A 57,671-nucleotide genomic window follows, 5' to 3' on the forward strand; every position below is an offset into this window, starting at 1 on the left:
CTTGCTATCGTAAGGGAAGACGTCTCAAAGACACAGGAGCTATATGCCAAGGGGCTTGTAACGCTTCAGCGCCTCAACCTTCTCAAGCGGCAGCTTTCCAATCTCGAAGGTCAGCAGGGCCAGTATATGGCCGCGCGTGCGCAGACGGTAGGCAAGCTGAGCGAAATGGACTTGCAGTCGCTTCAGCTTGACGAGGACCGCAAGTCCGAGGTCACAAAAGATCTGACGTCTATCGAAGCCACCGTTGCGGAATACGAGGAACGGCTTGCGGCAACACGCGACCAGCTCGACCGCCTCGATATTCGCTCGCCGATTGCGGGGCGTATCTACCAGCTGTCTGTGCACAACATAAACGGCGTCATCCAGCCGGGCGAAGTGCTTATGCTGGTGGTGCCGGCAAAGGAAGATCTTGCAATCGACGCCAATGTTCTTCCAAACGACATAGACCAGATCTATGTCGGGCAGCCAGTGACCATTCGCTTCACGGCTTTCAATCAGAGCACGACGCCGGATGTAAGCGCTGAAGTCGCAGTCGTCGCCCCGGACTTGCAGACAGATTCCCGAAGCGGGGCGTCATTTTACGCACTGCGCATCAAGCCGAGCAAAACTGGAATGGACCATATACCAGGTGGACGGTTGTATCCGGGCATGCCGGCCGAAGTCTTCATACAGACAAGCGAAAGAAGCGTTCTTTCCTATTTTGTCAAACCGTTCCAGGACAGGCTTAGAAAGACGTTCCTGCAGGAATAAAAGACTTTCATTACATGCTTTCTTAGAAACGATTCGCAAATACACCAAGAGCGAGAATTTTTCCAAAAAAAACAATTTCTCATATTGTCTTGCCATTTATAATGTACTAATTATCACCCGCAATATTTATTAAATTTAATTTCGATACATCGAATTCTCAAAAATTTATAGGAGAGTAAAATGGCGTTAAAAGTAACTTTCGGTAATGGCGGCGCGGCATCGGTTTCGTCGCTCACCAGCCTGATCGATCAGGAAGCATATAAGCTCCTCACGGAATCCACAGCACAGGTCAAAAACGGCTCTACGCTCGATTCAGGCGCTGTCAGCGTTGGCGCTGTGGCGGTTGCCGGTACCGGTGCTGGTGGCACTGTCGATGTCGGCTACGACCCCAACGCAAACGGCTTCACATTTGACGTATCCTCGGCATGGAATTCGGTGAAGAACGCTCTCGCCCAGTCTGACACCTCTGAAAACCTTAAGTTCAAGGATTTCGTACAGGTAGACGTTCACCTCGGCGGCACCGGTTCGTCCACCGTTGAAGTTCTCAATGCCAAGCGCGGTAACATCACGACCGGCGCAGGCAACGACACGGTTACCGTATCTGTCGTTTCGAACGAAAAGACCTGGGTCAACAATTTCAACATCGACACCGGCGCAGGCAACGACACGATCACCGTCAAGGCCGGCGCTGCCTTCAATGACACGTCGGCTGCGGGCACGGGCGGTCTTGCCGCCAATACCGGCGCTGTGAATGGTGGTGCTGGTATCACCGACGGCAGCTACACCTCCGTCAAGATCGATGCCGGTGCGGGTAACGACTCTATCGACCTGAGCGGTGTAAAGCTCGCTTCGTCGCTGGTCACCGGTGGCAAGGGCATCGACCACATCATCGCAAGCGGTGGCGCCGATACCTTCGTCTTCAATCTGGGTGACATGGCGAAGAGCTTTGCCACAGATACCATCGAAGGCTTCAACGCCTCCATGGACAAGCTCAAGCTGGTCGGTACAGTGATCGATAACTGGGCGGTTTCGACCTATGATAACGATACCGTCCTCAGCTACAACGTTACTGGCGAGCACAAGGGTGAGAAGATCATTCTCTCCGGCGTTCACCTGACCGGCAGCGATTGGTTTACGGCGTAATTTCTCTCGAAGAGAATTTCATCGGTTACCGTTTAAATGGATCATGGCCCGGACATATCCGGGCCATGATTTTTTACATATGCGGCGGTTCGGAAATTATGCCAGCTGCCGCAATCTTGCAGATCAGGCGGCCTCGGCCTGATTGCCCATTTTTCGCGCCGCGATGATGACGAGCACACCTGCCAGCGCCAGGCAGAAGGCAAGGAAGAACATCGGCGCAATGGTGCTGCCGGTCTGGTCCTTGATCCAGGGCACCACGTTCTGCGCCACGAAACCACCGAGATTGCCGACGGAATTGATGGCGGCGATGCCGGCAGCAGCACCGGCTCCCTTGAGGAAGCGGCCGGGCAGGCTCCAGAACACCGGCTGGCCGGCAAAAATGCCCGCAGCGGCGATGCAAAGGAAGGCGAACTGCAATACCGGATCGCTGAGCAGCGCCGACATCAGCAGGCAAAACGCGCCGACGAAGGCAGGGCCGACGATATAAGGCGTTTTGTTTTTTGCCTTGTCAGCCGCCAGGGGCACGACGAAGAGAGCGACGGCCACGATCACCCAGGGGATGATATTGATGAAGCCGTTGGCGGTGTTGGAAACGCCGAAGCTCTTTACGATCGTCGGCAGCCAGTAGCTGAGACCATAGGCCGCCAGCGGAAAGCCGACATAGCAAAGCGCCATGAACAGCACGCGCGGATTGATCAGCGCCTTGAAGCCGTCCTCCGCATGCTCTTCCATGCCCTTGTTTTCTTCGGCCAGGCGGTTCTTCAACCAGTCCTTCTCGGCCTGCGTCAGGAACTTCGCCTTTTCCGGCGTATCGTCCAGATAGAAGAAGGTAACGATACCGGCGATCACGGCGGGAATACCCGTCGCCAGGAACACCCATTCCCAGCCAGCATAACCGAGGAAACCATCGAGATCGAGCAGCATGCCGCCAAGCGGTGCGCCGATGGCATTGGCAAGCGCACTGAAGATCATGAACAGGCCGATCATGCGGCCGCGATAATCGCGCGGGAACCACAGCGTCATCAGGAACAGCACGCCCGGGAAGAAACCGGCCTCGCAAAGCCCGAGCAGGAAGCGCAGGATGTAGAACATCGTCGCATTCTGCGTGTAGGCAAGCGCGATGGTGACGGCACCCCAGGACACCAGAATGCGGGCGAACCATTTGCTGGCGCCGAAACGGTTGAGGAAAAGGTTGCTCGGAACCTCAAAGAGGAAATAGCCGATGAAGAACAGCGAAGCGCCAAGTCCGTAGGCATATTCGCTGAGGCTCAGCGCATCGACCATCTGCAGCTTGGCATAGCTGACATTCTGCCGGTCGATATAGGCGATGAGATAGAGAAGGCCAAGAAACGGCATCAGCCGCCAGGTGATCTTCGAGATTAGGGATTTTTCCGATACCATGTGCTGTTCCCTCCCTTCGATTGCTCGTCGAAATGCAAATGATAAGGGGACCCATCTATATGTGCGCCGCAAGATACGCAAGTTGCATTGCATCATAACCAATGCCGAAAAGGCTGCGAAACCGGCATTTTAAATGCCCTGAGTGCATGATGCGGCGCACATCAAAGCCGCCGGGTCACCGTTTTACGGTCTGCGCGCATTCATATTGCCGCGAAACCGGCAATCTGCTATGAAGACCGCCATGGGATCTAAATTCGGATGTCTCGCGCAGAATGTTTATGTGCTGCAGGACCACAAGCGTCTGCCGGCACGGTTTTTTGCGCGCATTTCCGGGGCGCTCAACAGCCGACTTAGGCTCGCCTGACAGCACCCGCTGTCCACCGCCTTACTGAACCCTGATTTTACCTTTCCATGACAAGGCATAGAGCCATGAGCGCACCCCGCACCTTATACGACAAGATCTGGGACGACCACGTCGTCAATCGTGACCCGGACGGAACCTGTCTTCTCTATATCGACCGTCACCTGGTCCATGAGGTGACGAGCCCGCAGGCCTTTGAAGGCCTGCGCATCGCCGGCCGTCCGGTTCATTCGCCCACCCGCACGCTTGCCGTCGTCGATCATAACGTGCCAACCACAGCCGACCGGCTGGAAGGCATCAAGAACGAGGAAAGCCGTATCCAGGTGGAAGCGCTTGCGCAGAATGCCAAGGATTTCGGTGTCGAATATTATTCCGAGCGCGACAAGCGTCAGGGCATCGTCCACATCGTTGGCCCGGAACAGGGCTTCACCCTGCCGGGCATGACGATTGTTTGCGGCGACAGCCACACCTCCACCCATGGTGCTTTCGGCGCGCTGGCGCACGGCATCGGCACGTCGGAAGTGGAGCATGTGCTGGCGACCCAGACGCTGATCCAGAAAAAGGCCAAGAACATGCTGGTGCGTGTCGATGGCAAGGTTCCGGAAGGCGTCACCGCCAAGGACATCATCCTCGCCATTATCGGTGAGATCGGCACAGCGGGCGGCACCGGCCATGTGATTGAATTTGCCGGTGAGGCGATCCGCTCGCTCTCCATGGAAGGCCGCATGACGGTTTGCAACATGACCATCGAGGGCGGCGCCCGTGCAGGTCTGATCGCGCCTGATGAGACCACCTTCGACTACATTAAGGACAAGCCGCGCGCGCCAAAGGGCGAGACGTTGGAACAGGCCATCGCCTACTGGAAAACGCTGAAATCCGATGAAGGCGCCCATTACGACAAGATCGTGGTGCTGGACGCCGCCAATCTGCCGCCGATCGTCTCCTGGGGCTCATCGCCTGAGGACGTGACGTCCGTCGAGGGCATCGTTCCCAATCCGGATGATATCGAGGAAGAAAACAAGCGTACTTCCAAGTGGCGTGCGCTGGATTATATGGGCTTGAAACCCGGCACGCGCATCACCGATATCGCCATCGACCGCGTTTTCATCGGCTCCTGCACCAATGGCCGTATCGAGGATTTGCGCGCAGCGGCAAAGATCGTCGACGGCCGCAAGGTCGCGCCCACCGTCTCGGCCATGATCGTGCCCGGCTCCGGTCTCGTGAAGGAGCAGGCGGAAAAGGAAGGTCTGGACAAGATTTTCCTCGAAGCCGGTTTCGAATGGCGCGAACCGGGCTGCTCCATGTGCCTTGCCATGAATGACGACCGCCTCAAGCCTGGCGAACGTTGCGCCTCCACCTCGAACCGCAACTTCGAGGGCCGCCAGGGCTATAAGAGCCGCACCCACCTCGTCTCCCCCGCCATGGCAGCGGCGGCGGCCATCGCCGGTCATTTCGTCGATGTGCGCGAGTGGCGGTAATTATCGATAACGTCTGAAACGAAAAACCCCGGATCACAATCCGGGGTTTTTTGTTAGCATCTCATTCCGCAATGATCTTCACCCGCTGGCCGGGCTGAAGCGTGGCGGTGGCGCTCATCGCATTCATCATGCGGAACATGTCGAGCTTGCGGTCGGTCCCCATCATACGTGCGGCAATCGTTGCCACGGTTTCACCGGGCTTGACCGTCACCACGCGCACGCGCAGAGGTTTTAATGATGCGATCTCCTGCGGCGTCATCTTGCGGAAACTCGTTCGCAACACGTTGGCGATGGAATCGAGCTGCGTGTTCCCCTTCGGCACGGCCGTCAGGAAGCGGAATATCTGCTGACCGACACGGATGACGGTAACGTCAAAGTCCCATTTGTCCGCCGTCGCACGGGCTGTCGCAGCCTCCAGACCGTTGATCTGCGTTTCCTTCACGGTTTCCGGCATTAGGCCGGCAACCCAGCCGCTGGTCAAGTAATTGGCAAGAGTGGTCTGTTTCGGATCGGCCACGCCGTCGAAACGGATCGCCACATCGCCCGGACCCGTCGCAAGAACGGCCTCGACCTTGTTGTCGATGACGAAACCTTCCGGCACATCGAAACGGATACCGAGCGTTCCGTGCAGGAAGGTCTGGCCTCGGACATAACCCTCCTGCGGGCTGTCGCCGTAAAGCAGGCCATCTATGCCATCCAGAAACCAGTCGCGACCACGATCCCCGACCTGACCGTCCTGACCGAAGGCGCGGGCATGCCGGCGTGCAAGCTCGATGCGCTGCGGCGTGTTGGGGTGGCTGGAAAGAAAGTCGAGGCTCTGGTCATTTTCGGGATCAGCCGAGGAGAAACGCGCATAGGCTGCCATGGAATCCAGAAACCGCGGCGATGCGAAGGGGTCGTAGCCGGCCTCACCCAACATGCGCACACCAATCACGTCTGCCTGCAATTCCTGCTGGCGCGAAAAAGCCGCAAGCCGCAGCTTGCCGCGCGCAAGCGCCTGTTTGCCGGCGAGATCGCTCGACAGAACCTCGGCGACCACACGGCTTGCAATCACCTCCGCCTCTTCCCGGCGCTGACGCTCGATGCCGTGGTTTGCGGTAACGTGGCCCATCTCATGCGAAAGCACAGCGGCCACTTCCGAGGCATCGTTGGCGAGAGCCAGAAGCCCGCGCGTCACGTAAAGATACCCACCCGGCAGCGCAAAAGCGTTGATAGCAGGCGAGTTGAGGATGGTGATGCGATAGGATTGCTGCGGATTTTCCGAAACAGCCGTCAGCGCGCCGGCGATACGGGCGACAAGCCGCTCCGTCTTGGCATCACGATATTCGCCACCATAACTCGCCACAATACGCGGATGTTCGCGCGCGCCCATCTGCGCACGGGGATCGTTCTTCTGCACCTCTTCCACGGTCTGCGGATTGTCCGAAGGCCGCAAGGTGGACTGGTAGGCCGGGCTGAAGAGAGACTGACACGATGACAGGAATACGGCAGACGCCGTCAGCACGGAACACACGGCAGCCATCCTGCCCGAACGGCGAAGGCCTGAACGGGAGAAAAGCCTCCACTGCGCAGTCATGCTATTTCTCATTCTCTATGCCTGCCCCTAACGTTCCTGATCATCCGTTAATTGCAGACCAGAATAACAGATTCGCCCCAACGAGCCATGAATGTCGAAACGGTAAAAACGATCCATCAAGTCCGGAATATTCCTGAAGAACGCAATAATTCTCGTCATTTCTCGGGCAACGACTTGAAACTGGCAAGTGCAAATTAACGCCATTGAAGTTATCTAAAGCGATTGCCAGCGGCACGCGTCGAAAATAAGGCGATCAGCCGTTCAGAAAACTGTCGACCGCCTTCACATTTTGTGTGGCGAAGAAATCTATGGTCGAGCCCGCATAGACAACGCGGCCACGATCAAGAAAAACCACCCGCTGCGCCAGCTTTTTTATGTCGTCTGGATGGTGCGTGACAATAATCACCGTATTTTTTGTTTCAGCATGCAAGTCGAGAAGCAGGGAGGTCATGCCCGCCCGCAGCCCCGGATCTAGCGCCGCGAAAGGCTCGTCCAGCAGCATGACCGGTTTTTTCCGGACCAGCGCACGCGCCAGCGCCGCCCTTTGCCTTTCCCCGCCGGAAAGCGTGCCCGGCAAACGTTTGTCAAAACCCGCAAGACCAACGCGTGTGAGCGCCATGTCGATCCTCTGCCTGTCTTCCGCCCGCAGCTTCAGCCCGGGGCTGATGCCGAGCGCGACATTGGTGAAGATATCGAGATGGGCGAAAAGATTATTATCCTGGAAGATCGAGGAGACCGGTCGTTCGGAAGGATCGAGCGCCTTCATGTCCCGCCCGCCGATCAGCACGCGCCCGGAATCGGGCAATTCAAAACCGGCGATGAGATTGAGGAGCGTCGACTTGCCAGAACCGGAGGCACCGACAACGGCGGTCATCTGGCCTTGCGGGAATATACAATCGAGATCGAAATCCTGCGTTCCGAGCCGCAGCCTGACCTTGTCCAGCCCCACGGCAAATTCGTCACCCGTCATATGCTCGCCCTTGCTGATTGGGATTGCCGTGAAACGCCGCCCGCGGCAAGCAGCAGGCAGACGACGCCAAGGATGAACGCGTATCCAGCGGCATCATTGGTGCGGTAGCTGCCCATATTGCTATAGACCAGCCATGGCAACGTGACGAAATTTTCCGACCCGAACAGGGCAACCGCCCCAAGATCACCGAGCGACAGGGCCATGGCAAAGGAAAACGCCATCAGAAGCGGCCGCCGCAGAACCGGCAGATCGGCGAACCGCAGCCGCGTCAGTCCCTGAAGCCCAAGGCTGGCGGAGAGCCGGGACGTGCGTAAAAAATGGCTGGTGAAGGCTGGCTCCAGCACCCGCATGGCAAGCGGCAACGCCATCAGCATGTTGATGAGTGCCACGAGAACGGGAGCATAAAAACTGACATCTCCAAAGGGCCGCAGCAACAGGAACCACCCGCTTCCCAGCACGACGGGCGGCACCAGCAGCACTAGCGATGACCCCGCCCCGAGCGTGGCGGACAAAAGGCGCAAGGGCTGAGCCGCGTGCCGTCTGGAACCCACGGCCTGTCGCGCACCGATAATCGCAAAGCAGCAGAGCACGACGAGAGTTGCGGAGAGCGCAGCGATTGCAAGGCTGGTCGCCGCCGCACGCAGGAAGATCGGCGCTGACAAAAGACGCGGCAGATCGGCCCCCAAACCCGAGACGGTTATGGCAACAAGCGGCAGGCCGACCAGCAGAACCGCAAAAATGATTGCCGCTCCGTCCCACAGGCGCGCGCCAACACGCTTGCCGTCGAAACGACGAACAGGGCGGCCAAGTGAAGCAATTTCCGCCTCGGGCGATGGCAAAAAGGCAAGAAGGCCGAGCAGAACTGCTGTGACTGCAATCTGCAAAACCGAAAGCGCGATTGCCCGTTGCGGATCGAAATCAAACCGCAGCGCCTGATAGATTGCGACCTCAAGTGTCGTCGCCGCCGGTCCACCGCCCAGCAGAAGCACTAGCGTGAAGCTGGTGGCGCACAGCATGAAGACAAGCCCGGCAATACCGGGAACAAGCCGCGAGACGGCCGGCCACTCGATGAAGCGGAAAACCGAAACCGGCCCCATGCCAAGACTTGCTGCCATCCGCCAATATTCGCCCGGAATCCGCTCCAGCCCGGCCAGCATCAGCCGCACCGCAAGCGGCAGATTGAAAAACACATGGGCGGTGAGAATGCCGGAAAGGCCGTAAATACTGAAGGGCTGCTCCGCACCGGCAAAAACAAGGGCAGTATTCAAAACACCCTGCCTGCCCCAGATCGTGATAATGCCGAAGGCGCCGACGATGACCGGCAGCCCCATCGGCACAGCCATCAACCTGATAATCCAAATCCGCCCCGGAAAATCCTGTCTGCGGGAGAGCGCAAGCGCCACCGGCAGGCCGAGAACAATGGAAAGAACAGTGGACAACGTTGCCTGATAGAGCGTGAAGCGCAGGATGCGCAGCGTGTAGGCATCCACGATTCCGGCGGCGGATGTGCCGGCATCGAAAGACAGGAGTGCTGATACAGCAAGCGCCATGAACAGGAAAACGGCGGCAAACGCCGCCGTTCCGCCAATGATCGACCATCTGTAGTCGCGACGCAGCATCATGCGCGGGCGTGCCTCTTGCTCAGTTCATGCTCATGGCCGCAAGCCATTCGTCGATCCAGGCCTTGCGGTTCTTCGCCACCTCTTCCGGGTCCATCAGGAAGGTCATCTGCGGTACGACGAGTTTGGAAAATGCCTCGGGCAGGGGCGTGGACGTTGCCGCGACCGGCATCATCCAGTTGTTTTCCGGAATGGCATCCTGAAATCCTGATGTGAGCGTGAAAGCGAGGAACTGCTTCGCCAGTTCCTTGTGCGGCGCGTTTTTGAGAAGGCCGGAAACCTCGATCTGGATGTAGTGCCCCTCGGAAAAAGCCGCGGCCTGATAGCGATCCGTCTTTTCCGAGACCATGTGATAGGCAGGCGACGTGGTGTAGGAGAGCACCATCGGCACCTCACCCTTGGTGAAAAAGCCATAGGATTCCGACCAGCCCGGCGTGACGGTGAGAATGCGCTTCCGGAGCTTCGCCCAGGCTTCCGGTGCCTTGTCGCCGTAAACGGACTTCACCCAGAGCAGCAGGCCAAGCCCCGGCGTGGAGGTGCGCGGGTCCTGAATTGCGATTTTCTGTGAAGGATCGCCGTCCACCAGATCCTTCAGGCTCGTCGGCGGATTTTTTATCGTCTGCGTGTCATAGACAACGGCGAAATGACCGTAGTCGTAAGGGACGAAAATGTCGTCCTTGTAACCGCCCGGCACCTTGGCCGCCGATGCATCGATACCGCTGATATCGAAGAGGCCGGTCTGTTTCGCTTCCGCGACCAGATTGGTGTCGAGACCAACAACGACATCCGCCTTCGACGCCGCCCCTTCAAGCTTCAGGCGGTTGAGCAGCGCCACGCCATCCGCCACACCGACGAAATTGACCGTGCAATTGCACACTTTCTCGAAGGCCTCTTTCACCTTGGGGCCGGGACCCCATTCGGAAACGAAGCTTTCATAGGTGTAGACGGTTAGTTCCTGTCTGTCCTGAGCAGTGGCAAGACCGGGCAGAAACAACGAAACGGCAACGAGGGAATTCAGGAAAAGACGACGGCGCACGGGTATCTCCTCAAAAAACGAAAAGGGAAATAGCCGCTTGCCTTAAGCCGTCTAATCCCTCCGCCGGTATGAACCGGATCAGGTTCTTCGGGTTGGCAAGCCTCTCAGCCTTTTGCACGCAAGCACAAAAGACACCCCGTTAGATCAAGATGATGATGTAGTCCCGCTGTCTCTGATTGGCAAGATGGCTGCCGTCAGGCCTGCTGCACCATGTGCACCAGTTCCCAGACATGGCCGTCGGGATCCTGAAAACTACCGGCATACATGAAACCGTGATCCTGAACTGGTTTCCAGGTGTTGCCACCGGAGGCAAGCGCCGTTTCGATCATCCGGTCGATTTCCTCACGGCTTCCCGCTGTGAGACAGGTCAGGACCTCGGTGCTGCGTGTGGCGTCGGCGATATCGCCATTGATGAAATCGCGAAAACGCTCCTCCTGAAGAAGCATCACGAAGATGTTCTCCTCAACGATCATGCAGAGCGTGCGGTCATCCGAATATTCCGGATTGAAGGTGAAACCGAGAGCCGTGAAGAAGCTTCTCGATGTCTCGATATTCTTGACCGGCAGATTGACGAAGATCATGCGCATTTTCTGAACTCCTCCGAACCCGCACAGGAAACGGCAATTCCGCCTCCCTGTCAAAGGTGGATGAGACCTCAGTCAAGAAATCGCGACCAAGTCACCCTTCAATTTCCTCGCGCAGCATCTCCAACTCCAGCCATTCCTCTTCCATGGCTTCGAGCTTTTCGCGCAGCTTTGTCATTTCCTGCGCCAGCGTATTGAAGGTAGCCGGGTCCTTGGTGAACAGATTGGGATCGGCCATGCGCTGCTCACGCTTGGCGATTTCGCCCTGCGCCTTCTCCATTTCCTTTGGAAGGTTTTCGAGCGCAAATTTTTGCTTGAAGGAAAGCTTGCCCTTGGCCTTTGAAGGGTCCTGCGACGCGGAGGCGGAAGGGGCGGTCTTTGCCTTTTCCTGCTTCTCCGCCTTGCGCTTTTCTTCCGCAGCACCCTTGCGTTGCGCCATCATGTCCGAATAGCCGCCGGCATATTCGATCCAGCGTCCGTCCGGCTGGTCCGGATTGGCGGGCGCGATTGTGGAGGTAACGGTACGGTCGAGGAAATCGCGGTCGTGGCTGACGAGAATGACCGTGCCGGAAAAGCCCGCAACGATTTCCTGCAACAGATCGAGCGTTTCGATATCGAGATCGTTGGTCGGCTCGTCAAGGATCAGCAGGTTGGTAGGCCGCGCCAGAATGCGCGCAAGAATAAGACGGGCGCGCTCACCACCGGAGAGGTTGCGGATGGGCGTGCGGGCCTGTTCCGGCTGGAACAGGAAGTCCTTCATGTAACCCGTCACATGTTTCAACTCGCCATTGACCAGCAAATTGTCGCCGCGACCGTCGGTGAGGTAATGAGCGAGCGTATCGTTTGGATTGAGATCCTCACGCTTCTGGTCAAGCGTCGCGATTTCCAGATTGGTGCCGAGCTTTACCGTGCCGCTATCGGGCTGAAGCTGGCCGGTCAGCATCTTCAAAAGCGTTGTCTTGCCGGCACCGTTCGGCCCGACGAGACCGATGCAATCACCGCGATGCACCCGCAGCGAAAACGGGGCGATGATCACGCGCTCGCCGTAAGACTTGGTGATTGCGTCTGCCTCGATGACCAGTTTGCCGGATTCCCGCACCTCCGCAGCCGTCGCCTGCACGCTGCCCTGCGGTCCCTTGTGGCCGCGATAGTCCGCACGCATTGCCTGAAGCTCGCCCACGCGGCGCATGTTGCGCTTGCGTCTCGCGGTCACGCCGTAACGCATCCAGTGTTCTTCACGCTCGATGGCCTTGCCGAGCTTGTGCTGCTCCAGCTCTTCCTCTTCCAGCACCTTGTCGCGCCATTCCTCGAAATGCGCAAAACCGCGATTGAGACGACGGGACTGGCCGCGATCCAGCCACACGGTCGAGGTCGAAACCTTCTCCAGAAAACGCCTGTCGTGCGAGATCAGCACCAGCGCGCTACGCGTCTGCTGCAACTCGCCTTCAAGCCATTCGATGGTGGGCAAGTCCAGATGGTTGGTCGGCTCGTCCAGCATCAGAATATCGGGTTCAGGCGCCATGACGCGGGCAAGCGCCGCACGCCGCGCTTCGCCGCCGGACAGGCTATCCGGATGTTCCTGTCCCGTCAGGCCCAGATGCTCGAGAATATAGGTAACGCGATAGGGATCGTCGCCAGGTCCCAGCCCCGCCTCGGCATAGGCCTGCACAGTGTCGTAACCGGCAAAATCCGGCGCCTGTTCCAGATAACGGATGGTGGCGGAGGGGTGACGGAAAACCTCGCCCGACTGCGCCTCGACCAGACCGGCGGCGATCTTCATCAGGGTCGACTTGCCCGAACCGTTGCGTCCGACAAGGCAGATGCGGTCGCCCGGCTCCACCTGAAGATTGGCGCCGTCGAGCAGCGGGGTCACGCCGAAAGTCAGCTTGATATCATCGAGTTTCAAAATTGGGGGTGCCAAGGCGTCAGGCTCCGGTCAGATCATAAGGGCGGGCGAGCACGATGGCTTTTCCGCTTTTCAGCGAGAAATGCACGGGGCCGCCATTCGCGACATTGGAAATAGTGCGGGAAGAGCCGAAAGCAAGCGGGAAATCCTTGAGAGGATAACGCACATTGCCGATATCGAGCCCCACAAGGTCGGTAAACCCGGCAACGGAAAACAGCGCACCGGGAGGCAGATCAAGATCGAACGACCCTGCCAGCAGCGGGCGGGCCTCCTCTTCGCCGGAGGTCAGCGTAACGTTGAGACCACGCTCAGTAAGCGCCACGGCGTAAAGAAGGTGCTGAAGTGCGTGGTCGCTTCTCGCTCCACCAAGCGCGCCGGCAAGCACCAGAGAACGCGCGCCGCGGGCAAGTGCCTCCGACACCGCAATTTCGCCATCGGTCACAGCCTTTACAGCGGGATAGGGCTGTCGCACCACATCGGGCCAGGCGTCCAGCAGGTCCTTGTCGGTGGAATCGAAATCCCCCACCCAAAGCTCGGGTGTGAGCCCGAGCGGTGCGGCATGGCGCATGCCGCCATCGGCCGCAATCACACGGCTACCCTCAACCGCCGCTTTGAGGCGGTCGGTAACGGTGACATCGCCGCCAAGCAGAATGGTGAAGCGTTCTCTATCCATGCCCTGCCTTATCGCACCTCAGGCAAAAATGGAAAGGCAGAAACCCGATGAAATCAGCCGATATTGATTTTCGTCGGCTTCGGGATTATGAAACGCCTCAGTGGTGATTTGCCGACCGGCTTGCAGCCACTTTAAAGAAGTCGCTAAAGGGTCGAGGAAAAGGGTAATTTCCTGGGACCGGCTGCGATTTCGCTGCCGGTTTTTTTGTTTTCGCAACGTTCTTTACGTCATCCGAAAAGAGAGTTCGACATGCCGATCAAGATTCCCGATACGCTTCCCGCCTTCGACACCCTCGTTCATGAGGGCGTGCGGGTCATGACAGAAACGGCGGCCATCCGGCAGGATATCCGCCCGCTCCAGATCGGGCTTCTCAATCTCATGCCGAACAAGATCAAGACGGAAGTGCAGATGGCGCGCCTCGTCGGCGCATCGCCGCTGCAGGTGGAGTTTTCGCTGATCCGCATTGGCGGCCATCGTGCCAAGAATACGCCGGAAGAGCACCTTCTGTCCTTCTATGAGACATGGGAGGAAGTGCGCCACCGCAAGTTCGACGGTTTCATCATCACAGGCGCGCCCATCGAGATGCTTGATTATGAAGACGTGACCTACTGGAACGAGATGCAAAAGATTTTCGACTGGACGCGAACCAACGTCCATTCGACGCTGAACGTCTGCTGGGGCGCGATGGCCGCCGTCTACCATTTCCATGGTGTGCCGAAATACGAACTGAAGGAAAAGGCTTTCGGCGTCTATCGTCACCGCAATCTCTGCCCCTCGTCGATATATCTCAACGGTTTTTCCGACGACTTTCAGGTTCCGGTATCACGCTGGACGGAAGTGCGCCGCGCCGACATCGAAAAACACCCGGAACTCGAAATCCTGATGGAGTCAGAGGAAATGGGCGTATGTCTGGTGCATGAAAAAGATGGCAACCGCCTCTATATGTTCAACCACGTCGAATATGATTCAACCTCGCTTTCGGATGAATATTTCCGCGATGTGAACTCGGGCGTTCCAATCAAGCTGCCGCATGATTATTTTCCGCACAATGATCCGGAGCTTGCCCCGCTCAACCGCTGGCGCAGCCATGCCCATCTGTTTTTCGGCAACTGGATCAACGAGATATATCAGACGACGCCTTATGACCTCGAAGCAATCGGCAAACTAGCGGCGTAAATTGCGGGATTGCGAATTGCCGGAAAATGACGCAACGTCCGCCGGCAATTCAAAGATATCGGGAGAATGACGCAATGAGCGACGCGGCGGCACGGGAGAATTTCGGTTTCACGGCAACCGGCGAAAAGGTTGAGCGCGTCACCATCTCGAGGGGCGGGCTGACGGCCAAGGTTATCACCTGGGGCGCCGTCATTCAGGACCTACGCCTCGATGGGCACCAGCCGCCGCTCGTTCTCGGCTTCGATACATTCGAGGACTACAAATATTCATCCTATTTCGGCGCCACACCCGGCCGCAACGCCAACCGTATCGGTGACGGAAAATTCTCGATCGACGGGCACGAATACCAGCTGGAACTGAACGAAAAAGGCGTCAGCCACCTGCATGGCGGCAGCGACGGGATGGGCAAACGTAACTGGATGCTCATGGAACACGGCGAAAGCCATGCGGTTCTGCAGATCATCGATCCCGACGGCCGCGCCGGTTATCCCGGCAATTGCACGGTGACCGCGACCTATACGATCCGCGACGGCGGCGTGCTTTCGGTGGTCTATGAAACGGTGACCGACCAACCGACCATCGCCAATATCTGCCAGCATTCCTATTTCAACCTCGACGGTGCTGATACGGCACTTGGACATGAGATCAGCATCGCCGCTGACTTTTATCTGCCAACCAACGACAAACAGATCCCCACAGGCGAAATCCGCTCCGTAGAAGGCACCGTCTTCGACCTGCGCCACCCGACGCCGATGCGGCGAACGGAGGATGGCGAGCAGGTGCTCTACGACCATAATTTCTGCCTTTCGCCCGAGCGTCGCGCCAAGCGCAAGGTTGCCCGCGCCTATTCGCCCGCCTCCGACATTGCCCTTGAGGTTCACACCACCGAACCCGGCGTGCAATTCTATTCAGCCTTCAAGCTGAATGTTCCCGTTCCGGGCCTCGATGGCCGCCATTATGGCCCCTTTGCCGGTTTTTGTCTGGAAACGCAGATATGGCCGGATGCCGTCAATCATCCCGATTTCCCCTTCGCGATCCTGCGTCCCGGCGAGACCCTGCGTCAGGAAACCGACTATATTTTCAAGAAGGGTTGAGGCGGCGGGCTGGGCTCAGTCCAGCACGCATCCCACATAACCGCCCGATGCTCGGGCACGCCGTTCGATAAGGCCGGCAAGCCGTTGCAAACCACGCCCCGGCTTGCTGGCAACGCGATCGATGGGATTGGGTAGGGAAACGGCAAGCAGTGCCGCCTGGCGGGAGCTGAGCTTTGCCGCCGGTACCTTGAAATGGTGCTGTGCTGCGGCCTCGATGCCGTAAATGCCGGGTCCCCATTCGGCAACGTTGAGATAAATCTCCATCATCCGTTTTTTGGACCAGACGAAATCGGCAGCAATCGCCAGCGGCAACTCCAGCCCCTTGCGCAAGAACGAGCGGCCGTTCCAGAGGAACAGGTTCTTGGCCGTCTGCATGGGAATGGTGCTGGCGCCACGAGTGGACGCGCCTTCGAGCGCATTGTTGACCACGGATTGCATCTGGTTCCAGTCAACGCCGCCGTGGAAACAGAATTGTCCGTCCTCGGACATCATTACGGATTGCACAAGGCGCGGCGAAATATCCTCGAGCGGCACCCAGCGCCGGTCATAACCCTGAAGTGTCACCAGATCGGCAAGCATCAGCGTCGAGACCGGCCGCATGAAAGGCAGGGCGTAAACCGGGATCAGCAGATAGGGCAGGATCAGCAACGCCAGCAAGGTCATGATGATACGCTTTGCCAACGTGCGAAAATCCACCTTCGGACTGCTCCGGTCTTCCGCCAGCACGGCGTAATCTGCGTCGCTTTCAGGCGTACTGCTCAATATTCGTCAAAGCCCCGCACCAATCGAAGCCTTTCATATTCCATTGCCGCCTTCAAGGCGAGTCCGGTCAAACAGTTGACCTCAGGAATCACGAAAAGGTTGCCTGACCCCGCGCGCCATGCCAAAGAGCGCGGCATGGACGCTCAGATGACGAATTTCGAAACGAAGCTGCGCGATAACGCGGCACAGACCGAATCCCTGCTTGGTCGCCTGCTTTCCGCAGAGGCGCGTGCGGATGAGATTACGCGCCCGCAAAACCTGCTCGACGCCATGCGTCATGGTGTGCTGAACGGCGGCAAACGCCTGCGGCCCTTCCTGGTCATAGAAAGCACGGCCTTGCTCGGCGGAAATGCCGAAGCAGCCCATCATGTCGGTGCCGCGCTGGAATGCCTGCATTGTTACTCGCTGGTGCACGACGATCTGCCAGCGATGGATGACGACGACCTGCGCCGCGGCCAGCCGACAGTGCACCGCAAATTCGACGAGGCGACCGCCATTCTCGCGGGCGACAGCCTGCTGACACTCGCCTTCGACATTATCGCATCGGACGAAAATCCTCTCGAGGCAGACCGCAAGGCGTCTCTCGTTCTCTCCCTTGCCCGCGCCGCAGGCATCGGCGGCATGGCGGGCGGTCAGGCGCTCGATCTGGCTGCGGAAAAGAACGCACCTGATGAGGCCGGCATTATTACATTGCAGGCTATGAAAACCGGTGCGCTGCTTCGCTTCGCCTGCGAGGCAGGCGCGATCATCGCCGGCAGCGATGTTTCCGAAAGGCAAAGACTGCGCCTCTTCGGTGAAAAGATCGGCCTTGCCTTCCAGCTTGCCGACGATCTCCTGGATCTGACCGCCGATGCCGCCACCATGGGCAAGGCAACCGGCAAGGATGCCGCACGCGGCAAGGGAACGTTGGTGGCACTACGCGGTGAAGACTGGGCGCGCGTCAAGCTTCAGGAACAGGTGGCGGAAGCCTCCGAACTTCTGGCCCCCTACGGCGAAAAGGCCGCAATACTCATCGCGGCCGCCAGATTCATCGCCGAACGGAAAAGCTGAGCCGGTTTCCCGGCTCACCGTTTTTCAGCCAATCAGCCCTTGAGCGGCGAAATCAGCACTTCGACGCGACGGTTCTGGGCGCGGCCATCCGGCGTTGCGTTCGAAGCGATCGGCTGCGAGGGGCCGAAGCCAAGCGTCGAAATACGGCGCTGGTCGACGCCGCGTGCGCCGAGATAATTTGCAACAGACGCCGCACGACGCTCGGAAAGCGCCTGGTTGTGCTGCTGGCTGCCGGTGGAGTCGGTATGGCCGTTGATGTCGATGAGCGTGCGGTTGAACTTGTTCAGCACGATGGCGACGGAATCGAGTGTCTGATAGAAGGGCGGGATGACCTGATCCTGATCCGTCGCGAAGGTGATGTTCGACGGCATGTTGAGAACGATGCTGTCGCCACGGCGGGTAACCGAAACGCCAGTGCCCTGAAGCTGGGCGCGAAGCTCGGATTCCTGACCATCCATGTAATTGCCGATTGCGCCACCGGCGAGTGCACCGATGCCGGCGCCGATGAGGGCTGCGTTGCGGCGACCGACCGGCGAACCGCCGACAGCCAGACCACCGAGAGCACCGACGACAGCGCCGATACCAGCGCCGCCCGCCGTGTTCGACATCTTCTGCTCACCCGTATAGGGATCGGTGGTGGTGCACGCGGAAAGATAGGTCCCGCAAAGGGCAACGATCGCGATTTTTTTGATCATGTGTTTTGATGCTCCGAAGGGTTCAGGCGGTATGACAGTGGAATTTCGGCATTTTCACGGTAGTTTTTACTCCGCCGCATCTTTCCGGCCAAAACGCTTTTCGATGTAATCGATCACAAGCGCTTCAAAATCCGCGGCGATGTTGGGACCGCGCAGGGTGAGCGCCTTCTCGCCATCGATGAAGATCGGTGCAGCGGGGCTTTCGCCGGTTCCAGGCAGTGAAATGCCGATATCGGCATGTTTGCTTTCGCCGGGGCCATTAACGATGCAGCCCATGACAGCAACATTGAGCGCTTCCACACCGGGATATTTTTCACGCCAGATCGGCATGTTCTTGCGAATGTCATTCTGGATATTCTGGGCAAGTTCCTGAAAGACGGTAGAGGTGGTGCGCCCGCAGCCGGGACATGCCGCAACCACCGGAATGAACTGGCGGAAACCCATGACCTGCAGCAATTCCTGCGCCACCTGCACCTCGCGGGTGCGGTCGCCGTTCGGCTCCGGCGTCAGCGAGACGCGGATCGTGTCGCCAATACCGTGCTGCAGCACATAACCCATGGCAGCAGACGAGGCGACGATGCCCTTGGAACCCATGCCGGCTTCGGTAAGACCGAGATGCAGTGCGTGGTTGGAGCGTTCCGACAGCATCGAATAAACGGCAATCAGGTCCTGTACCTGGCTGACCTTGGCAGACAGGATGATGCGGTTGCGCGGCAGGCCGATTTCTTCGGCAAGCTCTGCGGAAATCAGTGCCGACTGGACGATGGCTTCGCGGGTGACCTGACGGGCAGAGAGCGGAAAACCCTCCTCCTTGTTCTTGTCCATCAGCGTCGTCAGCAATTCCTGGTCAAGCGATCCCCAGTTCACACCGATGCGAACCGGCTTGTCATAACGGATCGCCATTTCGACGATTTCGCCGAACTGCTTGTCCTTCTTGTCCTTGAAGCCGACATTGCCGGGATTGATGCGGTATTTCGCCAGTGCTTCGGCACAGGCCGGATGATCGGCCAGAAGCTTGTGGCCGATATAGTGGAAATCGCCAATCAGCGGCACGTCCATTCCAAGGCGCAGCAGCCGTTCGCGGATTTTCGGCACAGCGGCAGCGCTCTCATCGCGATCGACGGTGATGCGCACCATTTCAGAACCGGCCTGGAAAAGTGCCGCCACCTGCTGCACGGTGGCGTCGATATCCGCCGTGTCGGTATTGGTCATGGATTGTACGACGACAGGCGCACCGCCACCCACGATGACGCCCCCTACGTCGACGGCAACGGATGCACGGCGGGGCTTTGGATCGTAATCGGCGTGTGACGTCATGGCGGTCTCTGGAGCTTGCGGCAAGGTCTGGCAATTGAGGTGAAACAAGGGGGCCTGCTTGTCAACACCCAACGCATAAGAGCTTCTACTTTACCGCAATCATGGCAAAATTCGAGACGCCTATTCCTTGCCCGCACCATCCGCATGCCGGGCGAGCCGCGAAAGCAGCAAAACCACCACATGCAACAACGGCAGAGCGAGAAATACGCTGGCGAGGCCGGTATGTTCGGCAATGAAGCCGATGGCCGAGGGTGCTACCAGAATCCCGGAATAACCCATGGTGGTGACGACCGACAGGCCGATGCCGGGTGCCAATCCCGGCATGTTCCCCGCCGCCGAAAAGGCGATCGGCACCATGTTGGAAATACCGATGCCGGCAATCGCGAAGCCGATGATCACAAACGTGGAATTTCCCGCAAGACCCGCAATCAGAAGGCCCGCAATCGACATGACCGAGCAGAACCGCAGGGTATTGACCGCGCCGAACCGGTCGCGCACCAGATCGCCGGCAAAACGCATGGCCGCCATGGTCATGGAAAAGGCCGCGAAAGCGAAACCGGACTGGGACACGGAAGCGCCGAGTTCATTGCGCAGATAAAGGGCACCCCAATCGAGGATCGCGCCTTCCGGAATCATCGAAAACAGCGCCATCAGACCGATAATCCACGGCAAGGGCGTCAGCGGCAAGCGACCTTTCGGACGCTCCTCCTCGGCATGCGGGCGATCCGCAAGAACGCGCGGCCACGCAACGACGAGCAAAACAAGGGCGATGACCGTCAACGCGATCGCATGCCCCTGCACGCCAATGGTCGTGATGAGATAGCCGCCAAGACCGGCACCGATCAGGCCGCCTAGGCTCCAGAAAGCATGGCACGACGACATGATGGCGCGGCGCATGTCACGCTCGACCGCCACCGCATTGGCGTTCATGGCGACATCCATCGCCCCTGTCAGCCCGCCGAACAGGAAAACCGCAATCACACCTGCCCAGATCGTGTCTGCCCAGGAGATGAAAAGCAGTGTCGGCAAGAAAATAGCCGCACTCGCAAGGCTGACCGTTCGCGATCCGAAACGGGCGATCTGGGAACCGGCGATCGGCATGAAAACCAGCGAGCCGACGCCGAAAACCAGAATGATCAGGCCAAGCGCACTTTCACTGAGGGATAACCGCGCCGCAAATTCCGGTATTTTGGGCGCCCACGATCCCATCATGAAACCGTTCATCAAAAACAGCAGGGACACACCGAGCCTGTGCCGCGTCAGATAGGACGAGTGCTTGACCGTCGGCGAAAATGTCGTGGGGCCGTTCATCGGTAATATCCTTCAGACTTGACCGTGAGAGAGTTGGACGGCGTCATCGTCGCCGAAATGAACTTGTACGCCTTTAGCCGATAGCGCCTCGACCAATGTGCGGTCGGCGTCATGTTCCAGCACCAGGGAAAGAGGCGGAGAAAAGTCGTGCACGTGAAACGCCGCCTTGTGGCCCAGCTTTTCCGTGGTGATGGCGGCAACAATCCGCTGGCTGGCGCTGCAGGCAAGCCGCTTGAACACGGCATCCTCGAAAATATCCGCCGACAGGCCGTTCTCCGCCGCAACACCGCAAACGCCAAGAATACACAGCTCGGGCCGCATCAGCTCAAGTTGCCGCAACGCCATGGCGTCGATAGCCGCACCGACGGCCGGATCGACCTTGCCGCCGATCATGATCAAAGCGATATCGGCGCGCCCCGTGAGTTCAGCGGCAATAGCAGGCGTATTCGTTACCACCGTCAATTTGAGACCGGCGGGGATAGCCCTTGCAATGGCCAGATTGGTGGAGCCGGCATCGATAAAGACGACCATGCCCGGCTCAAGCAGCGGAATTGCTGCGCGCGCCAACGAAGCCTTGCGATCGGCATCCTCGGCGATCCGTGTCTTCAGCGGCACCGTCTTGCTATCGGAAAGCAACGCCCCGCCATAGACGCGCAGACACTCCCCGCGCGCCGCCATATCCCGCAGATCCCGGCGGACCGTATCTTCCGAAACGCCGAAATTCTGGGCCAGATCCTGCGCAAGCACGCGGCCGCTTTGCCGCAACTGTGCAAGGATGAGCGCCTGCCGCTCGCTGACAAAATGATCGCTCATCGGGACTCATGCATAAACAGGAACAAACGTGCACGAACATGCATATTTGAGTTTTAGCGAAGGTGCAACAGCAAAACGCCCGCCGGGAGGGCGGGCGTTTATAACGAAAGACAAAATATCGGGGCTAGCGATGCCGTGTGGGCATCATTCCGCGTAAGCGATCAGCAGATCCTTTGCGTCGATCTGGTCACCCGGGCGCACGAGAACCTCGGCGACCTTGCCATCGCGTTCGGCGTGAAGCGCGGTTTCCATCTTCATGGCCTCGATGGAGAGCAGCACGTCGCCGGCCTTGACCTCCTGACCCTGATTGATGAAGACGCGGCTGATGACACCCGGCATCGGCGCACCAATATGCGTGCTATTGCCGAGTTCCGCTTTGCGGCGCACCGCAGAGCCGGATGCGCCATGAGCGCGATCCGGCACCTTGATGCGGCGCGGCTGGCCGTTGATCTCGAAGAACACCGTCACCATGCCCTTATCGTCAGTGCCTGAAGAGGCTTGATTGACGATGACCAGCGTTTTGCCGCGCTCGATATCGGCAAACAGCTCTTCACCGTCCTCCATGCCGTAGAAATACGCATGGGTGGGAAGCACGGAAACCGGACCGTAGGTCTCGGAGGTCAGCGCGAAATCGGTGAACACCTTCGGATACATCAGATAGGATGCGAATTCGAAGTCGTTGACGGAACGCTCGAGTTTGGTCTCGATCGCCTTTCTCTCCGCATCGAGATCGGCATCCGGCAGCAAAGAGCCGGGACGAACCGTATAGGGCGCGTCACCCTTCAGCGCCTTTTTCTGCAGGGCTTCCGGCCAGCCGCCTGGCGACTGCCCAAGATCGCCCTTCAGCATCGAAACCACCGACTCCGGGAAGGACACTTCGCGATCAGGATTTTCCACGTCGGCGACCGTCAGATCCTGGCTCACCATCATCAGCGCCATATCGCCGACAACCTTGGAGGACGGCGTGACCTTGACGATATCGCCGAACATCCGGTTGGCGTCGGCATAGGCCTGCGCGACCTCGTGCCAGCGGCTCTCAAGACCGAGCGAGCGCGCCTGCTCCTTGAGATTGGTGAATTGCCCACCGGGCATTTCATGCAGATAGACTTCCGAGGCAGGGCCCTTCAGATCGCTTTCGAAAGCCGCATACTGGTTACGCGCCGACTCCCAGTAGAACGAGATGCGGCGGATCCATTCGGTATCGAGACCGGTATCGCGTTCCGATCCGGCCAGCGCTTCCACGATGGAACCGAGGCAGGGCTGGGACGTGTTGCCCGAAAGCGCATCCATGGCGGCATCCACCGCATCCACGCCCGCATCGACGGCGGCAAGGACGGTCGCAGCCGCAATACCGGATGTGTCATGCGTGTGGAAATGGATAGGCAGGCTGGTCGCCTCCCTAAGCGCCTTGAATAGCACCTTGGCAGCAGCAGGCTTCAGAAGTCCCGCCATATCCTTGACGGCGATGATGTGCGCGCCTGCACGCTCCAGCTCGGCGGCGAGGTTGGTATAATATTTCAAGTCGTATTTTGGACGCGCAGAATTGAGGATATCGCCTGTGTAGCAGATGGCCGCTTCGCAGAGCTTGTTCTCCTCGGCGATCGCATCCATCGATACGCGCATATTCTCCACCCAGTTCAGGCAGTCGAACACACGGAACAGGTCGATACCGCCCTTCGCAGCCTGACGGACGAAATATTTCACGACATTGTCTGGATAGTTCTTGTACCCAACGCCGTTCGCACCGCGCAGCAGCATTTGCAGCAGCAGGTTCGGCGCACCCTCGCGGATCAGCGCCAGGCGCTCCCACGGGTCTTCCGTCAGGAAGCGCATGGAAACGTCGAAAGTGGCGCCGCCCCAGCACTCCAGAGACAGAAGCTGCGGCAAGGCCTTGGCATAGACGCTTGCGACGCCGGCAATGTCATGGGTACGCATGCGCGTGGCCAGCAGCGACTGATGGCCGTCGCGCATCGTTGTGTCCGTTACCAGCACCCGCTTTTCGTTACGCATCCAGTCGGCAAAGCCCTTCGGCCCCAGCCGGTCGAGCAATTGCTTGGTGCCATCAGGCGTCGGCGCATCGATGTAGGGAACCACCGGCTGTGCCGCATTTGCCGGAGGCTTGACGCGGCCCTTGGTTTCCGGATGCCCGTTCACCGTCACATCGGCAAGATAGGTGAGCAGCTTCGTAGCGCGGTCCTGACGCTTGACCTGTGCAAACAGCTCCGGAGTCGAATCGATGAAGCGGGTCGTATAGGTGTTGTTGCGGAAACTCGCATGGCCAATGATGGCCTCGAGGAAGGTCAGGTTGGTCGCAACACCGCGAATTCGGAATTCGCGCAGCGCGCGGTCCATGCGGCTGATCGCTTCATCCGGCTGCGGCGCCCAGGCCGTTACCTTCACCAAAAGCGGATCGTAATAACGGGTAATGATCGCCCCCGAATAGGACGTCCCGCCATCCAGACGAATGCCGAAGCCGGACGCCGAGCGGTACGCCGTTATACGGCCGTAGTCGGGAATGAAATTGTGCTCCGGATCTTCCGTGGTGATACGGCACTGCAGCGCATGGCCGTTGAGGCGGATATCTTCCTGTTTCGGCACACCCGATTCCGGCGTGCCGATGGCGGCCCCTTCCAGAATATGGATTTGCGCCTTGACGATATCGATGCCGGTCACGACTTCGGTGACGGTATGCTCCACCTGAATGCGCGGATTGACCTCGATGAAGTAGAATTTGCCGGTATCGACATCCATCAGATATTCGACCGTGCCGGCGCCGATATAATTGGTCGCAGCCGCGATCTTTAAGGAATAGGCGGCCAGTTCCTGCCGCTGCGCTTCGCTGAGATAGGGTGCCGGCGCGCGCTCAACCACTTTTTGATTGCGGCGCTGGATCGAACAATCGCGCTCGAACAGATGCACGACATTGCCGTGGGTATCACCGAGAACCTGGCTCTCGACGTGGCGGGCGCGCTCGAGCAGCTTTTCGAGATAGACCTCGTCCTTGCCGAAAGCGGCCTTCGCCTCGCGCTTGGCCTCGGTGACCTCGCGTGCCAGATCCTCCTTTTTGCGGATGGCGCGCATGCCGCGACCGCCGCCGCCCCAGGAGGCCTTCAACATCACGGGATAACCGATCTCTTCGGCCAGCCGCTCCACCTCGGCCATATCGTCCGGCAGCGGCTTGGTTGCAGGAACAACGGGAACATTGACCGAGATCGCCAGATTGCGGGCGGCAACCTTGTTGCCGAGCTGGCGCATCGTATCCGCCGTCGGTCCGATGAAGGTGATGCCAGCCTTGTTACAGGCCTCAACGAATTCGGGGCTTTCGGACAAAAGGCCGTAACCGGGATGGATCGCGTCCGCGCCGGAAAGTCTGGCCACGCGGATGACCTCCTCAATCGAGAGGTAGCTCTCGATTGGTCCCATATCCTTGGCGAGATGCGGACCCCTGCCGACCTGATAACTTTCATCCGCCTTGAAGCGGTGCAAAGACAGCTTGTCCTCTTCCGCCCAAATGGCGACGGTTTTTATCCCCAGCTCGTTCGCTGCCCGGAAAACTCGGATCGCAATTTCGGATCGGTTGGCAACAAGTATTTTCGATATTTTCAAGACGGTCTCCCCACACGCCAAAACAGAATTTCTGCTGCACTGCGGAATTAAGCAGCAAAACCCGGTCTTGAAAAGGGCAATTCGGGAGAGAAGCGTACTGTCGTAACTAGCTCAGCAAGCCGTTACGAAAGGCGAGTGCTACAGTATGCTGCCTGTTCTTGGCGCTGAACCGACGCTGGATTCCATTGATATACCAGTCGACCGTGTGATTGGAGATCGATAGCTGGCGTCCAATTTCGGTTGAGGTCATGCCATCAGCCATCAGCGTCAGCACTTCCATTTCCCGCCTTGTAAGTTCAAGAGCGGAAACATTCGGCGCGTTGTTGAGGTTATGGACCTGACCTGAAAGATCGAGCAGACGCCAGAACACCGCGCGCGTGGCCGCATCCAGCAGCTCAACGTGCAACGAGGGCAATTGCCGGTCCTCGCCGCCAAGGAACACCGCGCCGATGAATCCCGCGCGCCCGTGCACCGGAAAGGCATACCCACCCTGCAGACCGTAACGGCCGGCATCGTGAAAAAACACATTCGCCCTTTTTCGATGCATCGCGCGGGGCAGGCCCTCAAGCGCCTCTTTCCACTGAAACGGCTTGTGCACCATGCCGATCACCTTACGGACGGGATCGACGAGATTATATTTCTTGGCGCGGTAGACCTCGATCCACCCTTCCGGGAGATGTTGTGCGAGAATCTGGCCGGTGGAAGCAAGCTCCCCGGTCATCCGCCGGCTGACGAGGAAATATTCGAAACCATATTCGCGAATAAGTGTTACAAATTCGGAGCGAACACGATCAGCGTTTCTCGCCTGGTAGCACGCAGAGATGAAGTGAAGAATATCATGCATAAAGACACATGCCCGGAGCTTGGCTGGAAGGGATGACATGAAGGACATGGTCCCGCGAGGACGTCATGTTACTCGGGCGCCGGTCGGTTCAGACTGAACATATCGTCGTTAGCAATCCCTGAAACGAACATGCAAAATCTTGTGACGGCGTCCCCTAGAAACATCGGGTTCAGTTTTTTTTCGGTTCGCACGCGTGCTCGGTTTGTTAAGCCGCCATTCAGACTGAAAGAGCGATAATTACACAAATTTCGCCGTCTCATGCAACCTTGCTAAAACAGCATTGTATTGAGACCGAACAATCAACCGCTCGAAACAGACGCTGGACTGGATTGAAAATTTGACTTTGTTTCAGGTTTACACACGCGCCCTGCGCTATCTGACCGTACATAAATGGCGGGTGTTGATCGTTGTAATCGCCAACATCATTCTTGCAGCGATCACCATTGCCGAACCCGTGCTGTTTGGACGGATCATCGACGCCATCTCCTCCGGCTCCGATGTCACGTCCATCCTCATCCTGTGGGCGGGTTTCGGCGTCTTCAACACCGTGGCTTATGTCGCTGTCGCCCGCGAGGCCGACCGGCTGGCCCACGGTCGCCGCGCGACCCTGCTGACGGAAGCCTTCGGCCGGATCATCTCCATGCCGCTCTCCTGGCACCATCTGCGAGGCACCTCGAACGCGCTGCATACGCTTCTGCGCGCCAGCGAGACGCTGTTCGGCCTTTGGCTCGAATTCATGCGCACGCATCTGGCGACTTTCGTCGCGCTCGTACTGCTTATTCCGACAGCCATTGCCATGGACCTGCGCCTCAGCTTCGTCCTGATCGGTCTTGGCATCGTCTACTGGTTCATTGGCAAGTGGGTGATGGGCCGCACCAAGGATGGCCAGGCTTCGGTCGAGGAGCATTATCACAGCGTTTTTGCGCATGTCAGCGATTCCATCAGCAACGTGTCCGTCCTGCACAGCTACAACCGCATCGAGGCTGAAACGAAGGCGCTGAAATCCTTCACCGAAAAACTGCTGAGCGCCCAATATCCGGTGCTCGACTGGTGGGCTTTCGCAAGTGCCTTGAACCGCACTGCCTCCACCGTTTCGATGATGATCATCCTCGTCATCGGCACCGTGCTGGTGAAGAACGGCGAATTGCGCGTCGGTGACGTGATTGCCTTCATCGGTTTCGCCAATCTTCTCATCGGCCGTCTCGATCAGATGCGTCAGTTCGTGACCCAGATTTTCGAGGCGCGCGCAAAGCTCGAGGATTTCTTCGTGCTGGAGGATTCCGTCAAGGAACGGGAAGAACCGGGCGACGCCCGCGAATTGTCCAATGTCTCCGGCACCGTGGAGTTCCGCAACGTCAATTTCGGTTTCGCCAACACCAAGCAGGGCGTCCACGACATCTCGTTTACGGCCAAGGCCGGCCAGACGATTGCCATCGTCGGACCGACGGGCGCGGGCAAGACCACGCTCATCAATCTTCTGCAGCGTGTCTATGATCCGGATTCAGGCCAGATTCTGATCGATGGAACCGACATCTCGACGGTGACGAAGAACTCGCTCAGAAACTCCATCGCCACGGTGTTCCAGGATGCCGGCCTTCTGAACCGCTCCATCCGCGAAAACATCCGCCTTGGTCGCGAATCTGCTACCGACGCGGAGGTCGTGGAAGCAGCAGCAGCTGCTGCTGCGACGGATTTCATCGACAGCCGTATCACCGGCTACCTGACCCAGGTGGGTGAACGCGGCAACCGCCTGTCCGGTGGCGAGCGCCAGCGTATCGCCATTGCGCGTGCTATCCTGAAGAACGCTCCCATCCTGGTCCTTGACGAGGCAACCAGCGCGCTGGACGTGGAAACGGAAGCACGGGTTAAGGCCGCCGTGGACGCGCTGAGAATGAACCGCACGACCTTCATCATCGCCCACCGCCTTTCCACGGTGCGCGATGCCGATCAGGTGCTGTTCCTCGATCAGGGCCGTATCATTGAAAAGGGCACGTTTGACGAGCTCAGCCAGCGTGGCGGACGCTTCACCTCGCTGCTGCGCACCAGCGGCCTGCTGACAGAGGACGAGGGCCAGCCCCGGCCGAAAGCCATCGCCTCCTGACACTCTGGCTTACGGAATATAATAAGGGCGGGCACCGTGGTGTCCGCCCTTTTTTTTTGTCCGTTTTCCAAGGTCTGCGAAGCTGCAGACATGTGCCTTGATAATGCAGGCAAGGACCTAGCCTTAGCCTTAGCCTTGGCCATCAGCATTCAGCGATCCAACAGCGCAGAAACATGGCTCTGTAAAACTGCTCTGCCTGCGTGCCACGTCGAGAGGAGCACGGCTCACATTCTCGTTGGCCCTTGCAAGACCGTCGCGAGGCTGTGTCATTTCTCTCATGAGATGATGCTGGAGATACCCGCCAGGACAAAGCTGTTACCGCGCCTCCGTACAGACAAACAATACCAGGGCAGCCACAATAAAAATTAAGGCCCCTGCGTCACCGCAGGAGCCTGATTTTAAAAGCAAACGTAGAGCCGGTCGTCAGTCGAACGGGATCACCCGATCGTCAGCCGACAGGGGCTTGCCGTCGACGGATACAGAGACCTCTGCCGTGCCGGCCTTACGGCTGACGACGATGTCCTTTGCTTTACCGTCCAGCGTGATCTTCACCGAGAAGCCGCTCCAGTCTTCGGGCAGCGACGGCGCGATGTGAAGCTTGCCTTCGGTTCGGGTGATACCGAGAATGCCCTCGATCGCGGCGCGATAGAGCCAGCCGGCGGAACCCGTGTACCAGCTCCAGCCGCCGCGACCTGCATAAGCGCCCTCACCATAGACATCGGCGGTCACCACATAAGGTTCGACCCGATAGGTTTCGGACGATGCCGCGTCGAGCGCATGGTTGACGGGGTTGAGCAGCTTGAAGCAATTCCACGCCTCCTGCGCACGCCCCTGCTTGGCAAGGGCAAGCACTACCCAGGTCGCCGCGTGGGTATATTGTCCGCCGTTTTCGCGCACACCCGGCGGATATCCCTTGATATAACCCGGGTCATGCGGCGCCCGCGAGAATGGCGGGGTGAACAGACGGATGATACCGGCCTTTTCATCGACCAGATGCTCAATGACGGCGTCCATCGCCTGCCGTGACCGGCCTTCTTCACCCTCGCCGGAAAGAACACTCCAGCTCTGGCCAAGTGAATCGATCTGGCATTCCTCGCTGGTGGCGGAACCGAGCGGCGTGCCGTCGTCGAAATAACCGCGACGGTAGTAGCTGCCGTCCCAACCCGCAGTTTCGAGAGCATTGCGAAGCTTTTCGCGATGCGCCGACCACCTGCCGACACGGTCTGCATCACCGCGCTTTTCGGCGATCGCGATGAAGTCGCGAAGCGCCCCGGCCAGGAACCAGCCAAGCCAGACACTGGTGCCCTTGCCGCCGATGCCGACACGGTTCATGCCGTCGTTCCAGTCACCGCCGAGGATCAGTGGCAGACCGTTTTCGCCGGTGCGATGGATCGCGAGATCAAGCGCCAGCGCCGCGTGTTCGTAGAGGCTAGCGGATTTGTCGCTCGTCTCCGGCTGGAAGAAGGCATCGTGCTGCCCCGGCATCAATGCCGGTCCCTTGATGAAGGGGATGCTTTCATCAAGTATGGCCTCATCGCCCGTAGCTGAGACATACTGGTTGATCGCATAAGCGAGCCAGACCACGTCATCAGAGATCGTCGTGCGGACACCTGCACCGGTCAAAGGCAGCCACCAATGCTGGACGTCGCCTTCAGCAAACTGGCGGCCTGCCGCACGCAGGATCTGCTTGCGAGCGAGATCCGGCTGGTAGAGCAGGAATGCCAGCGTGTCCTGAAGCTGGTCACGGAAGCCGAAGGCGCCGCTCGACTGATAGAAGGCCGTGCGCGCCAGGATGCGGCACGCCAGCGCCTGATAGGGCAACCAGCTATTGACCATGTGGTTGAAGCCGGCATCGGGCGTGGTAACCTGCAACTGGCCGGTAAAGCCAGTCCAGAACGCCTTGCTGCCCTCCAGCACCGACTGGAAATCCGCCGCACGGACTTGTTCGACCAGCGTTGCCGCCTCCTCCGCATTGTCGGCATCGCCGAGAATGAAGGTCATATGCCGTTCTTCACCGGGCTTCAGGTGGATTTCCTGCATCAAGGCGGCGCAGGGATCGCCGTCCACCTCGGTGCTGCCACTGAGTGCCGCACCAGACACAATGCCCTGCGGAGCCTGTGCAGAACCGAAGCGGCCGATGAATTCACGGCGGCTGGTGGTGAAGCCGCTTGCCTCGCTGTCGAGCGTCAGGAAGGCAGTGCGGGTGCTATAGTCGATGCTGTAAGGGTTGGAAGCAAAAATCGCATTGCTGCCGGCATCGTGCCTGCTCAGGATGAACGGCGCAGATTTCTGGCCATTATTGCCCAGCACCCATTCCACATAAGCATAGACTTTCAGGCGGCGGCTTTTCGAACCCTTGTTGCGTACGATGAGCTGCGAGAACTTGACCGGCTTTTCACGGTCTACCGTCTGCGTCACCTCGACTTCAAGCTTATCCGTCTTGCCGGTCATTACGGAGTAACCGAGACCGTGACGGGTTTCGAACAGGGCTTCCGGATCGCGCGAAAGGGCAGCACAGGGCGTATAGAGCTTTCCTGTTTCCACATCGGCAACATAGAAGGCCTCGCCCGGCCGGTTGATGACCGGATCGTTGCTCCAGGGTGTCAGCTGATAGTCACGGGAATTGCGGCTCCAGGTGAAACCAGCGCCTTCCGCCGACACATGGAAGCCGAAACTTTCGTTCGAGATGACGTTGATCCAAGGATGCGGCGTGGATTGCCCACCATGCAGGCGCACGACATATTCCTCTCCGCTTTTGGCGAAACCACCAAAACCGTTCCAGAAATCGAGATCGCCGGCATCCTCGACAGCCTCAGCGACGGGGAACGCAGGCACTGGCAGGCGAGCCTGCGCGGCCTCAGTCGCGCCGTCAGGACCGCGATGCGCCGCAAAAAGCGACACGGCGCGGTTGATCTGGTCGACAATCTTGCCATTCCGCACATGCAGCACGACACGGGAGGCCGCCAGAAGCGCGCTCCAGGTCTCTTCGTCCATCAAGTCGCGGCGAACGGAGAACACGTGCGGCCTTCCACCATCGGCGGGATTGATGCGACGCTGTGCCTCGGAAATATGATCCAGCGCATGCTGCATATCCTGTGCATACGACGCGGCCCGTTCGTTGACGATGACGAGATCGAAGATCACGCCGCGCGAACGCAGATATTCGTGAGCGCTGAGCGCCTCACGGGCAATATCCATGTCCATATCGTCGTTGATACGCAGGCTGAAGATCGGAAAATCGCCCGAAATGGCAAGCGGCCAGAGCGCCCGCTGCGAAGCGAGGCCCGTTTTCAGCGTTTCCGAATCCGCGCGCAGATGCATGTCCGGATAGGTCAGATAACGGCCGAGATGCTGGAAAGCGGCGGCCTGCTGCGAAGTGACACCCACATGGCGCATCTGCACCTGCGTGCGCGTCCATGCATGCACGAGTTCATGGGCAAATGCGTCAGGATGGCGATAACGGTCGATCGCCTTGTCGACTTCCTCGCGGCTCGGCGCGGCAATCGTCCAGAAAATCACGCTCACCTTCTTGCCGGCCGGTACGCGCACAGTGCGGCGCAACGACAGGATTGGATCGAGCGTGAAGCCGTCGGTGTTGGAAAGCGTGGCACCCGTATCGAATGCAGCCGCTTCACCGAGCGATCGGCCGCGGCCGATGAACTTGGCACGGTCCGTCTCGAACTCCGTCGGGCGCGATGGGCCGGCGTTATCGGCAGCAAGATGCGCGATGATCGTTCCGGGCTCATTCGGGCTGCGGCGGTTACGCCAGGCGCGGATGACATCGCCGCGCCGGCCGATCTCCGTCTGCACGAACATGCGCGAGAACAGCGGATGGGCGTTGTCGTCGTCTTCCGACGCAATGACCGGCTCCATATAGGAGGTCACTTCAATGTAGCGATCGTCGGAACCGACATTGAGCAGCGTGACGCGGCGGCCATCGGCATCGTGCTCGGTGGCGACGATGCATTCAACGACGCTCTGCAGATCGCCGACATTCTTGTGGAATTCGGCCTTGTCGTCGGTGAAGATCGTCTTGGTCTTTTCGCCTTCGATGACACGCGGCTCAGCCGTCGCACTCCACCATTGTCCATTGGTGGTATCGCGCAGGAAGATGAAGGTTCCCCAACGATCTTCGGTCGGGTCGGCCTTCCAGCGGGAAATCGCCTGACCGTTCCATTTCGAATATCCAGCACCGGTTGAGGTGAGCATCGTCGAATAATGGCCGTTCGACAGGAACACCACTTCGCGGTCGCGCACGGCCGGGTCGGCGATGGAGCGCACTTCCGCACGCAGCAGGTCTGCCTGTTCCTTGCCTGGGGTTTCCGGCTCGTATTTGGCGCTCATGACAGGCACTTCGCGCGGTGCCTTTTCCTGCAACAGGAGTTCGGCCGCCTCGATTACAGGGTCGGAATGGAAGAGTTCGCGCAACACACCGTCAAAGGCGACGTTGGCGACAGCCGCGATCGACATGCCGTGGTGGTGGGCATAATAGTTGTAGACCACCGCGCAGACCTTGCCGTCAGGCACACGTGTCGGCGTGAAATCCACGGCATCATGGAAGCCGTACTGTCCAAGCGCGCCAAGCTTGCGCAGCTTGTCGAGGTTTTCCAGCGCACCGTCAGGATCGTACTGGCTGGCGAGAATCGACGCATAGGGCGCGATGACAGCATTCTGGCCGAGACCGCGCTTGAGGCCAAGCGTCGGCACACCGAAGTTGGTGTACTGGTAGTTCATGTTGTGATCGCGGGCGTTGAACGCCGCTTCGGAAATGCCCCATGGCGTGCCGAGACGGCGGCCGTGGTTCATCTGTTCCTTGACGATCAGATTGTTGGTCTGGTTGAGAATGCCACCCTGACGCTCCTGCATGACGAGCGGAGGCATCAGATATTCGAACATCGAACCCGACCAGGAGACCAACGCGCCCTGCGCACCGATCGGCACGACCTGGCGGCCGAGACGGTACCAGTGCTCGGTCGGCAGATCGCCCTTGGCGATGGCAAACAGGCTGGTCAGGCGGCATTCGGACGCCAGAAGGTCGTAGCAGGCCTCGTCCAGTTCCTTGCTTTCGACGCGGTAGCCGATCGACAGAAGACGGCGATCCTTGCGATAAAGGAACGTGAAATCCATCGAGAAAGCGAGGTTGCGGCTGCGGTCGCGTAGCGATGCAAGACGCTGGCGTAGCGGCTCCATATTGGTGAGGTCGATGGCGCTGTCTGAAATATGCGCCTCGCAGCAATCCACGAGCAATTGCGCCCAGCGGGTCACTTCCGCGCTCTGCGCAGACTTCACTTCGTGATCGACATTGGTAGCGAGCTTCTGGATGTCGCGCGCGAGTACCGCAAGATTGATGACGCGGATCGATGCGAATTCATGCTCGCGCTTGACCGAGGCAAGAGCGTTCGAAAAACCGATGATGCGTTCTTCGAGGCGGCGATGCAGCGGACGCAGGTTCTTGCGGTCGTCAGGCAGCGCTTTCAGCGTTTCGCGCAGAATACCGGCGAGATCGCCGATACCGTCGAGATTACCCTGAAGATGCGCGGAAGGCGCTTCTGCCCACTGGCGGCAGGCAGACGAAACCGCAATCAGGTGACCGGCGAGATTACCGCTATCCACCGCCGAAACGTAACGGGGACCAAGCGTCTGCAGCGTGTCCGTATGGTACCAGTTGTAGAGATGGCCGCGATGTTTCTCCATCTTCTCGACGGTCTGGATCGTGTTCTCGATCCGCTCCAGCGTATCGGCAAAGCTGATCCAGCCAAACTGGCGCGCCGAAATGATGGAAAGCAGGTAAACGCCGATATTGGTAGGCGATGTACGCGAGGCAACAATCGGCTCCGGCGTTTCCTGGAAGTTGTCCGGCGGCAGGTGGTTTTCCTGCGGTGTCACGAAGGCTTCGTAATAACGCCATGTGCGACGCGCGATCTTGCGAAGCTCGAAAGAGACGTGTTCCGAAACGAACAGCCGGTCTTCGGTTTCCGCCGACTGGCTGACATACCAGGCAACGGCGGGAGACAGAACCCAGAGCAGAGTAAAGGGAATGCCGATCAGGAAGGCATTGTCACCGGGCAGCGCCGCAAACAACAGGCCGAGCATGGCCACAACAGGCGCATGCCACATCTGGCGGAAATAATAGGTGATGCCGCCCTGGGCGCTAGACTGCATGCTGGCGGCGGTGCGCCATTCCAGCATCAGCTTGTGGCTGACGAGCAGACGGTAGAGCGAACGGACAATCGCATCCGTCATCATGCAGGCAGAATCGGCAATGAAGACGATACGCAACGCAACCTGCGCATTGGTGGCGCGGATTTCCGACCAGATGGTATGGAAATGCGCCTGAGGCACGATATCAGTGGAGCGCGGCACGAGGCCGGAAAGCAGCGAGAGCGTCGGAGCGACGAACAGCGAGAAGATCAGCAGGATCTGCCAGATCAGCGCACCGAGCGGGTCCATGAAATACCAGCCGAGGATCGAGGCGAAGAACCAGGCAATCGGCGTCAGCGAACGGCGCAGGTTATCGACCATCTTCCACCGGCCGATCGCGGTAACACCACGGGCGCGATCGAGAATATAGGGAAGCAGCTGCCAGTCGCCACGCGCCCAGCGATGCTGGCGCGAGACTTCCACCTCGTAGCGGGTCGGGAAATCCTCGACCAGTTCCACATCGGTCACCAGCGCGCAGCGCGCAAAGGATCCTTCGAGCAAATCATGGCTGAGGATGGAGTTTTCCTCGATCCGGCCCTTAAGCGCCGCCTCAAAGGCATCTACGTCATAAAGACCCTTGCCGGTGAAGGTGCCTTCGGAGGTCAGGTCCTGATAAACGTCGGAAACGGTGAAGACGTAAGGGTCGATACCGCGATTGATCGAGAAGACACGCTGGAAGACGGAGGCATCCTTGCCCGTCGTCAGCGAAGGCGTAACGCGCGGCTGCAACAGGCCATAACCTTCAACCACACGTCCCGAGACCGGATCGATGACGGGGCGGTTGATCGGGTGATGCATCTTGCCGACGAGCTTGGTCACCGCATCGCGCATCAGGCGCGTATCGGCATCAAGCGTCATGACGTATTTGACATCGGCCGGCACGATATTGGCGCCACCGAGGAATGTCGTGTCCTTGTCGCCGCGCAGCAGCATGTTCAGTTCATGCAGCTTGCCACGCTTGCGCTCCCAGCCCATCCAGCAGCCTTCGGACGGGTTGTAGATGCGGCGGCGGTGCAACAGGTAAAAACGCGTCTTGCCATCGAAGGCATAACGGCTGTTCAGCGCCGACAGTTCGCGCTTGGCATATTCGAGAATCTCGAGATCGTCGCCGGACTGCTCATATTGGGCATCGCGCCAGTCGCTGACCAGCGCGAAATAAATCTCGCCATGCGGATTGGCGAGATAATGCACCTCGATATTGCGCATCATCTCATCGACGCTGTCGCGGCTGGTCAACATGCAGGGCACGGCAACAAGCGTGCGGGCGTCCTGTGGAATACCGTTCTTGAACTCGTATCCGACCAACCGGAACGGCTTCACGAAGAAAGTGACGAGCGTGTTGAACAGACCGGTCGCGCCTTCCGAAGCAGGCAATGCAAACATCAAGAGGAATGCGGTCACCACATACCAGGGCATGCCAGCTTCGGCCAGGAACCAGCCGACGGCAAGCATGACGAGCGCGGTGATGAGAAACACTGGCGCCGCAATTGCGAGCCAGTTGAACTTGCGCATTGACCGGACGATATGCTGCGAGACCAGCGGCCTGTAAGCGAGCACCTTTTCAAGCTCGAACCGGCGCTGGCCGACGAGTACGGAGCCGACATTGACGCGATGGTTTTCAGACACCTCGGCAGGCTCGCCGGATCTCGCCATTTCCACGGCGGCACGCGCGACCTCTACTTCTGTCTTGGGGGAGCGACGCGCCAGAAGCTCGATCGTGTTGCGATAGGTGTTGCGCGAACCGAAATCGAGAATCTCGTAATCGGTTTCCTCGCGCAGGACCTTGTCGATATGGCTGACTTCCTCGAACCACACCGACCATTCGGTATCGTCGATTTCCCTCAGGCTCTTGACGATATTGCCCATCGTCACATTGCCGGAGGCCAGCCGGTTGTGTTCCGACATCATGACGTTTTCAGCGTCGGTGCCCGCAGCATGCAGGCGTTCTTCAAGCCAGGCCACCGCAAAACCCGAAGTCTGCGAGCCGTTTCTGAGGCGATAGAGGAACTGCGTCGCAAACGTCGGGTCATCGACCAGCGAATCGACCTGCTTGAGGAGCGCTGCGGAGGCTTCCGCATCGTTCAGGCGAATGATTTCGTCGACGACTTCATTCGCCTTCTGGCGCATGCGGCGCGAGCGTTCCACGCGAATGGAGATGCGGCGAAGATTTTCGATGAGGACAAAACGGATGATGGAGGGCAGCGCCCACAATTCGCCGATCTGCAGCGTCTTCGACGTCTGGTAGCCATCCACCAGCGCCGTCATGTTCTCGCGCGAGACCGTGCTGTGGGTATGGGCGACATAAAGCCAGCCGAGTGCCATGACCCGCGGGATCGTCACGCCGCCCACCGTCATTGTCGGCAGCTGGCGATAGAACTTGCGCGGGAAATCGCGGCGGACTTCCTGGATCGCCTCTTCGATGACGTAGTGGTTGTCGAGCAGCCATTCCGCCGCCGGCGTTATCGTCGCGCCATTTTCCGCGTCGACGGCCGTTGTGCGGTAGACCCGCAGGATTTCCTTCTCGTTCTCACGGTGGCGCTCGAAGAAGTCGAACTCCATGAAGCCGGGAAGGGTATCGGCACCGTCGCGCGAAAGCGCGGCACCGGCATCATGCAGTTCCTCGACCGTCATATAGGACGCGCGGATCGAATCATTGTGATCGATCTGCTTCGTCTCGGAATCACGGGCGGCGGCGGTCGGGGTAATATGAAATGACATCGGCTCGTATTCTGAACTTTATGGAGAATTGTTCGACTTGACCGGCGTTTCGTCCGTGGCGGGAATACGCACGAAATCGGGCCACGCTATATTTATGACTTATCCTGAACCTTCGGTGAACCGGATCAGACGTTGTGTGCAACGCATCGTCAAACGGCGAATATCCGCAAGCACGGCGTTTTGCTGCGCGATCCCTCCGACCATGCAAAGCCGGGGATCTCTGCGGAGAATGGATTTTCGACGACAGGAAAATTTCGCCCTATGGCCCGGCAATGCCGTTCCAACCGGATTTCGCACCTTCCCCCACGGCGAAAATTGTTCGCGCAACGTCAGATAGTCCCCCTTTGACACCTGAAGGGCAACGCGAGGCCGAGAAGGCCTGCGCCACATCCGAAACGCTAATGCCCCAGGACGTCTATAGTTCCATGCCACCTGTCGCGATACGATGCAAGCGATGAATTTCAAGGCATTCCGGCTCCGGGAACGCCCCTTACATGCCCGCGTATATGCTGCTATGAAATTTGCAAAAAGCGCTGGAAAAAAGCGGCGTAACCAGGGACTTCGAAAATGACCAGACAGACCGCAAACATAGCCTCCTTCGCCAACCATATGCCGGATGTGGTAGCAATCCGCCGCCACCTGCACCGGCATCCCGAAATCGGTCTTTCCGAATTCCAGACCTCGGATTTCATTGCCGGACAGCTGGTGGAAATGGGTTACGAAGTAACGCGCGGACTGGCCGGAACCGGTATCGTCGCCACGATCCGCAATGGCGACAGTGCCCGCACGCTCGGCATTCGCGCCGATATCGATGCCCTGCCGATCCGTGAGGAAACCGGAGCGGAATATGCAAGCGCTAATGATGGCGTCATGCATGCCTGCGGCCATGACGGACACACGGCCATGCTCCTGGGAGCCGCGAAGATCATCGCCGAACGCAGGAATTTCGATGGGACCCTGCATCTGATCTTCCAGCCGGCGGAGGAGAATTTCGGCGGCGCCCGCATCATGATCGAGGACGGACTGTTCGACCGCTTCCCATGCGATGCGGTTTTTGCCCTCCATAACGATCCCGGCGTACCCTTCGGACAATTCGTCCTGCGCGACGGCCCGATCCTTGCCGCCGTCGATGAATGCAGGATCACCGTCAACGGATATGGCGGCCACGGCGCCGAACCGCAGGATGCGGCAGACCCTATCGTTGCGGGCGCCAGTATCATCATGGCCTTGCAGACGGTGGTGTCCCGTAACATCCATCCGCAACTGTCGGCGGTCGTCACTGTTGGCGCATTCCATGCTGGTGTTGCGAGCAACGTCATTCCCGAGAAGGCGGAAATGCTCCTCACCATCCGTTCCTTCGACGCGGGTGTGCGCGACGAACTGGAAAAGCGTATCCGGGCGATAGCCGAAGGCCAGGCGGCCAGCTATGGCATGAGTGTCACGCTCGATTACGAGCGCGGCTACAATGCGACAGTCAACCACAAGGCGGAAACGGACTATGTCGCCGGTCTGGCCCGTCGTTTTGCCGGGGCGGAAAAGGTGGTCGAAATGCAGCGCCCGTCCATGGGCGCGGAAGACTTCGCCTACATGCTTGAAAAACGGCCCGGCTGCTACTTCTTCCTCGGTACCGCGCGCACCGAAAACGACCCGCCGCTGCACCATCCGAAATTCGACTTCAACGACGATATCCTGCCAATCGGAACCGCCTTCTGGGTCGATCTGGCGGAGGATTATCTCAAGGCGTGAATGAATATAAAAAGGCCGGTCGGAGGAGCGACCGGCCTTTTTTTCTCAAGTTTCCTGATGAGAAAATCTGGGAGGATCAGGGAACGAGACCGAGTATGACCGCCGCGACAAAAGCCACGCACACGCCGACAAGAGCCGCGTGAACCGAATCTCTCCAGTTTCGCTGCGACTGGGGCTGCGAGACAAAGTCTTTTGCTTTTCCGGCCTTGGAATAAGACATTGTACAACTCCCTTCCCTGCTCGGCCCGTCAAAGCGGGCACTGCTTATTTCCCGTAAAGAATAGCTTTATTCCCCACTGTTTCAGTAGAGATAAAATTCCATAAGTTCGGCGCATTGGGAAAAATACGGATCGCGACTTGCCGCCGGACAAGCATCAATCTACCCATTGCGCAGGATCAACGTCGCAAACGGCATTTCCGTTCAAAATCATTGGCAGGCTCGGATAAGGACCATGACGGATATCGACGCCATCATCATAGGAGCCGGGGTGATCGGACTGGCGACGGCCCGCGAGCTGGCGATGCGTGGTCTTTCCGTCATCATCCTCGAAGGCGAAAAGGAATTCGGTTCCGCCACCTCTTCGCGCAACAGCGAGGTTATTCACGCCGGGCTTTATTATCCTGAAGGCAGCCTCAAGGCACGCCTTTGCGTTGAAGGCAGGGAGCGGCTTTATACGTTCTGCCAGAGCCATGGCGTTTCGCACCGCCGCTGCGGCAAACTCATCGTGGCAGCGAACGCGGACGAGACGGCTCTCTTGGCGGCCCTCAAGGAAAAGGGTAACGCCAATGGCTGCGACGACCTCGAACTGGTCGATGCCACGCAGGCGCTGTCGCTCGAGCCTGCGCTCAACTGCGTAGCGGCCCTGCTTTCACCTTCGACCGGCATCATTGACAGCCATGGTTATATGCTGGCGCTGCTCGGCGACGCGCAAGACCATGGCGCAGCCCTCGCCCTGAATGCACCATTCGAAAGCGCGGAAGCGACCGGCAACGGTTTCCGCGTTCACGTTGGCGGCAAGGAACCTCTCAGCCTGACATGCCGGCTGCTCGTCAACTCCGCCGGCCTTCTGGCACCGCTGGCGGCAAAACAGATCGAGGGATTGCCGAAGCACACGATCCCGGAGGCGCGTTTCGCCAAAGGCAGCTATTTTTCGCTGACCGGCAAGTCGCCTTTTTCACGGCTCATCTACCCCGCTCCGCACACCCACGGCCTTGGCGTGCACCTCACCCTGGATCTTGCCGGTCAGGCCCGTTTCGGGCCGGATGTGGAGTGGGTCGACACCATTGATTATGCCGTCGATCCCCGCCGCATGGAGGGTTTTGGCGACGCGATCCGCCGCTATTGGCCGGGCCTACCGGAACACGCGCTGATCCCGGCCTATTCGGGCATCCGGCCGAAGATTTCAGGACCCGACGAACCGGCCATGGATTTTCGCATCGACGGGCCGGAAACCCACGGACTTGCCGGTCTCGTCAATCTTTTCGGCATCGAAAGCCCCGGCCTCACCGCCTCGCTGGCGATGGCCAACGAGGTTGCGGCACGGCTCGAGGCCTGATCTCAGCCGAAACGGGACAGCGCGCTCGCCATGATCTCCGGATCGACATTGCCGCCGGAGGCAACCGCAATCACCGTTTCGCTCTCCAGCTCGTTGCCGTGGAACAGCGCCGCCGCCAAGGCCACCGCGCCGCCCGGCTCGACGACGACCTTCAGCCTGTTGAAGGCGAGAACCATGGCCCGCAGTGCTTCATCTTCGGTCACGGCAATGCCTTTTCCGCAAAGCCCAACCATAATCGGAAAGGTGATGTTACCGGGCTGAGGCGTGACGATTGCATCGCAGATCGAACCGGAAGTCGTTGCATTCCGCTCGATCCTGCCCGCTGCGAGTGAGCGCGCCACATCGTCGAACCGCTCGGGTTCTGACGTCCTGACCTTGTAGTTCGGCGCTTTCGCCGCAAGGGCAAGGGAGATGCCGGATGTGAGGCCGCCGCCGCCGCAGGGCACGAGAACCTCGGCCGCATCGATACCGAGTTCCAAGCCCTGTTCGGCGATTTCCAGCCCGACAGTCCCCTGCCCTGCAATCACCAGCGGTTCGTCGTAGGGCCTGATAAGGGTCAGTCCGCGCTCGCTCGACAGGCGGTCGCCAATGGCGTCGCGATCGTCATTCGCGCGGTCATAGAGCACCACTTCCGCACCATAGTCGCGGGTATTGTCGATTTTGATTTTTGGTGCATCGGAGGGCATGATGATGACGGCAGGCACGCCGTGCAGACGAGCAGCAAGCGCGACGCCCTGCGCATGGTTGCCCGAGGAAAAGGCGATCACGCCACGGGCGCGCACATCGGCCGGCAGACCGGATACCGCCGACCAGCCGCCGCGAAATTTGAACGAACCCGTTCTTTGCAGGCACTCGGCCTTCACGAACAGCTTTCGCCCGGCAATCTCATCCAGAAAATGCGACGACAGAAGCGGTGTCCGCACCGCATGTTCGCCGATGCGCTGGCGCGCTGCCTCAATCATCGAAATATCTGTCATGCCCTGCCCCTGTAATGCGGATGTTGGGTGTACATTAGGAGGTCGCAATTAATAGTGAAACCGGCTGGACAAGAAAAATCCCCGGTCTTGGCCGGGGATCTTTCGTCATGCGCTTGTAAACGAATGGTCAGTGGTTGTGCCGGGGCATCTTCTCGGCAATCCGGCGGAAATCCGCGGCCCCTTCCAGAACCGCACCGTCCGAAAGCTGGGTCACCGATTGACGATAGATGCGCTGCCAGGGCGTGGCATCCGCAGGCACCGCAGGAATGCCATCGGCCTTTCGGGCAGCAAGCTCTGCATCCGGTACCAGTGCGTCGCACTTGCCCTGATTGAAGTCGATGCGGATCACGTCACCCGTGCGAAGCCATGCCAGTCCTCCACCGGCGGCACTTTCTGGCGAGGCATTGAGGATCGACGGGCTATCCGCGGTTCCCGATTGCCGGCCGTCGCCGATTGTCGGCAGGCTGGTGATGCCTTTTTTCAACAGCGCGTCCGGCGGCTGCATGTTGACGACCTCAGCCGAACCCGGCCAGCCGAGCGGTCCGGCCCCGCGAATGACGAGAATGGTGCGCTCATCGATATCGAGAGAAGGATCGTTGATACGGGCGTGATAGTCTTCCGAACCATCGAAAACCACACATCTGCCCTCGAAAATCCCCTCACGACCCGGCTCGCTCAGATAACGCTGCCGGAATTCCGCCGAAATCACGCTCGTCTTCATGATGGCGAAATCGAACAGATTGCCCTTGAGGACGAGGAAACCGGCCCGTTCCTTGAGCGGCTTATCGTAAGGCAGTATCACATCGCGGTCGGTCGATTCCCGCCCGTCCAGATTTTCCGCCACGGTCTTGCCGGTCACGGTCGGACAGCTCCCGTCAAGCTTGCCTGCCTTTAGAAGCTCCCACATGATGGCGGGCGTACCGCCGGCACGGTGATATTTCTCGCCCAGCCATTTTCCGGCGGGCTGGACATTGGCGATGAGCGGAATGTCATAACCGTGAACCTGCCAGTCTTCCTCGCGAAGTTCGACGCCCGCATGTTTCGCCATCGCCGCCAGATGCGGCTGGGCATTTGTCGAACCGCCGATCGCCGAATTGACGCGGATCGCGTTCAAAAACGCCTCGCGCGTCATGATATCCGAAGGCTTGATATTCTCGACAACCAGTTCGACGGCGCGGCGGCCGGTGCGATAGGCCATCTGGCCGCGTTCGCGGTAAGCGGCCGGGATTGCGCCGCAGCCGGTCAGCGACATGCCGAGCGCTTCTGCAATGGCATTCATGGTAGAGGCCGTGCCCATGGTGTTGCAGTGGCCAACCGACGGAGCGGATTCGAGCGCCGCCTGCAGGAATTCCTCGCGGGTGATTTCGCCGGCGCCATATTTGCGGCGCATGCGCCAGATGACCGTGCCGGAACCAACCAGATCGCCGTCATGGTACCCGTCGAGCATTGGCCCGCCGGATAAGACGATAGCGGGAATATCGACCGTGCTTGCCGCCATCAGCGCCGAAGGCGTGGTCTTGTCGCAGCCCGTGGTTAACACGACGCCATCGAGCGGATAACCGTAAAGCACTTCCACCAGGCTGAGATAGGCAAGATTGCGGTCAAGCGCCGCTGTCGGTCGCTTGCAGTTTTCGAACATCGGATGGGTCGGAAACTCGATGGGGATACCGCCCGCATCACGGATACCATCGCGCACCCGCTTGACCAGTTCGACATGGACGCGGTTGCAGGGCGTCAGGTCGCTGCCGCTCTGCGCGATGCCGATGACCGGCTTGCCGGAACGCAGCTCTTCCGGCGTCACGCCATAATTCATGAAGCGCTCCAGATAGAGCGCCGTCATGTCGAGATGGTCAGGGTTGTCGAACCAGTCCTGGGATCGCAGCCGCCGCACGGGTGTCTTGTCGTCGCTCATGAGACCGCCTCAGCCCTGTTCCCGGTTGTTGAGTTTTTCGAGGTAAAGCAGGATACCGCTATGGTCGATATCGGCTCCACCATCGCTGACGAAATCATCGAACTCCCGCGTTACCTGCTGGGTCAAAGGCAACGTCAGGGACAAATCCTTCGCCGTCGCCAGCACCCCGTTCAGATCCTTGAGCTGGAACTTGGAGGGTCCGCCTGGCGCGAAATTGCGCTTCACCATGCGTTCGCCGTGCAACTCCAATATCCGGCTTTCGGCAAAACCGCCACGTATGGCGTTACGGAACCCTTCGCGGGATGCCCCGCCCGCTTCCACAAGCATCATCGCCTCGGCAACCGCGCCGATGGTGATGGCGACGATCTGCTGGTTTGCGAGTTTGCAAAGCTGGCCCGCACCGGAGGGGCCGACATAGGTGAGCCTGCCCATCGGCGCGAAGAAATCCGAAAGACCAGAGATCAGCGCCTCATCGCCACCGGCCATGATCGCGAGCGTACCCGCCGTTGCGCCCGGCACACCGCCGGAGACCGGCGCATCGACATGATGAATGCCCATTGCCCGTAGCCGGGAGGAGTGTTCGCGCGCAATAGGCGGCGCAATGGAGCTGCTGTCGATGACAACAGCGCCTTTTTCCAGCGCTTCGGCCACACCCGCCTCGAACAGCACCTCGCCCACGGCTTTGCCATCGCTCAGCATGGTGATGACGATATCGGCACCCCTGGCGGCTTCGGCCGGCGATGCCGCGAGAACCGCGCCATCGGCAACCAGCGCCTCAGCCTTTTCGACGCTGCGGTTCCACACCGCAACCGAAAAGCCCGCGCCCAGCAGACGCCGGGCCATCGGCCCGCCCATCAGGCCTGTGCCGATAAAGGCAACCGACCGCTTCTTCTCCTCCCCGCCGACACTCATTTCAGTGAACCTCCCAGTTCGTCCTCGATATGAACCTGAATGATCTCTTCGAAGGAGCTTTCAGCCGTAAAGCCAAGTTCACGGGCGCGCTTTGCTTCGAAACCGGGCGCCCAGCCTTCGCACATGCGCATGATCATCTCATTCGGCTCGCGGCGAATGAGGGCAACGGCCTTTTCGCCGGCAACCTTGCGCAGCGCTTCAATCTGTTCGCCAACGGTGGCGCTGAGGCCGGGCATGGACAGGTTGCGGCGCGGACCGACCTTTTCCACGTCGATCGTCGCGCCATGAAGAAGGAAACCAACAGCGGAACGCGGCGAAGCGTGCCAATGGCGAATGCTTTCCGGCACCGGCAGAACCGCTTCCTGACCAACCAGCGGCTCGCGCAGGATGTTGGAGAAGAAGCCGGAAGCGGCCGCATTGGGCTTGCCGGGACGAATGCAGATCGTCGGCAGACGAATGCCGATACCGTCGAAGAAACCGCGACGGCTATAGTCGGAGAGCAGCAGCTCGCAGATCGCTTTCTGCGTGCCGTAGCTGGTCAGCGGCGTGGTGTGGAACTCATCCGGAATAGGATAGGGGAGCGGCGCACCGAATACGGCGATCGACGAGGTGAAGACCACGCGCGGCTTGTAACCGTCCTTGCCGTTGGCAATGCGGATGGCGTCGAAGAGATAACGCGTGCCATCGAGATTGATACGGTAGCCCTTGTCGAAATCAAGTTCGGCTTCACCGGATACGATGGCAGCAAGATGAAAGATCACATCGGGGCGGGCTTCGACCAGCTTTTCGGCTTCGCCCGGCGCGGACAGATCGGCTGAGCGCGCATCAACCGCACCGGAGAAGCCGGCGGGCGCTTCAGGCTGAAACACGTCGATAAGCGTGAATCTGTCAATCGACTTGCCGCCAAGCGATCCATCCTTGACGAGACGCTGCGTCAGCTTACGGCCAACCATGCCTGCAGCACCGATGATTGCGATATGCATATCTTCCTCCTCTTTGGCCCGGTCATTCTCCCGAGACCGAAAAAACATCATCGGCTCGTGAACCGATAAATTAGCTTGTAAGGTTGTCTGATAACCTTATATGGTTTGATTGAAAATAGTATTTTTTCACAAACCGGCAAAAGCAAGGGCGAAAGACCTTTGCCCGGATATTTTAGGGCGGATTGGACGGAGAGGGTGGAATGACGATCGTGAGCGAACACGATATCGAGGAATTGCGGTTCTCGCTGAAGAACAGGCTGGGCGAGGCGTTGCTGCTGACATCGCAGGAAGACATGCTGCGCTATTGCCGCGACTGGCATGGCGACGTCACCAGTTCGGCGGTAGCCGTCATCCGCCCCCGTTCGACCAAGGAAGTCTCCGATACGGTTCGCGCCTGCGCCGAACTCGGTCTCGCCATCATCCCTCAGGGCGGCAATACCGGGCTGGTGCTCGGCGGCATTCCCGATGAGCCAAAGCGTCAGGTCGTGCTGAGCCTCGAGCGCATGAACGCCATCCGCACCATAGACAGCGACGATTTTTCGGCTGTCGTTGAAGCCGGCTGCATTCTGTCGGAATTCAAGGATGCGGTTCAGGACAAGGGAATGTTCTTTCCGCTGTCGCTCGGCGCGCAGGGCAGCTGCCGCATCGGCGGCAACGTCTCCACCAATGCTGGCGGCATCAACGTTCTGCGTTACGGCATGACCCGCGAACTGGTGCTCGGTCTCGAAGTGGTATTGCCTGATGGCACCATCTGGAATGGCCTGTCGACGCTGCGTAAGGACAATCGTGGCATTGACCTGAAGCAGCTTTTCATCGGCGCGGAAGGAACACTCGGCATCATCACGGCCGTGTCCGTAAAGCTCTACCCCAATCCAGAACATGTCGAGACGGCACTGCTCGGCCTCAATTCGCTGGACGACGCCATCAAGCTTTATCGCCGCGCCCGCCGCGAATGCTGCGACCTGATGTCCGCCTTCGAATTCATGCCGCCCGTCGCCTTCACGCTCGCAATCGAAGCAATCCCCGACCTTAAAATGCCGATCGCCGGAGATTATCCGGCCTACGTGCTGATGGAAATTTCCGGCTCGGGGCTAGTAGACACTGCCGACCTGATGGGACGGTTCCTCGAGGGTGTCATGGAAGACGGTCTGGTGCTGGACGGCGTCATCGCCTCCTCGCGAGCACAGGCGCAATCGCTGTGGCTTTTCCGCGAGGGCATGAACGAGGGTCAGGCGCTGCGCGGCAGCCATATGCGCACCGATATTTCCGTGCCGCTGTCAAAACTTGCGGCGTTCGTGGCCGAAGCAGAGGCTGAACTGGCGGAAAAACTGCCGGAATGCCTGGCGGTTTCCTATGGCCATGTCGGAGACGGCAACGTCCATCTCAACGTGCTGCCGCCAAACGGAGCAACGCCGCAGGAGCGCGAAGCCTTCATCTACAAATCGAAAACCCTCGTCAACGAAGTCCTTGACCGTTACGTCGGCAGCATCAGCGCCGAGCACGGCATCGGCCGCCTGAAACGCTCCGATTTCGAAAGCCGGCTATCTGATGTGCAGCGCCGGATGATCAAGGGTTTGAAAAATGCCTTCGACCCCGATTTGCGGATGAATCCCGGTTGCCAGATAACCCTGCAACCGGATAGCTAATCGAGAAACAGCAAAGGCGGCGGAATACGCCGCCTCTGAAAACCCCGCTGACGGCGAAGGAGGAAGTCGCCTGCCGCGGGAAAAAACGGACCAATCGTTTCTGTGGAACGGGAGCAATCATGACGCTGGAGTTCAGTCAGATACATCGCAACGATCATCTGCCCGGCCGGATCGCCGCGGAGATCGCCCGCGAAATCAATGATTCGAAGCTCGGCCCGGGCGACAGGCTGCCAACGGAACATGTTCTGGCGAAAACCTTCGGCGTCAGCCGCTCGGTCATTCGTGAAGCGATCGCGCAATTGCGCAACGAAGGTTTTGTCGAAACACGGCAAGGCGTGGGCGCTTTCGTCACCGATCCCCGGCAGAGACTGTCCATTCGCATCGAGCGGTCCCGTCTGAACGATCCGGAAAATTTCCGCGATCTCTTCCAGCTTCGCATGCCGATGGAAATCGAGGCGGCGGGTCTGGCGGCACTCCACCGCAACCCGCAGCAGCTGGCGCGGCTGGCGGCGGCACTGGAAAAGATGCGAACGACCGACGACTGGTCGACGGAGGGCGTTGCGGCCGATCTCGACTTTCACCGTATTCTGGCGGAAGCGACGCAGAACGAATATTTCCTGATGTTTCTCGGCTTTATCGCAGAACGCATCAGCTCGGCTATCAACATCGCCTTCTCCCGTGCTATTTTCGGGGAAATCCTCGAGGTGACGATCGCCGAACATGTGGCAATCTTCGAAGCCGTCGAACGCGCCGATGCGACTGCGGCCAAGGATGCGATGCGCAAACATCTGCTCGGGGCAGCAAGCCGGGTCAATCTGGAACTGGATATCTTCTGAGCCACAAACAGAAGCTTAAACGGCAAAGCTATAGGACAGGTTTCGCTGCTTTCCGGCAATCCAGAGGCGAAAGACGATAATTTTGTCTGCGGTGCCGCTAGACTCGCTGTAAAAGTCATACTAAGAAGAATGAGATTAGGTTGTCAGACATCCAGACAATATGACCGCAGGAGGCGGCTGTCGGAGGGCTGAAGGGGAGGATATATATGACCGGCTCAAGGTCCATCGACGCTACCGCTATTTTGCCTGAAGACTTTGAAAACGCCCTGCTCGTCGGCCGCGTATGGTCGAAAAGCGAAGGCGGCCCCTGCCCCGTTCTGCTCAAAGGCGGCGTGCTTTACGACCTCACCTCTCTTTCGCCGACCATGTCTGAACTTCTGGAAAAGACGGATCTGGTGGAGCTGCTTGCAGACACCGGCACATTCGTAGCACTTGGCGCGCTCGAGGCCTTTCTGGATGGCTCCGCTGGTGAACTTCTCGCCCCCAACGATATTCAGGCCGTCAAGGCTGCAGGCGTGACCTTCGCCGACAGCATGCTGGAACGCGTGATCGAGGAACAGGCCAAGGGCGATCCACTTCGCGCGCAGGAAATACGCGGACGGCTGGCGCCGGTTCTCGGCGACAATCTCAAGGGACTTGAGGCCGGTTCGGAAAAAGCAGCGGAAGTGAAGAAACTGCTACAGGAAATGGGCCTGTGGTCGCAATATCTGGAAGTTGGCATCGGTCCGGATGCGGAGATATTCTCCAAGGCGCAGGCCATGGCCTCCGTCGGCTGCGGCGCGCTGATCGGCGTTCACCCGAAGTCGCAGTGGAACAACCCAGAGCCGGAAGTGGTGCTGGCCATTGCCTCCGACGGCCGTATCGTTGGCGCGACGCTCGGCAACGACGTCAACCTGCGCGACTTCGAGGGCCGCTCCGCCCTCCTGCTCAGCAAGGCAAAAGACAACAACGCATCCTGCGCAATCGGTCCCTTCATCCGCCTGTTTGATGGACGCTTTACCATCGAAGACGTGAAGAAGGCGCAGATATCGCTTCTGGTCGAAGGCGAGGACGGCTTCACCATGACCGGTGCAAGCGCAATGCAGGCGATCAGCCGCACGCCGGAAAACCTCGCTTCCCAGCTCTTGAACCGCAACCATCAGTATCCTGACGGCGCCGTCTTTTTCCTTGGTACGATGTTCGCGCCGGTAAAGGACCGCCATGGCCCGGGTCTCGGCTTCACCCACTCCAAGGGCGACCGTGTCGAAATCTCCACGCCCAAGCTCGGCAAGCTGATCAACTGGGTCACGACGACAGACGAATGCCCGGAATGGACATTCGGCACCGCGGCCCTCATGCGCAACCTGGCGAAACGCGGGCTGCTCTAGGCAATCCGGCAAAACTGCATCGCGGTTTTGCGCCCAGAATTGCGAAAACCCATAGGTGGAGCATTGAGGGCGATCCTTCGTCGAAAATGCTCCAGATATTTCTTCGGGAGGGGAAAATGCAAAAGACCATCAATCTCTTTTACCGGATTCTCGAAATCATTCTCGTCCTGCTGCTCGCCGGCATGTCGATCATGGTCTTCGTCAACGTTGTCATGCGTTACACGATGAATTCCGGCATCAATATCTCGGAAGAATTGTCGCGATACTTCTTCGTATGGCTGACCTTCATCGGCGCCGTACTGACCTTCCGTGAAAACAGCCATATGGGCATCGAAACTCTCGTGATGTTCCTGTCGCGCCGCGCCCGTGTCGTGTGCATGGTCTTGTCGAACATTATCATTCTGGGCTGTTCCGCCATCTTCTTCTGGGGAACATGGAAGCAGTCCGCCATCAACGCCAGCATGCATGCGCCTGTCACCAAGCTGTCGATGATCTGGGTCTACGGCATCGGCATGTTCACCGGCGGCCTGATGTTCATCATCGCTCTGGAACGCCTCTACCGTTATGTGACGGGCCGCGTGACAGAGGATGAAATCGCCCAGTTCGCCGGCGAGAACCTCACGATCGAACAGCTTTCGGAGCGCTGATACCATGACACTTTTCGTTTTTGTCGGCTCTCTTCTCGGAGCCATGGCGATTGGCGTTCCCGTCGCTTTCTCGCTGATGTTCTGTGGCGTCGTGCTCATGTGGTACATGGGCATGTTCAACACCGCGATCATCGCCCAGAACATGATTTCGGGCGCGGACACCTTCACGCTGCTCGCCATCCCCTTCTTCATTCTGGCTGGCGAACTGATGAACTCCGGTGGTCTTTCCCGCCGCATCATCGACTTTGCGATTGCGCTTGTGGGCCATATCAGGGGCGGTCTCGGCATCGTGGCGATTGTCGCGGCCATCATCATGGCCAGCATCTCCGGTTCGGCCGCTGCCGACACCGCAGCCCTTGCCGCGATCCTCATCCCGATGATGGCGAAAGCTGGTTACAACATTCCGCGCTCCGGCGGCCTCATCGCTGCAGGCGGCATCATTGCCCCGGTCATTCCGCCTTCCATGGCCTTCATCGTCTTCGGCGTCGCCGCCAACGTTTCGATCACCCAGCTTTTCCTTGCCGGTATCGTACCCGGCATTCTGATGGGCATTTCGCTGATCATCGCCTGGCTGATCGTGGTCCGAAAGGATAACATCAAGCCGCTGCCCAAGACCTCGGGCAAGGAACGTCTGGTTGCCACGGTCCGCGCCGGCTGGGCGCTTGGCATGCCGGTCATCATTCTGGGCGGCATCAAGGCAGGCATCATGACGCCGACGGAAGCCGCCGTTGTCGCTGCCGGCTACGCTCTTTTCGTCGGCATGGTGATCTACCGCGAACTGAAGCCGGCGGATCTGTTTCACGTTCTTCTGCGCGCTGCCAAGAGCACTTCGATCATCATGTTCCTTGTCTGCGCAGCCCTCGTCTCCGCATGGCTCATCACGGCTGCGAACATTCCAAACGAGGTCGCCGGTTATATCGAACCGCTGATCGATCGTCCGATGCTTCTGATGGTTGCCATGATGGTGCTGGTCTTCATCGTAGGAACCGCGCTCGACCTGACACCGACCATCCTGATCCTGACGCCCGTTCTGATGCCAATCGTCAAGCAGGCAGGCATCGACCCGGTCTATTTCGGCGTCCTCTTCATCATCAACAATGCCATCGGCCTGATTACCCCGCCGGTCGGTGTCGTGCTGAACGTCGTCTCAGGCGTCGGACGCATCCCGCTCGGCAAGGTCACGATCGGTGTCTGGCCTTTCCTCGTTGCAGAAACCATCGTTCTGGCGTTGCTCGTGATTTTCCCGGACATCGTGATGGTTCCGCTGCAGTACCTTCGTTAATCGCCACTTCTCAACCAAAATCCAAGGGAGGATATTATGAGAAAGCTTCTTCTGACCACCACGGCCATCGCTTTCGCGGTGGGCGCCGCAGCCCCGGCAATGGCTGAATTCAACAGCCGCAACATCCGCGTTTCGAACGGTATCAACCAGGACCACCCGGTCGGCAACGGCATCAAGGCCATGCAGGCCTGCCTCGACGACAAGTCGGGCGGCAAGCTGAAGCTGACGGCATTCTGGGGCGGCGCTCTCGGCGGTGACCTTCAGGCGACGCAGGCCCTGCGCTCCGGCGTTCAGGAAGCGGTTGTTACGTCCTCGTCACCGCTCGTCGGCCTGATCCCGTCGCTTGGCGTTTTCGACCTGCCGTTCCTGTTTTCCAATGCCAAGGAAGCCGATGCCGTGATGGACGGCGCCTTCGGCGACATGATGAACAAGAAGCTGGAAGAACAGGGCCTCGTAAACCTGGCCTACTGGGAAAACGGTTTCCGCAACCTCTCGAACTCCAAGCACGCCGTGAACAAGTGGGAAGACTTTTCCGGCCTGAAGGTTCGCGTGATGCAGAACAACATCTTCCTCGACACCTTCCAGAACCTCGGCGCCAATGCAACGCCGATGGCTTTCGGTGAAGTGTTCTCGGCACTTGAAACCAACGCGATCGACGCACAGGAAAACCCCTATGTGACGATCGACACCTCCAAGTTCTACGAGGTGCAGAAGTACATCACCGAGACGAACCACGCCTATACGCCGTTCCTCTTCCTCTTCTCCAAGCCGATCTTCGACAGCTACACACCCGAAGAACAGACGGCCCTGCGCGAATGCGCAGTCGTCGGCCGTGACGAAGAGCGCAAGGTCATCCGCGAACTGAACCAGAAGTCGCTGGAAAAGATCAAGGCTGCAGGACTTGAAGTGAACTCGCTGTCTGCGGAAGAGCAGGCACGTATCCGCGAAAAGTCGATGGTCGTTTACGAAAAGCACAAGGCTGAAATCGGTGCCGACGTCGTTGACGCCGTTCTGGCGGACCTGAAGAAGATCCGCGGCCAGTAATCCTGTCTGGATAAAATTAAAACACCCGGAGGTCAGCCTCCGGGTGTTTTTGTTTATGCGAATACAGAAAAGAAAAAGGCTGCCAAAGCAGCCTCTTCCAGAAAATCAGGACGCCGTGCGGTTTTGCCGGTTGGCGATGAGATCTTCGACCACCGCAGGATCGGCAAGCGTCGATGTATCCCCAAGCGCGCCGAAATCATCCTCGGCGATCTTGCGCAGAATACGCCGCATGATCTTGCCCGAACGGGTCTTCGGCAGGCCCGGCGCGAACTGGATCTTGTCTGGCGTCGCAACCGGCCCGATCTCGTTGCGGACGTGCTTTACCAGCTCCTCGCGCAGCGCATAGTCGCCGCTCTGGCCTGCCATCAACGTGACATAACAATAAATGCCCTGCCCCTTGATGGCATGCGGGTAACCCACGACCGCCGCTTCCGAAACCTGATGATGCGAAACAAGTGCCGACTCGACTTCGGCGGTGCCGAGGCGGTGGCCGGAGACGTTAAGCACGTCATCGACGCGGCCAGTGATCCAGTAATAACCGTCCTCATCGCGCCGGCAGCCGTCACCGGTGAAATACTTGCCCTTATAGGTCGAGAAGTAGGTGTCGACGAAGCGCTGGTGATCCCCGTAAACGGACCGCGACTGGCCCGGCCAGCTGTCGATGATGCAGAGATTGCCGTCGGCCGGCCCCTCCAGCACGTTGCCTTCGGCATCGACCAGCTGCGGCTGCACGCCGAAGAACGGCCTTGTCGCCGAACCCGGCTTCAGGTCCGTCGCACCCGGCAGCGGCGAGATGAGAATGCCGCCCGTTTCCGTCTGCCACCAGGTATCAACGATGGGGCTCTTGTCCTCGCCGACCACATGGTAATACCACTCCCACGCTTCGGGATTGATCGGCTCGCCCACCGTGCCGAGAAGCCGCAGGCTTTCGCGCGACGAACGCGTGACGAACTGGTCGCCCGCCCCCATCAGGGATCGGAGCGCCGTCGGTGCGGTGTAGAAGATGTTGACCTTGTGCTTGTCGATGACTTCCCAGAACCGTCCCTGATCCGGGAAGTTGGGAACGCCTTCGAACATCAGCGTCGTCGCACAGTTCGCCAGCGGCCCGTAGACGATGTAGGAATGGCCGGTGACCCAGCCGACATCGGCGGTACACCAGAAGACCTCCCCGTCCTTGTAGTCGAAGACATATTCATGCGTCATCGACGTATAAACGAGATAGCCGCCCGTGGTGTGCAGCACGCCCTTCGGCTTGCCGGTGGAGCCTGACGTGTAGAGGATGAACAGCGGATCTTCCGCCCTCATCTTCACCGGCGGGCAATCCGGTTTCACCGTGGCGATTTCCTGATGGTACCAGATGTCGCGGCCGGGCGCCCAGCCGGTCTTGCCGCCGGTGCGGCGCACGACCAGAACCTTGTTGACGATGACATATTGCTTGGCGGCAATATCGATCGCCTTGTCGGTATTTTCCTTGAGCGGGATCGGCTTGCCGCCACGCACCCCTTCATCGCAGGTGATGACGAAGGTGGACTGGCAATCGACGATGCGGCCGGCCAGGGCTTCCGGCGAGAAGCCGCCGAACACGACCGAATGAATGGCGCCGATGCGGGCGCAGGCGAGCATGGCATAGGCCGCCTCGGGTATCATCGGCATATAGATGGTGACCCGGTCGCCCTTCTTGACACCATGCTTCTTCAGCACGTTCGCCAGGCGGCAGACATAATCATAGAGCTGATTGTAGGTGATCTTCTTATCGATATAGGGATTGTCACCTTCCCAGATGATCGCCGTGCGTTCGCCATGCGTCTTCAGGTGCCGGTCGATACAGTTGTAGGAGACGTTCGTCAGGCCGTCCTCGAACCACTTGATCGGCACTCTTCCCTTGAAGGACGTGTTCTTGACCTTGGTATAGGGCTTGAACCAGTCGATCCGCCGGCCGTGCTTGTCCCAGAACTTCTCGGGATCCTCGACGCTCTCCTGATACCATTTCTGGTAACGCTCATTGTCGATGAGCGTGCGGGCTTTCGCCGATTTGAGCACGGGGTAGATTTTGGCAGACATGAACTCCTCCTGGAACCAGATATGGCTTGATATGCGCGACCTTGAGACTCCCACCTCAGGCATGTGTTGAATTCATAGCAGTTCAAATGCACACGGCAATTAGACAAAGGCATTTGTTTCGCAAAGAATTGCAATTATGATGCAATCCGGTTATAGAGCGCCAATATCCCGGAAATCAGTGGTTGATACCACGCCCGCGACCCCGGCGCGGACGGACAGAAGGACTGTATCTATGGCTCAACAATTGCTCATGCCAAAAGCTACGGCTGTATGGCTGGTAGACAACACCGCGCTGTCGTTCGATCAGATCGCCACGTTCTGCAAACTGCATCCGCTTGAAGTCAAGGCAATCGCCGACGGTGAAGCGGCGCAGGGCATCAAGGGCCTCGACCCGATCGCGACCGGACAGCTTTCCCGCGACGAGATCGCCCGCGCTGAAGGCAACCCGAACCACAAGCTCAAGCTTTCCGAGCCAAAGGTTCGTGTGCCGGAATCCAAGCGCCGTGGCCCGCGCTACACGCCGGTTTCCAAGCGTCAGGATCGTCCGAACGCCATTCTCTGGCTGGTCCGCAATCATCCTGAGCTGAAGGACGCGCAGATTTCGCGTCTTGTTGGCACCACCAAATCCACCATCGAGCAGATCCGCGACCGCACCCACTGGAACTCGGCAAACCTCACCCCGATGGACCCGGTAACGCTTGGTCTCTGCAGCCAGATCGATCTCGATCTTGAAGTTGAACGCGCATCGCGCGGCCGCCCGCTGCCGACAGCGGAAGAGCTTGGCAACACGCTGCAGCCGGCAACGGCGACGGAAGGTCTGGATTACAACTTCCAGCGCGACGAAGAAGAAAAGCAGATCGACGCGGACGCCGTCTTCAAGAAGCTCAGCTCGTTGAAATCGGCTCCGAAGGACGAAGACGAGGACGATCACTACTGATCGAAAGTCTTTCCGTTTATGAAAACCCGGCCGTCGTGCCGGGTTTTTTTGTTTTCAGAGCTTCAGGGCACTTCCAGTAAACCGGCTATGCGCTTTTACCGGAAATGCTCTAGCGGGCACCGAAGATTGCCGAGCCGACACGCACGCTGGTGGCGCCGAATTCTATCGCAGTCTCGAAGTCCCCCGACATGCCCATGGAAAGCTTCTCGAGGCCGCATTGTCTGGCAAGCTTCGCCAGAAGCGCAAAATGCGGACCGGGATTTTCATCCGCAGGCGGAATGCACATCAGGCCCTCTACCGACAATTTCAGCTCGTCCCGGCAAAAAGCCACGAAGGCGACGGTCTCGCGTGGATCGATGCCAGCCTTCTGCGGCTCCAGCCCGGTATTGACCTGCACATAAAAACGAAGGCTGCGGCCCTGTTTTACGCATTCCTCGGAAAGCGCACGGGCGATCTTTTCCCGATCAACGCTCTGTACGACGTCGAACAGCGCAACTGCATCCGCCGCCTTGTTGGATTGCAGCGGCCCGATCAGGTGCAGCTCTATACCCGATGTCTTTTCTTTAAGCGCAGGCCACTTGCCCTGCGCTTCCTGTACGCGGTTCTCGCCGAACACGCGCTGGCCGCTATCGATCACCGGCTGGATCTCATGCGCATCGAACGTCTTCGAGACGGCGACGAGAGAAACATCCGTCGCCTTGCGGCCGGACTTTTCCGCTGTCTCCGCTATGCGTTGCCTGACATCCTCAAGACGTGCTTCGATTTCCATCACAGGACCTCTATTTGAAACATTCTGAACGCTAACTAGACGCCGATTGCCTTGATGCCAAGCGGGTTTAGCACCATTTGAGGCACGCTGGCCAAGATTGAACGCCCGGAGGCCCCGCCAAACTTGACGCCCCGGTCGTTTCATGGTGAAGGTCAGCGCAAATTTTTCCCCTCGATACCCGGAATTCTAAACAATGGCCATCGAACGTTACAATCCTCGCGACGCCGAGCCGCGCTGGCAGCAGAAATGGAACGAAGACAAGGTTTTCGTGACCGACAACAGCGATCCGCGCGAGAAGTATTACGTTCTAGAGATGTTTCCCTACCCGTCGGGACGCATTCACATGGGCCACGTCCGCAACTACGCGATGGGCGATGTCGTTGCGCGCTACAAGCGCGCGCGCGGCTTCAATGTTCTGCACCCCATGGGCTGGGACGCCTTCGGCATGCCTGCCGAAAACGCGGCTATGCAGAACAAGGTTCACCCGAAGGACTGGACCTATCAGAACATCGCCACCATGCGTGGCCAGCTGAAATCCATGGGCCTGTCGCTGGACTGGACCCGCGAATTTGCGACCTGCGATGTGGAATATTACCACCGCCAGCAGGCGCTGTTCGTCGATTTCATGGAAAAGGGTCTGGTCTACCGCAAGCAGTCCAAGGTCAACTGGGATCCGGTCGACCATACCGTTCTGGCCAATGAGCAGGTCATCGACGGCCGCGGCTGGCGTTCCGGCGCGCTGGTCGAACAGCGCGAATTGACGCAGTGGTTCTTCCGAATCACCGATTTCAGCCAGGATCTGCTGGACGAGCTGGACACGCTGGATCAGTGGCCGGAAAAAGTACGCCTGATGCAGAAGAACTGGATCGGCCGCTCCGAAGGCCTGTCGCTGCGCTGGCAGACCGTTGCTGGCACAGTGCCGGAAGGCTTTGCCGATATCACCGTTTATACCACGCGTCCCGACACCCTGTTCGGCGCATCCTTCCTGGCAATCGCCGCCGACCATCCGCTGGCAAGAGAGCTGTCGGAGAAGAACCCTGATATTGCCGAGTTCTGCGACGAATGCCGCCGCCATGGCACGTCTCTCGCAGCGCTGGAAACAGCGGAAAAGAAGGGTATCGATACCGGCGTCAAGGTCGTGCATCCGCTGGACCCGACGTGGGAACTGCCGGTCTATGTCGCCAACTTCGTGCTGATGGACTACGGCACCGGCGCGATATTTGGCTGCCCTTCGGGTGACCAGCGCGATCTGGATTTCGCCCGTAAATACGATTTGCCCGTGGTGGCCGTCGTGGCGCCGGAAGGCCCCGACGCTGCCAGCTTCACCATTGAAGACGTCGCCTTCACCGATGATGGCGTGATGATCAACTCCGGCTTCCTGAACGGCATGAACACCGCTGACGCCTTTGAAGCGGTCGTGCAGAAGCTCTCTGCCCAGACGCTGGGCAACACGCCGCAGGCCGAGCGCAAGGTCAATTTCCGCCTGCGCGACTGGGGCATTTCCCGCCAGCGTTACTGGGGTTGCCCGATACCCGTCATCCATTGCGAAGTCTGCGGCGTAGTTCCGGTTCCGAAGAAGGACCTGCCGGTCAAGCTGCCCGACGACGTGACCTTCGACGTGCCCGGCAACCCACTGGATCGCCACCCCACATGGCGTCACGTTGCCTGCCCGCAATGCGGCCATGACGCACGCCGTGAAACCGACACGATGGACACATTCGTCGATTCCAGCTGGTACTACACGCGCTTCACCGCGCCTTGGGAAGATGAGCCGACGGATCCGAAGGCCGCAAACCACTGGCTGCCGGTGG

The 57,671-nt window shown here is 59.0% G+C and carries 39 protein-coding genes and 2 riboswitches (2 of these 41 running past the window's edge); of the genes, 17 read left to right on the forward strand and 22 right to left on the reverse strand.

The window, feature by feature from the left end; all coding sequences use genetic code 11:
• Together QE432_RS12560 and QE432_RS12565 are read left to right on the forward strand one after the other, a co-directional pair.
• Window positions 1-750 carry the 3' portion of an HlyD family type I secretion periplasmic adaptor subunit gene (locus QE432_RS12560; protein ID WP_025594591.1) on the forward strand. The gene continues 564 nt to the left of window position 1, outside the view, so only the last 750 of its 1,314 coding nucleotides appear in the window; the start codon falls outside the window, past its left edge; its stop codon occupies window positions 748-750.
• Between the two features lie 180 nt (window positions 751-930).
• Window positions 931-1,893: a hypothetical protein gene (locus QE432_RS12565; RefSeq protein ID WP_019566020.1), complete on the forward strand. Its 963-nt coding sequence runs from the start codon at window positions 931-933 to the stop codon at window positions 1,891-1,893.
• Between the two features lie 123 nt (window positions 1,894-2,016).
• Here QE432_RS12565 and QE432_RS12570 read toward each other — a convergent pair whose 3' ends face one another.
• Entirely contained in the window at window positions 2,017-3,294 is a 1,278-nt protein-coding gene (locus QE432_RS12570; protein WP_003516599.1) for an MFS transporter, read from the reverse strand.
• Between the two features lie 429 nt (window positions 3,295-3,723).
• On the opposite strand from QE432_RS12570, the gene leuC reads away from it, so the two are divergent.
• Window positions 3,724-5,133, forward strand: a complete 1,410-nt coding sequence (leuC, locus tag QE432_RS12575) for a 3-isopropylmalate dehydratase large subunit (RefSeq protein WP_019566018.1) — start codon at window positions 3,724-3,726, stop codon at window positions 5,131-5,133.
• Window positions 5,134-5,194: 61 nt separating this feature from the next.
• Here leuC and QE432_RS12580 read toward each other — a convergent pair whose 3' ends face one another.
• The 7 genes from QE432_RS12580 to QE432_RS12610 form a co-directional block, all read right to left on the reverse strand.
• Complete coding sequence (locus tag QE432_RS12580; protein ID WP_025594597.1) at window positions 5,195-6,655, reverse strand: M48 family metalloprotease; 1,461 nt, start codon at window positions 6,653-6,655, stop codon at window positions 5,195-5,197.
• 307 nt (window positions 6,656-6,962) lie between these two features.
• Entirely contained in the window at window positions 6,963-7,679 is a 717-nt protein-coding gene (locus QE432_RS12585) for a thiamine ABC transporter ATP-binding protein (RefSeq protein ID WP_111782564.1), read from the reverse strand.
• Window positions 7,676-9,301 (reverse strand): thiamine/thiamine pyrophosphate ABC transporter permease ThiP, encoded by a 1,626-nt coding sequence (thiP, locus tag QE432_RS12590; protein WP_306624470.1) that lies wholly within the window; start codon window positions 9,299-9,301, stop codon window positions 7,676-7,678. The genes QE432_RS12585 and thiP overlap by 4 nt, the downstream gene beginning before the upstream one ends.
• Before the next feature lie 19 nt (window positions 9,302-9,320).
• Window positions 9,321-10,334: a thiamine ABC transporter substrate binding subunit gene (gene thiB / locus QE432_RS12595; protein ID WP_306624471.1), complete on the reverse strand. Its 1,014-nt coding sequence runs from the start codon at window positions 10,332-10,334 to the stop codon at window positions 9,321-9,323.
• Between the two features lie 38 nt (window positions 10,335-10,372).
• Window positions 10,373-10,483, reverse strand: a riboswitch (TPP riboswitch).
• Between the two features lie 45 nt (window positions 10,484-10,528).
• A complete protein-coding gene (locus tag QE432_RS12600; protein WP_065705148.1) occupies window positions 10,529-10,921 on the reverse strand; it encodes a VOC family protein in 393 nt (130 codons plus the stop codon).
• Window positions 10,922-11,012: 91 nt separating this feature from the next.
• Window positions 11,013-12,839, reverse strand: coding sequence for an ABC-F family ATP-binding cassette domain-containing protein (locus QE432_RS12605; RefSeq protein WP_025594604.1), 1,827 nt, complete (start codon window positions 12,837-12,839; stop codon window positions 11,013-11,015).
• 4 nt (window positions 12,840-12,843) lie between these two features.
• Window positions 12,844-13,497: a thiamine diphosphokinase gene (locus tag QE432_RS12610; protein WP_306624473.1), complete on the reverse strand. Its 654-nt coding sequence runs from the start codon at window positions 13,495-13,497 to the stop codon at window positions 12,844-12,846.
• A 90-nt stretch (window positions 13,498-13,587) separates the two neighbouring features.
• Window positions 13,588-13,664: riboswitch (SAM riboswitch) on the forward strand.
• Between the two features lie 82 nt (window positions 13,665-13,746).
• On the opposite strand from QE432_RS12610, the gene metA reads away from it, so the two are divergent.
• Entirely contained in the window at window positions 13,747-14,673 is a 927-nt protein-coding gene (gene metA / locus QE432_RS12615) for a homoserine O-acetyltransferase MetA (RefSeq protein ID WP_306624475.1), read from the forward strand.
• A 74-nt stretch (window positions 14,674-14,747) separates the two neighbouring features.
• The gene (locus QE432_RS12620; RefSeq protein WP_306624477.1) at window positions 14,748-15,767 is read left to right on the forward strand and encodes an aldose epimerase family protein; all 1,020 of its coding nucleotides are present in this window, start codon (window positions 14,748-14,750) and stop codon (window positions 15,765-15,767) included.
• A 15-nt stretch (window positions 15,768-15,782) separates the two neighbouring features.
• On the opposite strand, the gene mtgA is transcribed toward QE432_RS12620, so the two are convergent.
• Window positions 15,783-16,529 (reverse strand): monofunctional biosynthetic peptidoglycan transglycosylase, encoded by a 747-nt coding sequence (mtgA, locus tag QE432_RS12625; RefSeq protein ID WP_003516563.1) that lies wholly within the window; start codon window positions 16,527-16,529, stop codon window positions 15,783-15,785.
• 135 nt (window positions 16,530-16,664) lie between these two features.
• Here mtgA and QE432_RS12630 point away from each other — a divergent pair, with 135 nt between their 5' ends.
• Window positions 16,665-17,579 (forward strand): polyprenyl synthetase family protein, encoded by a 915-nt coding sequence (locus tag QE432_RS12630; protein WP_306624479.1) that lies wholly within the window; start codon window positions 16,665-16,667, stop codon window positions 17,577-17,579.
• 32 nt (window positions 17,580-17,611) lie between these two features.
• Here the strand turns inward: QE432_RS12630 and QE432_RS12635 are convergent, their stop codons facing one another.
• The 6 genes from QE432_RS12635 to QE432_RS12660 form a co-directional block, all read right to left on the reverse strand.
• Window positions 17,612-18,274, reverse strand: a complete 663-nt coding sequence (locus tag QE432_RS12635) for an OmpA family protein (protein ID WP_003516557.1) — start codon at window positions 18,272-18,274, stop codon at window positions 17,612-17,614.
• A 66-nt stretch (window positions 18,275-18,340) separates the two neighbouring features.
• A complete protein-coding gene (ispG, locus tag QE432_RS12640; protein WP_003516555.1) occupies window positions 18,341-19,591 on the reverse strand; it encodes a flavodoxin-dependent (E)-4-hydroxy-3-methylbut-2-enyl-diphosphate synthase in 1,251 nt (416 codons plus the stop codon).
• Between the two features lie 120 nt (window positions 19,592-19,711).
• The gene (locus tag QE432_RS12645; protein ID WP_306624481.1) at window positions 19,712-20,902 is read right to left on the reverse strand and encodes an MFS transporter; all 1,191 of its coding nucleotides are present in this window, start codon (window positions 20,900-20,902) and stop codon (window positions 19,712-19,714) included.
• Between the two features lie 12 nt (window positions 20,903-20,914).
• Window positions 20,915-21,715: a DeoR/GlpR family DNA-binding transcription regulator gene (locus QE432_RS12650; protein WP_306624483.1), complete on the reverse strand. Its 801-nt coding sequence runs from the start codon at window positions 21,713-21,715 to the stop codon at window positions 20,915-20,917.
• 144 nt (window positions 21,716-21,859) lie between these two features.
• Window positions 21,860-25,321 carry a pyruvate carboxylase gene (pyc, locus tag QE432_RS12655; RefSeq protein WP_306624485.1) on the reverse strand — a complete coding sequence of 1,154 codons (3,462 nt, stop codon included), beginning with the start codon at window positions 25,319-25,321 and terminating at the stop codon, window positions 21,860-21,862.
• A 106-nt stretch (window positions 25,322-25,427) separates the two neighbouring features.
• A complete protein-coding gene (locus tag QE432_RS12660; RefSeq protein WP_306624487.1) occupies window positions 25,428-26,165 on the reverse strand; it encodes a LuxR family transcriptional regulator in 738 nt (245 codons plus the stop codon).
• A gap of 337 nt (window positions 26,166-26,502) precedes the next feature.
• Between QE432_RS12660 and QE432_RS12665 the strand changes: the two genes are divergently transcribed.
• Window positions 26,503-28,266: a glucan ABC transporter ATP-binding protein/ permease gene (locus QE432_RS12665; RefSeq protein ID WP_013636948.1), complete on the forward strand. Its 1,764-nt coding sequence runs from the start codon at window positions 26,503-26,505 to the stop codon at window positions 28,264-28,266.
• Window positions 28,267-28,689: 423 nt separating this feature from the next.
• Here the strand turns inward: QE432_RS12665 and QE432_RS12670 are convergent, their stop codons facing one another.
• The gene (locus QE432_RS12670; protein ID WP_306624489.1) at window positions 28,690-37,185 is read right to left on the reverse strand and encodes a GH36-type glycosyl hydrolase domain-containing protein; all 8,496 of its coding nucleotides are present in this window, start codon (window positions 37,183-37,185) and stop codon (window positions 28,690-28,692) included.
• Window positions 37,186-37,752: 567 nt separating this feature from the next.
• On the opposite strand from QE432_RS12670, the gene QE432_RS12675 reads away from it, so the two are divergent.
• Both QE432_RS12675 and QE432_RS12680 read left to right on the forward strand, forming a co-directional pair.
• Complete coding sequence (locus QE432_RS12675; RefSeq protein WP_013636950.1) at window positions 37,753-38,931, forward strand: M20 aminoacylase family protein; 1,179 nt, start codon at window positions 37,753-37,755, stop codon at window positions 38,929-38,931.
• Between the two features lie 452 nt (window positions 38,932-39,383).
• Complete coding sequence (locus QE432_RS12680) at window positions 39,384-40,487, forward strand: NAD(P)/FAD-dependent oxidoreductase (protein WP_306624491.1); 1,104 nt, start codon at window positions 39,384-39,386, stop codon at window positions 40,485-40,487.
• 2 nt (window positions 40,488-40,489) lie between these two features.
• Here the strand turns inward: QE432_RS12680 and QE432_RS12685 are convergent, their stop codons facing one another.
• The 4 genes from QE432_RS12685 to denD form a co-directional block, all read right to left on the reverse strand.
• Entirely contained in the window at window positions 40,490-41,464 is a 975-nt protein-coding gene (locus tag QE432_RS12685; RefSeq protein WP_065659969.1) for a threonine ammonia-lyase, read from the reverse strand.
• Between the two features lie 127 nt (window positions 41,465-41,591).
• Complete coding sequence (locus QE432_RS12690; protein ID WP_306624493.1) at window positions 41,592-43,376, reverse strand: IlvD/Edd family dehydratase; 1,785 nt, start codon at window positions 43,374-43,376, stop codon at window positions 41,592-41,594.
• Between the two features lie 9 nt (window positions 43,377-43,385).
• On the reverse strand, window positions 43,386-44,288 hold the full coding sequence (locus tag QE432_RS12695; protein ID WP_019566003.1) for an NAD(P)-dependent oxidoreductase: 903 nt from the start codon (window positions 44,286-44,288) through the stop codon (window positions 43,386-43,388).
• Entirely contained in the window at window positions 44,285-45,271 is a 987-nt protein-coding gene (denD, locus tag QE432_RS12700) for a D-erythronate dehydrogenase (RefSeq protein ID WP_306624495.1), read from the reverse strand. Before denD ends, QE432_RS12695 begins: the two co-directional genes overlap by 4 nt.
• Before the next feature lie 200 nt (window positions 45,272-45,471).
• Here denD and QE432_RS12705 point away from each other — a divergent pair, with 200 nt between their 5' ends.
• From QE432_RS12705 to QE432_RS12730, 6 genes are all read left to right on the forward strand, one after another.
• On the forward strand, window positions 45,472-46,917 hold the full coding sequence (locus QE432_RS12705; RefSeq protein WP_065662960.1) for an FAD-binding oxidoreductase: 1,446 nt from the start codon (window positions 45,472-45,474) through the stop codon (window positions 46,915-46,917).
• A gap of 119 nt (window positions 46,918-47,036) precedes the next feature.
• Entirely contained in the window at window positions 47,037-47,753 is a 717-nt protein-coding gene (locus tag QE432_RS12710) for a FadR/GntR family transcriptional regulator (RefSeq protein ID WP_003516533.1), read from the forward strand.
• 206 nt (window positions 47,754-47,959) lie between these two features.
• Window positions 47,960-49,120, forward strand: coding sequence for a fumarylacetoacetate hydrolase family protein (locus QE432_RS12715; protein ID WP_025594629.1), 1,161 nt, complete (start codon window positions 47,960-47,962; stop codon window positions 49,118-49,120).
• A gap of 116 nt (window positions 49,121-49,236) precedes the next feature.
• A complete protein-coding gene (locus QE432_RS12720; protein ID WP_003516529.1) occupies window positions 49,237-49,767 on the forward strand; it encodes a TRAP transporter small permease in 531 nt (176 codons plus the stop codon).
• Window positions 49,768-49,771: 4 nt separating this feature from the next.
• Window positions 49,772-51,049 carry a TRAP transporter large permease gene (locus tag QE432_RS12725; protein WP_003516526.1) on the forward strand — a complete coding sequence of 426 codons (1,278 nt, stop codon included), beginning with the start codon at window positions 49,772-49,774 and terminating at the stop codon, window positions 51,047-51,049.
• A 36-nt stretch (window positions 51,050-51,085) separates the two neighbouring features.
• Entirely contained in the window at window positions 51,086-52,093 is a 1,008-nt protein-coding gene (locus QE432_RS12730; protein ID WP_003516523.1) for a TRAP transporter substrate-binding protein, read from the forward strand.
• Between the two features lie 105 nt (window positions 52,094-52,198).
• Here the strand turns inward: QE432_RS12730 and acs are convergent, their stop codons facing one another.
• Window positions 52,199-54,154, reverse strand: coding sequence for an acetate--CoA ligase (gene acs / locus QE432_RS12735; protein WP_003516521.1), 1,956 nt, complete (start codon window positions 54,152-54,154; stop codon window positions 52,199-52,201).
• 232 nt (window positions 54,155-54,386) lie between these two features.
• On the opposite strand from acs, the gene QE432_RS12740 reads away from it, so the two are divergent.
• The gene (locus QE432_RS12740) at window positions 54,387-55,091 is read left to right on the forward strand and encodes a DUF1013 domain-containing protein (RefSeq protein WP_003516519.1); all 705 of its coding nucleotides are present in this window, start codon (window positions 54,387-54,389) and stop codon (window positions 55,089-55,091) included.
• Window positions 55,092-55,200: 109 nt separating this feature from the next.
• Here QE432_RS12740 and QE432_RS12745 read toward each other — a convergent pair whose 3' ends face one another.
• Entirely contained in the window at window positions 55,201-55,860 is a 660-nt protein-coding gene (locus QE432_RS12745) for a YggS family pyridoxal phosphate-dependent enzyme (RefSeq protein ID WP_065659976.1), read from the reverse strand.
• Window positions 55,861-56,053: 193 nt separating this feature from the next.
• Here QE432_RS12745 and leuS point away from each other — a divergent pair, with 193 nt between their 5' ends.
• A protein-coding gene (leuS, locus tag QE432_RS12750) for a leucine--tRNA ligase (RefSeq protein ID WP_306624502.1) crosses the window boundary here: on the forward strand, window positions 56,054-57,671 show its 5' portion. 1,013 nt of this gene lie beyond the right edge of the window; the window shows 1,618 of its 2,631 coding nt (coding positions 1-1,618); it begins with the start codon at window positions 56,054-56,056; its stop codon lies beyond the right edge, outside the window.

This window comes from Agrobacterium sp. SORGH_AS_0745 (genome assembly GCF_030818995.1).
Classification (GTDB): domain Bacteria; phylum Pseudomonadota; class Alphaproteobacteria; order Rhizobiales; family Rhizobiaceae; genus Agrobacterium; species Agrobacterium tumefaciens.

What these genes read in the sequence shown, in the direction of transcription:
- QE432_RS12745 (WP_065659976.1), bottom strand. Translation starts at nt 55,860, where the DNA reads ATGGAAATCGAAGCACGTCTTGAGGATGTCAGGCAACGCATAGCGGAG.
- QE432_RS12635 (WP_003516557.1), bottom strand. Translation starts at nt 18,274, where the DNA reads ATGATCAAAAAAATCGCGATCGTTGCCCTTTGCGGGACCTATCTTTCC.
- QE432_RS12660 (WP_306624487.1), bottom strand. Translation starts at nt 26,165, where the DNA reads ATGCATGATATTCTTCACTTCATCTCTGCGTGCTACCAGGCGAGAAAC.
- QE432_RS12705 (WP_065662960.1), top strand. Translation starts at nt 45,472, where the DNA reads ATGACGATCGTGAGCGAACACGATATCGAGGAATTGCGGTTCTCGCTG.
- QE432_RS12650 (WP_306624483.1), bottom strand. Translation starts at nt 21,715, where the DNA reads ATGAGCGATCATTTTGTCAGCGAGCGGCAGGCGCTCATCCTTGCACAG.
- QE432_RS12630 (WP_306624479.1), top strand. Translation starts at nt 16,665, where the DNA reads ATGGACGCTCAGATGACGAATTTCGAAACGAAGCTGCGCGATAACGCG.
- QE432_RS12740 (WP_003516519.1), top strand. Translation starts at nt 54,387, where the DNA reads ATGGCTCAACAATTGCTCATGCCAAAAGCTACGGCTGTATGGCTGGTA.
- QE432_RS12585 (WP_111782564.1), bottom strand. Translation starts at nt 7,679, where the DNA reads ATGACGGGTGACGAATTTGCCGTGGGGCTGGACAAGGTCAGGCTGCGG.
- QE432_RS12620 (WP_306624477.1), top strand. Translation starts at nt 14,748, where the DNA reads ATGAGCGACGCGGCGGCACGGGAGAATTTCGGTTTCACGGCAACCGGC.
- QE432_RS12675 (WP_013636950.1), top strand. Translation starts at nt 37,753, where the DNA reads ATGACCAGACAGACCGCAAACATAGCCTCCTTCGCCAACCATATGCCG.
- metA (WP_306624475.1), top strand. Translation starts at nt 13,747, where the DNA reads ATGCCGATCAAGATTCCCGATACGCTTCCCGCCTTCGACACCCTCGTT.
- QE432_RS12600 (WP_065705148.1), bottom strand. Translation starts at nt 10,921, where the DNA reads ATGCGCATGATCTTCGTCAATCTGCCGGTCAAGAATATCGAGACATCG.
- QE432_RS12610 (WP_306624473.1), bottom strand. Translation starts at nt 13,497, where the DNA reads ATGGATAGAGAACGCTTCACCATTCTGCTTGGCGGCGATGTCACCGTT.
- thiP (WP_306624470.1), bottom strand. Translation starts at nt 9,301, where the DNA reads ATGATGCTGCGTCGCGACTACAGATGGTCGATCATTGGCGGAACGGCG.
- denD (WP_306624495.1), bottom strand. Translation starts at nt 45,271, where the DNA reads ATGCATATCGCAATCATCGGTGCTGCAGGCATGGTTGGCCGTAAGCTG.
- QE432_RS12710 (WP_003516533.1), top strand. Translation starts at nt 47,037, where the DNA reads ATGACGCTGGAGTTCAGTCAGATACATCGCAACGATCATCTGCCCGGC.
- QE432_RS12685 (WP_065659969.1), bottom strand. Translation starts at nt 41,464, where the DNA reads ATGACAGATATTTCGATGATTGAGGCAGCGCGCCAGCGCATCGGCGAA.
- QE432_RS12725 (WP_003516526.1), top strand. Translation starts at nt 49,772, where the DNA reads ATGACACTTTTCGTTTTTGTCGGCTCTCTTCTCGGAGCCATGGCGATT.
- leuC (WP_019566018.1), top strand. Translation starts at nt 3,724, where the DNA reads ATGAGCGCACCCCGCACCTTATACGACAAGATCTGGGACGACCACGTC.
- QE432_RS12670 (WP_306624489.1), bottom strand. Translation starts at nt 37,185, where the DNA reads ATGTCATTTCATATTACCCCGACCGCCGCCGCCCGTGATTCCGAGACG.
- ispG (WP_003516555.1), bottom strand. Translation starts at nt 19,591, where the DNA reads ATGACGTCACACGCCGATTACGATCCAAAGCCCCGCCGTGCATCCGTT.
- QE432_RS12565 (WP_019566020.1), top strand. Translation starts at nt 931, where the DNA reads ATGGCGTTAAAAGTAACTTTCGGTAATGGCGGCGCGGCATCGGTTTCG.
- QE432_RS12695 (WP_019566003.1), bottom strand. Translation starts at nt 44,288, where the DNA reads ATGAGTGTCGGCGGGGAGGAGAAGAAGCGGTCGGTTGCCTTTATCGGC.
- QE432_RS12715 (WP_025594629.1), top strand. Translation starts at nt 47,960, where the DNA reads ATGACCGGCTCAAGGTCCATCGACGCTACCGCTATTTTGCCTGAAGAC.
- QE432_RS12690 (WP_306624493.1), bottom strand. Translation starts at nt 43,376, where the DNA reads ATGAGCGACGACAAGACACCCGTGCGGCGGCTGCGATCCCAGGACTGG.
- QE432_RS12730 (WP_003516523.1), top strand. Translation starts at nt 51,086, where the DNA reads ATGAGAAAGCTTCTTCTGACCACCACGGCCATCGCTTTCGCGGTGGGC.
- QE432_RS12720 (WP_003516529.1), top strand. Translation starts at nt 49,237, where the DNA reads ATGCAAAAGACCATCAATCTCTTTTACCGGATTCTCGAAATCATTCTC.
- QE432_RS12680 (WP_306624491.1), top strand. Translation starts at nt 39,384, where the DNA reads ATGACGGATATCGACGCCATCATCATAGGAGCCGGGGTGATCGGACTG.
- QE432_RS12580 (WP_025594597.1), bottom strand. Translation starts at nt 6,655, where the DNA reads ATGGCTGCCGTGTGTTCCGTGCTGACGGCGTCTGCCGTATTCCTGTCA.
- QE432_RS12570 (WP_003516599.1), bottom strand. Translation starts at nt 3,294, where the DNA reads ATGGTATCGGAAAAATCCCTAATCTCGAAGATCACCTGGCGGCTGATG.
- acs (WP_003516521.1), bottom strand. Translation starts at nt 54,154, where the DNA reads ATGTCTGCCAAAATCTACCCCGTGCTCAAATCGGCGAAAGCCCGCACG.
- QE432_RS12645 (WP_306624481.1), bottom strand. Translation starts at nt 20,902, where the DNA reads ATGAACGGCCCCACGACATTTTCGCCGACGGTCAAGCACTCGTCCTAT.